28 protein-coding genes (2 of these 28 cut by a window edge) are annotated in these 57,671 nt (G+C 45.5%); 9 read left to right on the forward strand and 19 right to left on the reverse strand.

Features of this window, described 5'->3' with window-relative positions; all coding sequences use genetic code 11:
• The 4 genes in view from L6475_RS03735 to L6475_RS03750 are tightly spaced (at most 41 nt apart) and all read right to left on the reverse strand, a layout consistent with a single transcriptional unit that may run on beyond the window.
• On the reverse strand, window positions 1-945 hold the start of the coding sequence (locus tag L6475_RS03735) for a hypothetical protein (protein ID WP_237822628.1). It extends 1,233 nt beyond the left edge of the window; 945 of the gene's 2,178 nt are visible here — the first part of the coding sequence; it begins with the start codon at window positions 943-945; its stop codon lies beyond the left edge, outside the window.
• 17 nt (window positions 946-962) lie between these two features.
• Entirely contained in the window at window positions 963-1,988 is a 1,026-nt protein-coding gene (locus tag L6475_RS03740) for a TolC family protein (RefSeq protein WP_237822630.1), read from the reverse strand.
• A gap of 9 nt (window positions 1,989-1,997) precedes the next feature.
• Entirely contained in the window at window positions 1,998-3,203 is a 1,206-nt protein-coding gene (locus tag L6475_RS03745; protein ID WP_237822632.1) for a sugar transferase, read from the reverse strand.
• 41 nt (window positions 3,204-3,244) lie between these two features.
• Window positions 3,245-3,613, reverse strand: coding sequence for a response regulator transcription factor (locus L6475_RS03750; RefSeq protein ID WP_027449457.1), 369 nt, complete (start codon window positions 3,611-3,613; stop codon window positions 3,245-3,247).
• Between the two features lie 193 nt (window positions 3,614-3,806).
• Between L6475_RS03750 and L6475_RS03755 the strand changes: the two genes are divergently transcribed.
• The 3 genes from L6475_RS03755 to L6475_RS03765 are packed head-to-tail and all read left to right on the forward strand — an operon-like array spanning window position 3,807 to window position 6,207.
• Window positions 3,807-5,048: a serine/threonine-protein kinase gene (locus tag L6475_RS03755; protein WP_237822634.1), complete on the forward strand. Its 1,242-nt coding sequence runs from the start codon at window positions 3,807-3,809 to the stop codon at window positions 5,046-5,048.
• A gap of 8 nt (window positions 5,049-5,056) precedes the next feature.
• Window positions 5,057-5,536 (forward strand): DUF4494 domain-containing protein, encoded by a 480-nt coding sequence (locus tag L6475_RS03760; protein ID WP_237822636.1) that lies wholly within the window; start codon window positions 5,057-5,059, stop codon window positions 5,534-5,536.
• Window positions 5,536-6,207 (forward strand): YggS family pyridoxal phosphate-dependent enzyme, encoded by a 672-nt coding sequence (locus L6475_RS03765; RefSeq protein ID WP_237822638.1) that lies wholly within the window; start codon window positions 5,536-5,538, stop codon window positions 6,205-6,207. The genes L6475_RS03760 and L6475_RS03765 overlap by 1 nt, the downstream gene beginning before the upstream one ends.
• A gap of 53 nt (window positions 6,208-6,260) precedes the next feature.
• Here L6475_RS03765 and L6475_RS03770 read toward each other — a convergent pair whose 3' ends face one another.
• The 8 genes from L6475_RS03770 to L6475_RS03805 all read right to left on the reverse strand — a co-directional run bounded on the left by L6475_RS03770 (window position 6,261) and on the right by L6475_RS03805 (window position 23,322).
• The gene (locus L6475_RS03770) at window positions 6,261-7,853 is read right to left on the reverse strand and encodes a glycoside hydrolase family 76 protein (protein ID WP_237822641.1); all 1,593 of its coding nucleotides are present in this window, start codon (window positions 7,851-7,853) and stop codon (window positions 6,261-6,263) included.
• Window positions 7,850-10,069, reverse strand: coding sequence for a glycoside hydrolase family 76 protein (locus tag L6475_RS03775; protein WP_237822643.1), 2,220 nt, complete (start codon window positions 10,067-10,069; stop codon window positions 7,850-7,852). Before L6475_RS03775 ends, L6475_RS03770 begins: the two co-directional genes overlap by 4 nt.
• A complete protein-coding gene (locus L6475_RS03780) occupies window positions 10,066-12,354 on the reverse strand; it encodes a GH92 family glycosyl hydrolase (protein ID WP_237822645.1) in 2,289 nt (762 codons plus the stop codon). The genes L6475_RS03775 and L6475_RS03780 overlap by 4 nt, the downstream gene beginning before the upstream one ends.
• Window positions 12,355-12,446: 92 nt before the next feature.
• Complete coding sequence (locus L6475_RS03785; RefSeq protein ID WP_237822647.1) at window positions 12,447-13,505, reverse strand: DUF4973 domain-containing protein; 1,059 nt, start codon at window positions 13,503-13,505, stop codon at window positions 12,447-12,449.
• 36 nt (window positions 13,506-13,541) lie between these two features.
• Window positions 13,542-15,752 carry a RagB/SusD family nutrient uptake outer membrane protein gene (locus L6475_RS03790; RefSeq protein WP_237822649.1) on the reverse strand — a complete coding sequence of 737 codons (2,211 nt, stop codon included), beginning with the start codon at window positions 15,750-15,752 and terminating at the stop codon, window positions 13,542-13,544.
• 23 nt (window positions 15,753-15,775) lie between these two features.
• Window positions 15,776-18,985 (reverse strand): TonB-dependent receptor, encoded by a 3,210-nt coding sequence (locus tag L6475_RS03795; RefSeq protein WP_237822652.1) that lies wholly within the window; start codon window positions 18,983-18,985, stop codon window positions 15,776-15,778.
• 12 nt (window positions 18,986-18,997) lie between these two features.
• A complete protein-coding gene (locus L6475_RS03800) occupies window positions 18,998-20,776 on the reverse strand; it encodes an IPT/TIG domain-containing protein (protein WP_237822653.1) in 1,779 nt (592 codons plus the stop codon).
• 35 nt (window positions 20,777-20,811) lie between these two features.
• A complete protein-coding gene (locus L6475_RS03805) occupies window positions 20,812-23,322 on the reverse strand; it encodes a glutaminase family protein (RefSeq protein WP_237822655.1) in 2,511 nt (836 codons plus the stop codon).
• 512 nt (window positions 23,323-23,834) lie between these two features.
• Here L6475_RS03805 and L6475_RS03810 point away from each other — a divergent pair.
• Complete coding sequence (locus L6475_RS03810; protein ID WP_255777607.1) at window positions 23,835-24,752, forward strand: family 43 glycosylhydrolase; 918 nt, start codon at window positions 23,835-23,837, stop codon at window positions 24,750-24,752.
• Window positions 24,753-24,823: 71 nt separating this feature from the next.
• Window positions 24,824-25,801 carry an ROK family protein gene (locus L6475_RS03815; RefSeq protein WP_237822659.1) on the forward strand — a complete coding sequence of 326 codons (978 nt, stop codon included), beginning with the start codon at window positions 24,824-24,826 and terminating at the stop codon, window positions 25,799-25,801.
• Window positions 25,802-25,870: 69 nt separating this feature from the next.
• On the opposite strand, the gene L6475_RS03820 is transcribed toward L6475_RS03815, so the two are convergent.
• Window positions 25,871-27,940 carry a beta-L-arabinofuranosidase domain-containing protein gene (locus tag L6475_RS03820; RefSeq protein WP_237822661.1) on the reverse strand — a complete coding sequence of 690 codons (2,070 nt, stop codon included), beginning with the start codon at window positions 27,938-27,940 and terminating at the stop codon, window positions 25,871-25,873.
• Window positions 27,941-27,952: 12 nt separating this feature from the next.
• Entirely contained in the window at window positions 27,953-29,254 is a 1,302-nt protein-coding gene (locus L6475_RS03825; protein ID WP_237822663.1) for a hypothetical protein, read from the reverse strand.
• Window positions 29,255-29,708: 454 nt separating this feature from the next.
• Between L6475_RS03825 and L6475_RS03830 the strand changes: the two genes are divergently transcribed.
• Window positions 29,709-32,690 (forward strand): hypothetical protein, encoded by a 2,982-nt coding sequence (locus tag L6475_RS03830; RefSeq protein ID WP_237822665.1) that lies wholly within the window; start codon window positions 29,709-29,711, stop codon window positions 32,688-32,690.
• Window positions 32,691-32,765: 75 nt separating this feature from the next.
• On the opposite strand, the gene L6475_RS03835 is transcribed toward L6475_RS03830, so the two are convergent.
• Together L6475_RS03835 and L6475_RS03840 are read right to left on the reverse strand one after the other, a co-directional pair.
• Window positions 32,766-37,604 carry a glycosyl hydrolase 115 family protein gene (locus L6475_RS03835; protein ID WP_237822667.1) on the reverse strand — a complete coding sequence of 1,613 codons (4,839 nt, stop codon included), beginning with the start codon at window positions 37,602-37,604 and terminating at the stop codon, window positions 32,766-32,768.
• A gap of 26 nt (window positions 37,605-37,630) precedes the next feature.
• On the reverse strand, window positions 37,631-40,618 hold the full coding sequence (locus tag L6475_RS03840) for a sulfatase-like hydrolase/transferase (protein ID WP_237822669.1): 2,988 nt from the start codon (window positions 40,616-40,618) through the stop codon (window positions 37,631-37,633).
• Between the two features lie 1,296 nt (window positions 40,619-41,914).
• Here L6475_RS03840 and L6475_RS03845 point away from each other — a divergent pair.
• The 3 genes from L6475_RS03845 (at window position 41,915) to L6475_RS03855 (ending at window position 46,690) form a co-directional block, all read left to right on the forward strand.
• Window positions 41,915-42,991 (forward strand): IS110 family transposase, encoded by a 1,077-nt coding sequence (locus tag L6475_RS03845; protein WP_237822671.1) that lies wholly within the window; start codon window positions 41,915-41,917, stop codon window positions 42,989-42,991.
• A 766-nt stretch (window positions 42,992-43,757) separates the two neighbouring features.
• Window positions 43,758-46,448 (forward strand): hypothetical protein, encoded by a 2,691-nt coding sequence (locus L6475_RS03850; RefSeq protein ID WP_237822673.1) that lies wholly within the window; start codon window positions 43,758-43,760, stop codon window positions 46,446-46,448.
• Window positions 46,449-46,498: 50 nt separating this feature from the next.
• Window positions 46,499-46,690: a hypothetical protein gene (locus tag L6475_RS03855; RefSeq protein WP_237822675.1), complete on the forward strand. Its 192-nt coding sequence runs from the start codon at window positions 46,499-46,501 to the stop codon at window positions 46,688-46,690.
• 66 nt (window positions 46,691-46,756) lie between these two features.
• Here the strand turns inward: L6475_RS03855 and L6475_RS03860 are convergent, their stop codons facing one another.
• From L6475_RS03860 to L6475_RS03870, 3 genes are all read right to left on the reverse strand, one after another.
• Complete coding sequence (locus tag L6475_RS03860; RefSeq protein WP_237822677.1) at window positions 46,757-47,965, reverse strand: anaerobic sulfatase-maturation protein; 1,209 nt, start codon at window positions 47,963-47,965, stop codon at window positions 46,757-46,759.
• 884 nt (window positions 47,966-48,849) lie between these two features.
• The gene (locus L6475_RS03865) at window positions 48,850-53,604 is read right to left on the reverse strand and encodes a hypothetical protein (RefSeq protein WP_237822679.1); all 4,755 of its coding nucleotides are present in this window, start codon (window positions 53,602-53,604) and stop codon (window positions 48,850-48,852) included.
• Between the two features lie 221 nt (window positions 53,605-53,825).
• A protein-coding gene (locus tag L6475_RS03870) for a hybrid sensor histidine kinase/response regulator transcription factor (protein WP_237822681.1) crosses the window boundary here: on the reverse strand, window positions 53,826-57,671 show its 3' portion. It continues 129 nt past the right edge of the window; the window shows 3,846 of its 3,975 coding nt (coding positions 130-3,975); the start codon falls outside the window, past its right edge; it ends in the stop codon at window positions 53,826-53,828.

Raw genomic sequence — 57,671 nt, forward strand, 5'->3', positions numbered from 1 at the left:
GCGAGAAATCTCACGTACCAGCGAGGTGAAGTCTTTGTTCGATTTGATAATCTCTTGGCGGTTTCCAAGTTGACGCTCCAAATATCGAATCAATGCTTCGGTGGTTTTCAGCTTCATGCGCAACTCGTTCAGCGTAATTTGATGCTGGCCCTCTAGATTCGTAAGCTGTTTTGTTTGCTCAGCATAGTTGATGATGTCGTGCTTAATATTGTAACGAATCAGTTCTGCTTCAGCATTGGTCAACTGCTTGTAAAGACGAGCAACGGCGCGTTCGAAGAATTTGATAACGTTGTGAGTCTCGCCATAACGCAAGTTCTGATATTGGCGCGAGAACACATCGTTCAGAATATCGACAGTGTTATAGCAAATACCAGGATCGTTGCAGGAATAGGAGATGTTGATAATATCGGTGTTCGGCATCTGCATGGGCTTCAAGCGAGAAGTGATACTGTTGATACCGAAATAATAGTCGCTGTTTAGCATACCGAAGAGATAGTTGTCCTTCGATGCTTTCTCATGGGCTTTCAGATTGGCATAAGTTGCATCCTCGCTGTTGTGGTTGATGAGTGCTTTGATGTCGGCAGGAACACGCGCATCCAATACACGGAAATGCTCAGCATTGATGTAGTTGTTGTCTTTGTTGGCATTGCCATACATCATGCATCGCGCAAAGAGACGAAGGGCTACCTCATGAATCGTATTGTCAGTAGTGATAATCGTGAGCAGGTTTTGCATGTTGACTTGAGCATTACCACCAGCAATACCTGAACCGCCCTCAATGTTGTAACCGGTCATCATACCAGTATAAATAGTCGTGTCAGTATCGTAGATACGCTCTAAATCACGTGTTGCGAAATAGGCCACAACTAAAGAAATGAGCGGCAGTATCACTAAATACCACCTTATTTTATATAGGAATCTGACAAAATATCTAAAAATGTCCATGATGTCTAAGTGTTGCGTTATTTATTCATAGCCTTTTCTTTTTCGGCTTTCTCTTTTTCAGCTTTTTCTTTCAAGGCCCTCTCTCTTTCAGCCTTTTCTTTCTCCGCCTTTTCTTTTTCGATCTTCTTCTGCTCTTCTTTCTTTAACTCTTCAATCTGGCGTTCCTCTGCATCAAACTTTTCTTGCATGCGTTTTTCAGCAGCTTTGTTTTCCTTCTGAATTTGTTTCTCTGACTTATAGATACCACTTTCGAGTGTTATCTCAGTAGTAGTATTAGTCAGAATAGGAGTATGACTGAGAATTTCAAGCGTCACGATATCTGTTGTAATACTGGTAAGAAGTGACTGATAGTTGTTTACAGCGCTTTGTCCCTGCAAACTACTATAAGCATACTCACCAATTTGCATGTTGCCTTGGTGGAAGTCTTCTTCTTCCAATTGGTTGGCACCTTGATAGATAGCAGCACTGATACCTGCAGTTTTCAAGGCATTAAGGTTGTTGGTGATGCGAATATAGAGGGTCGCAATCTGAAGTTTTAAATCATCATAGGCAGCATCTTTTGCATATTGCGCATCTTCAACCTTCAGTCGCATACGTTTTACAGAATGTCCTAAATCCAAAAGGTCTTCTAATGGAACACTTACGTTTACACCAACGTTCCAATAGCTCTGTTCTGAGCCTTGGAACTGATAGATCATAGTGTTGTAAGTTGAAGAGTTGTTTCCCCACATGTCTGTTTTACCATAACTGTAGCTGGCATGCCCGTTGATATAAGAGAATATGTGTTTCTTCTGCTTTATCACATCTGCTTGGGCAATTTCCTGTTTCTTCGCCATCTGGAGAATATTTGGGTTTGACTTGGCATTTTCGAAAAGCACACCTAACGGGGGCAGGTGGAAGTCTGAAAAGTTAATGTCGTTCTCAAAGCTGGAGTCAAAGAAACCTGCACTGATACCGCTGTCGTCCAATTGGCCCTGAGCCATGGAACGAGTAGAGATGATCAGTGCAAACAGCACAAATGAAAAGATTCGGGATAGTCTCATTTCTATATATTAAACGTTCTCGGCCTGAACGAATGCAAACAATGTACGCCAGATAATTTTCATGTCAAGCGCAAAATTGTAGGTCTGACCGTATAGAATGTCAAGTTGTTTTCTTTCTTCGGCAGACATGTTTCCACCTTTTCCTCGCTCCTCTACCTGCCAAAGACCAGTGAGTCCTGCAGGAGCCATGAAACGGTCGATGCTGGAATCTGCTGTCAGTTTCTCTGCTTCATACAGTGGAAGCGGACGATTACCAACAATAGACATGTCGCCTTTCAGAATGTTGAAAAGTTGTGGCAATTCATCAATACTTGTCTTACGGATGAAACGACCAACTTTAGTGATTCGGGGGTCGTTTTCTATCTTTACAAAAGCATTGTTGATATCATCTTCTTTCTGCTTATTAAAGTCTGTCTCCGAAACGACAAAATCATCTCCGACAAGCATTACCTCATCATCACTAATCATCATTTCCGATTCGAGACCTTCTTCAAACATCATTTGTTCAGCCTTTTCGCCTAATGGTGATGTGATGACAGTCTTCGGGTTCTCGACATTCTGCTCTGCATACTGATTGTTTGTCTTGCTTAGTTCATGCAGTCGCTTGTCCGCATCGCTATACATTGAGCGGAACTTTAAGAAGTCAAATATAGTGTAATTGGTACCTACTCGTTTTGATTTATACAGTATTTTACCCTTTGGATCTTCAATCTTAATGGCAAGCGCTGTAATAATTAAAATAGGTGATAAAAAAATAATTGCAAAGAAAGATACAATAATATCAAAAGAACGTTTCCATACAGGAATTTTGAAACGAAGTATCTTTTGCTTTGAAACTTCATTGTCGAACAACAAACTCTCACGGTCGCAAATGAACTGCAGCTTTTTGTTTAAGTCTGTTACTGAAGCACCTAGGTCCAGGGTGTCATTGATACCGCACTTCTGATATACCTGGCGTTCTTCTGTAGTCATGGGAGTGGTCAGCAGAATAATATAAACATTCTTGCAGTTCTTGCGCAGGTAGGTAATCGCTGTTACGTCTTCAGTACGAACATTCTTCTCGTAGAATACGATGAAATGCTCGTTTGGCATGCGTGAGATACACGCTAAGGCAGCTTCCTTATAGTTCTTGGTCAATCGGACTTGACGACCAGGAATGTATTTAAGACGTTCTTCCGTTTGGGGATTGTTCCCCAAGTACACAATACCTATCATTAGTAGAAAAAAATAAGGTCTGCGTATGGTAACGCAATAGATTAATTGGGGAGAATCTTCTTGACTCTAATCTTCAACTCCATTGGGTTAAAGGGCTTCACGATGTAGTCCTCAGCACCAATCTCTAGCAAGCGGATACGCTCGCTTGTGGAGTCTTCACTTGAGAGCATGATAACTGGAATGTGACGGAAAAGTTCGTTCTGCTTAATCCATTCCAGGAAATCGTCGCCGCGCATGCCTGGCATACGAATGTCTGATATAATCAGGTCGGGGGTGTTGCCTGCCTGAAGCCATTTAACTCCTTGAAGACCATCGGGCAACCATTGAACGTCATAGTCACTCATCAAGTAGATGGAGAGAACCTTCGCGATTGTCTCTTTGTCATCAAGAATAAGAATTTTTTTCTTCATATATGAAATTAGTCTTTAAAAATCTTAAGATTCATTTTAAGTTTATGTAGTGCAAAGGTAGAAAAAAAACTTGTAACAACCTGCAAATTATAATAAAAAAATACTATTTGCCATTTTTTTCTTATTAAATTGACTATTTCTTTATGAATAATTTCGTAATTTTGCCAACCTAAATGAACTCAGAAATCAAAAAATGACCTACGAGGAAATTCTTAATGCCAATGGCGGCTATCAGGCAAAATCAGCTAAAACTCCTTTTGGCTCAATCGAACGTAAATTGAAGGATGGAAAGTTTCGGGAAGTGTTTGTCATTGACTCTAAGTGGTCAGCGATTCCTGCTTTCCGACAAGGACTTCAAGACGATTGCAAGTTCAGTTTGCATCTGCAATCAAAGCAGCAACTTCGTTATGAGATTGTGGAGGGCGATAATGGCATACTGGAACTGGAATTAGAACAGGGTAGTTATCAGACGCTTGAACAGACGCTTGAAACCACTCCTGCACTAGTAGCTCAGTCGGAATTTGTAGATGGGGTCGTTGAAGGGCTGTTAACTATAATGGAGCAGCTACATGCGAGGTCGGTATATCATATATGTTTCTCTCCTCGTAATGTTTTTATTAGAAAAGGCGATAATATGCCGATGTTATTACTTCATGGCTCAGCCTTTAGCGGTATGCGCAATGAAATGAGCTTGTTTGAAGATCTGGATGATTTTATTGCCCCTGAGCTTAAAAATGATGGAGTAGCAACGGCTCAAAGTGATATCTATTCTTTAGGACAACTGATTCTTTGGATTTTCCGTCAGGGAAATCTGCCTTATGAATATAAGAAGGTAGCAGAAAAAGCTATGCAGGCAAATCCTCAACATCGTTTCGCATCGGCAGAAAAGATGATGAAGCAATTGAACAGTCTGCATGACAAGAAGCGCTCTTTCATAATGCTTGTTGCGGCTTTGATTATTTCAGCTGTATGTATTGGATTGTATTTTGAGCTTACTCCCCAAACAGAAGAAAGAGAGTTTATTGAAGCGGCTCCAAAAACACCTCCTGTCGATGAGTATGCTGATGGATATGACCCAGAGTTTGATGAGGTATTAGTAGGTGATAGTGATGAGGTGGATACTCTTACTGCCGAAGAGCAGAAAGTGATTGACGATTATATGAAAAAGGCTGAGGAGATATTCCGTAAGCGCTTGGCAATGAAGGCTGACGGAATACTTTCAAAGGTCTATAATAGTGAAAGTATGAACGCCTCTGAGAAGACTTTCAGGGCAACCAGCTCTGCCATGAGTGAAGAACTCGTAAAACTTCAGAATGAATTGGCTGAAGAAACGGGTATCTCTGATGCTGCGGCTGATCGTATAGCTTCTGAGGTGATAGGGCACATCATCTCTGAGAAAGAAAAAGCAATGACACCAAATGTAAATAAAGAATAAATAAAAAAATGAGAAGCAGAACAGCAAATTGGTTTGAATGCAAGATTCGCTATGAGAAAACCATGGAGGATGGCTTGCAGAAGAAAGTCGTAGAAACATACGTGGTTGATGCCCTGTCGTTTACTGAAGCTGAGCAGCGTATTATGGAAGAAATGTCCAGTTATATTAGTGGCGAATTTGAAGTCAACGATATCAAGCGTGCAGCATATAAGGAAATTTTCTTTAGCGACGAAGAATTGGCTGATCGTTGGTATAAGACAAAGTTGCAGTTTATCACTATCGATGAGAAAACGGAAAAAGAAAAACGTTCAAGCGTAAACTATCTGGTTCAGGCTGGAACTTTGAATGGAGCCGTAAAGAATATTGATGAAGTGATGGGCGGCACAATGATTGACTATGTGATTGCCTCTGTAGCTGAGACAACACTTATGGATGTGTTTGAGTACAAGAAGAAAGAACAGGACGATAAACCTGAGTTCGAAGGATAATGTACAACGTTAAAGAAAAATTACACGAGGTGCTTTCCGGACTTCCTGCCGGTGTGCGCCTCGTTGCTATTAGTAAATTCCATCCTGCCGAATATATCATGGCTGCCTATGAAGAGGGGCAACGCGTATTCGGCGAGAGCCACGAGCAAGAAATCCGTCAGAAGCACGAGGCGCTCCCCAAGGATATCGAATGGCATTTCATCGGACATCTGCAGACAAATAAGGTGAAATACATTGCTCCCTATATCACAATGATTGAGGCTGTGGATTCCCTAAAGTTGTTGCGCGAGATTCAGAAGCAGGCTGCCAATAATGATAGGGTGATCAAGGTGCTGCTGGAACTGCACATCGCTGAGGAAACTACAAAATATGGACTTACTCTTGATGCTTGCCGTGAACTGCTGGCAGGCGGCGAATGGCGACAAATGCCGAATGTTCAGATTTGTGGTCTTATGATGATGGCTTCGAATACCGATGATGAACAACAAATTGCTCATGAGTTTCAGCAGGCTGCATCTTTCTTTGATGAGGTTAAATCTAATTATTTCGCCACCGATGATGCTTTCTGTGAACGCTCATGGGGCATGAGTGATGATTATCCTATTGCTGTTCAATGTCGAAGTACTATGGTTCGAGTAGGAACAAAGATATTCGGTCCAAGAGTTTATTGATTTATAAGTAGATCGTATAAAGAAAAATAGGCTTTCCAGCATAAGAGGAAAGCCTATTTTATATATTTCTTTCCAGTTATGATATGGATACCTGTATGTGAACGGTGAGTCGCTGTATCAGCAGGACGTCCTGACAGGTCGTAAGTCTTTGCAGCATTCTTGCTGCTATCATGCTTTGTGGGCATGATAGCAGCAGATGCTGATTGTTGTAGATGCCATACGGCAAGCATGGCATATTCAGCGGCAAAAGCAAATTGATGGAAACCTTTGGTTACGTTTTCATCGCCAGTGCTTACACTCCAACCTCCCAACAGGTTAATAGGAAGCATCGACTGCTTTTGGAAGTTGTCAAACGCATAGTCAAGATTCTGCTGGAAAGACAGTAGGGCATTCTCAGCATAGGTCTTGCTATTGTAGGTTGTTGCGTTATAAGGAGCGGCGTCAACATAGGCTCGCATCAGTACATCGTCGAACCATGCGTTGAATCCTTCCTCCGCTTTGCTGTCTGTAGGCCATTCATAATATACAACACCACTGATACGTTTTCCTTTGGCAAAGTTGTTCCAACTGGCTTTGGAAAGTGCATCAACATCTGTTTGATAATCCTGCTCGCCAGTTACACGGAACAACTCGGCTGTACCAGCCAGCATCGTTCCTGTGTTGTAGGTGAATGCTGTACCCGAAGGGCCATGGCTATCAACATGGTCACGATATTTGTTTCGTCCTTCGCCAACATATTGGATTTCTCCTTTAACAGCTCCCAACATGTCCCAGTAAACACCTGTTGACTTGTTGAGCAACTTTTCTTTCTGCCATGCGTAAACTTTCTTTGCCATCTCCAGATATACTTCAGAGTGCTTGCGCATTTCGTTGGTACGTGTTCCATCGGGCAGAATGTAGTAATAGCGCAGGTTGGCTTTTTCATCATCTGTCTTGTAGATTTCATAAAGCCAAACAAGAGGCTGGATGATAGGACCGTTTGAGCAGGAATGTTTGGAGTTATAACCAGGTCCCCACGAAATACCACCATACTCATTTCCTTTTGAATCAAGGCAACAATCCCAACCGTCTATGCAGTAATTAGCCAAATACTCAGCTTTCTTGAGATAGTCGTTGTCGCCTGTAAGTTTGTAGGCACGTACTAACTCACGGCAGATCCACATTTGGTCATCATACACATTCTCGATGCCTGTTACGGCTGCTGTTCCTTTTGAACCGCCACGGTGTACACCATAGATGCTCCAATTGTTAATTTGTGCATAAGAATTGAGCGTATAGGTACCACGATAGAAGTCGAGTGAATTGTACAGTTGTTTCAAACGTGTCACGAAACGATTGTGATTGTCTTCATACAGTTTGGGCTCTTTCTCGCGAATGGCTTCAAGTGCCTGTAATACTGAGCAGTGGGCCTCCAATGCAGCTGTGTAAGGCCATACGTCGGCGGTGCCAATACCTTGCTCTTTACTCAGGTCGTATAGGTCGTACATGCGCATGTCGGAAGAACTACCCGTAAATGAACGCTGCATAGTGGCATCGGTCATTTCGATTGCACGTCTTAAATCTTGTATAGCTGTGTCATACGAAGTATCAGCCGAAGCAGATCCAATGCCAACGGCTAATATAAGTGATAGGATGATTTTTTTCATTTAGCAATATATTTCTTATTATTCTTGATGAGTATAGTTTTCTTGCTGCTGTTCTCAACAGGTTGACCAAGAAGGTTATAAGTATTTTGAGACTCTTTCTTAGTATATGAAACTGATGGGATGCCGGCAGCGTTTTCACCAATAAGTTTCCATGAGCCTAACATGATGTCATAAGAGCCTTGAGTCTCGGTGATGGCAAGACGATAATATTTGAAAGCCTTACCGAAATTAGGATTCTTCAAACTGTAATCGTCGTTCAGGAGACCTGCGCGGCGCAGTTCGTCAATACTTTCCATCAGCATCATACCCGTTTGCTGGCGTGATGTGTCATGTACTTCTTTGGTTAAATCGTACTGGTCGGTCCAGTAGTGTTTCAGGACAAACCATGTCTTGTTTAATGCAGCGAGTTCTGCAGAACGAGCCTGTTCCAACAGCCACTTGGTGTAGCGGAATTGACGGTCCTGATCCAGTTTGCCGGAAAGAATCCATTGAGTCAAATATCTCACGAAAATTCCTTTGAACAGGCCGCCGTCATCTTGGTTGTAATTCTGACGTTCGTTCATGATGCCCTTTGGCGAATACCATTTTCCGAAGAGCAACAGGTCCATCAGGTCGGTCGCTGTCTTACGATAGTGCTCCTCGCCGGTAATCTTGTATAGTTCCAGCAATCCGCCAACCCATGTACCTTGGTTGTAGGAGAAGGTTACCTCGTGATCGTTGTTCTGTGGATTGTCTTTAATGACACCATCAGGGAAACGGTTGTGATCTAGCATATACTCGTAGATGCGCTTTGCCCATGTAAGGTATTTCTCTTCCTCAGTGTGCTGGTAGAGGCGAGCTGCGAGAATCATGGCAGGAGCATTTGAACAAGAGGTCTTGTATTTGCCGTCACCTTCCTTGTTCTTGTTCCAGTGAATACCGCCGCCATCAACATCTGACCATCCGCCCGTTATATCATCAAATAAGGTTTTCACCTGATTGAAATAGGAGCGATTTAAACTAGAATTGGCATCACATCCACGCAACAGTGCTAATGCCATCCATTCCATGTCGTCATAGAAATGGTTGATGAGTGTATTGCCATTACGAGCACGAGTTCCAGTCACCAACTGAGTCAGCTTAGAAAGCTTTGAACTGGATTTGGTGCGATTGTAGTTATCTACATAGTTATCTATAGCATGTGCTGCCCACCAGTAGCCACCCCAGTCTTCATTGCATTTTCCTGGATCAATAGACCAGTCGCAAATCCAGTAGATACCTGAAGTTCCTTGTTTGCGTTCCAGTTGCTCTTCACAGAACTTGAGCATGCGGTCTGCCACATCTGCATAGTTGACACGTGCGCCTGCAGTTCCTAATGGATAGTACTGCTCGTAGTAGTCAATAGTCATTGACAGAGCGTTATGCTGAATGTCCAGTGTTACCCACTCAGAGCCATCGTTAGAAGCCTGAAGCTCCCAGCAATTAGGCCGGCGGTCTCTGTTAGAAGTGTTGGTCATTCCGATGGAATAACCCTTGATAGCCGTTGGCTCGTTAAACTCATACTGATACCATGCGTTAATGATTCCGTTGTAGCGCTTTTCACCGTTGAAATTGTCTATCTGTTCACGGTCGGCATTAGTTATTTCTGCCATTGTGGTAGCATCATTGTCAATGAGATTGTTAACATTCCTCGCTTTTGTAGAACCGGTAATAGTACCATTGGAAGGAGTTGCAATATTCTCATCGTCCACGTATGGATATCCTTGTAGTTGGATGTCGGCAATTCGTACGCCATTTGATCCAGAGGCCTGTTTCAGGACAAACTTGAAATAGGTGTAGCCTCCACTGGGACCTCCGTTCATCTGACGCTCGCGATAACGACCTGTATATGTAAGCGTGTAAGTACGAACGCTCTTCCATTCCTGTCCATCAGCTGAAACCAACAGTTGTACAGACTTCAAGTCGCGTTGAGCATCATCAGCGCTAACTACCGAAAAACCTTTCAGTACATACGGGCGCCGGGCTTTCAGGATGATTTCTTCAGTTCCTGCCAATTGTGGCAAGTCGAATACAGTGAGGTCGTTCTTGTCGAACAGATCGGCAAGATTAGATTCAAAGCCTACAGCTTCGTAGGTACAATCATCTACGAAGCTGTAATCGGTAAGCGTCTTCTGGGCTGTGGTTGAACCATAGCCTGTTGCAATTGCAAGTGACAGTAGTAATAGTTGCTTTTTCATTTTTTAAGTTCGTTAGAGAATGAATAGGGGGCAGCATCCTTACTAATACCACGCTGACGGTTTGGCTGTGCCTGCATGTCAAAGACAATATGTCCGCCTTTCATCAATTGGGTATGATCAAGGTAATTGCGATCATAAGCCTGACCGTCGAACGACATTGAACCGATGTATGGATTGCTTACTCCATTGGCATCAATAGTCAATGTCTTTCCATCTGAAAGGTGGAGCCTTATGTGGTTAAAGTAAGGAGTTCCTATTGCATACTGGCCTGAACCTGGGCATACAGGATAGAATCCCATAGCCGAGAACACGTACCATGCTGACGTCTGGCCGTTGTCTTCATCACCGCAATATCCATCGGGAGCGGCATTGTAGAAACGGTCCATCACCTCACGAATATGCTGCTGAGCCTTCCAGGGCTGAGCTGCCCAGTCGTACAGGTAAATCATGTGCTGGATGGGCTGATTACCATGTGCATAGTTGCCCATACCCATAATCTGCATCTCACGGATTTCATGAATCACTCCACCGTAGTAGCTGTCATCGAAATAGGGAGGTACATTGAACACAGAGTCGAGCATCTGTACAAAAGTCTCTTTACCACCCATCAGTTGAATGAGGCCTTCTGGGTCGTGGAACACAGACCATGTATAATGCCATGCATTACCTTCAGTAAAGGCATCACCCCATTTCAGTGGTGAGAAAGGTGTCTGGAAGGTTCCGTCCTCATTGCGGCCGCGCATCAGTTTTGTTTCCTTGTCGAATACGTTTTTGTAGTTCAGAGCATGCTGCTTGAAGGGTTTCAGTTCCTTCTCCTTCTTGCCAAGTTTCTTACCTAATTGGTAGATACACCAGTCGTCGTAGGCATATTCCAGTGTGCGGGCCACATTTTCGTTGATGCCAACGTTGTAGGGCACATAGCCAAGCTTGTTATAGTATTCATAGCCCATACGTCCTGTTGAGCCTACTTGAGGATGAACCGCATTGGCACCATGTACAACAGCCTTCCAAAGTGTTTCGATGTCATAACCGTTCAGCCCCTTCAGATAGGCATCAGCTACAACAGAGGCAGAGTTGTTGCCCACCATGCAACCGCGATGACCAGGACTTGCCCATTCAGGAAGGAATCCGCTCTCCTTGTAACAGTTCACAAGACCTTCCTGCATCTTTACATTCATCTCAGGATATACCAGATTCAGCAAGGGGAACAAACAACGGAAGGTGTCCCAAAAACCGGTATCGGTGAAATAGTAGCCCTGGCATACCTCGCCTGTGTGGGGGCTATAGTGAACAGGTTCGCCCTGAGCATTTATCTCATAGAATGAACGGGGGAAGAGTACTGAACGATACAGACTGCTATAGAAAGTGCGCAGGTGATCAATATCGTTGTCTTCTACTTCGATGCGGCCTAACACATCGTTCCACTGTTTACGACCAGCAGCACATACCTGATCGAACGAGCGGTTGCCCAGTTCTTTCAAGTTCTGCCATGCTTGCTCCTCGCTAATGAATGATGAGGCTACGCGAACTGTGATTTGCTGACCTTTCTTTGTGTTGAAGCCAACCATGGCTTGAACATGATTTCCGCTGGCTTCAGTACCTGTAAAGGTCTTGTCATCCTTTTGAATGCCCCAGAACTGGAACTGTGTGTCAAACTGCATGACAAAATAGTTGCGGAAATTCTGTGGTACACCACCGCTGTTGCGAGTGCTATAGCCGGTAATAGTATTTTTATTTACATCGTATTTGATTGCTGAGCCTCTGTCGAAAGCATCCACTACGATACGTGCAATTCCGTTGGCCTTGGTCGTCTCAGGAAATGTGAATCGCATGATGGCAGCACGTTCGGTCGGGGTGATTTCTGCCCACACATCATAGTCTGCAAGATATACCTTATAATAATAAGGTGTAGCCACTTCGGTCTTGTGAGAGAACCAACTGGCTCTCTTGTCCTCATTATAGAAATCATGATCAGGTCCAGAAACCATTGGCATAATAGAGAACTGACCATAGTCATTTATCCATGGTGAAGGCTGATGGGTTTGTTTGAAACCGCGAATCTTGTCTTCGGTATATACATATTGCCAACCGTCACCCATGCGTCCTGTCTGAGGTGTCCAGAAGTTCATACCCCAAGGCATAGCAATAGCAGGGTAGGTGTTACCAGTAGAAAGAGAGTGCTTAGACAATGTGCCAACCAATGTGCTAACGAAATCAACAGGTTCTGTGGCGGCATTGATGGTTAAAGACGATGTAATAAATAGGCTAATAAGAAGTCTTTTCATTTTGTTAGTTTGGAATTTTGGCCAAAATTAATCAAATTTTGGCCAAAATTCAAGGAATAATGGCCAAAATTTGAATTTTTTATAAATTAAGATTACCACTGAATGGCTTGATCTTCGTTCGGAATCTGCGTGTTCAGCTGACGTTCAAGAGTCAAGTTGCCTTGAACGGAGTAATCCATTGCGTAATTCTCTACTGAAGTGTAGTCAGTGTAGGAATATGAAATATCACTGATGATTACGTAGTGGTGCATCAAATAAGGCTGTACTTCGTCGGCTTGTTCGTAGATACGATACTGGGCAATACCGTATTGTACGAAATTGTTGTTGGCAGCATTGTCGGCAGTGAGTGTCACTGTGCCTTCATTGCCATCAGCCGATGTGGGATTGAACTTGAACTTTACCTTGTAGAAACGACGGTCAACACGTGTTTCGTCGATGTTGCCCATATAGAAGAATACACTGCTCTCATCCACAACATAGGCACGTGCAGTCTCCATACCGGTTGCATTGTTCGGGTCGGCTGCATTGGTCACTTTCAGTGTTGTAGCTGAGTAGTTGCCAGAGTAATCATTGTAAGGATATACGCGAAGCATAGCTTTTGCGTAGTTCTTACGTGGGTGAGCCTCATAGCCTTCTCCTTTCTTAATTTCGATAGGGAGTACCCATTTCTCAACCATGTCAATGTTCTTGAAGTTGAAGTTAATACGCAGCAGGCCAACGTCCTGACCACTGTTAATCTGTACTGTGCCAGGATATTCAGCATAGTTGCTCATATCCTTGTAATACAGGTCAACAATATCCGAACGGTATTCAGTACTACCAAAGCGCTCGTAGTTCAGAATGTCGAGCGTATCACTGTGGCCAACCTGAATTGACAGATTATTGCTGTTAATAGTGGTACCGGCAACAATCACGGGCAAATCGTATGATGACTTACCTTCCTGACCATACATCAGGCTACCATCATCGTTGTGGCGAGAGTAAGGAACATAAACGGCTGTAACACCATTGTCGTTTAGTGGAGCCTTAAAGCTGATGTACTTCTCGTACTGCTCGTCCTTCCACTCGTCGTTGCAGCTGGTGAGTGCTGCAGAAAAACCACAGCACACTGTACCAACCAGCATATATTTAATAATATTCTTACTAATCATAATTATTAATTTTCAATTATCAATTACAAATTACTCTTAGTCATTATACTTCCATCCGGGGTTCTGTACCAGATTCTTGTTACGCTTCAGGTCAGAGAATGAGATGGGCCAGAAGTACATCTTGTCAGTAAATGTAGCCGAGAGGTTGTAAACAGGAATCACTTTCATGAAGTCAGTTTTGCTGCTGGCAGTCATGAATACGTTCAAACCATAGATGCGCTTGTTCTCCTCGATAGGAGCATCCATCCAACGACGTAGGTCGAAGTAGCGCTTGCCTTCACCCATGAACTCAATCATGCGCTCACGCTTGATCTTTGCACGCAGCACATCCTTGTCTGCATATTCAGCAGCAGTGTAATCGGGCAAACCGGCACGAATACGAACGGGCTGGATGCCACGCTTCATTTCCTGCAAGTTACGACCTGTGATTACTACATCATTGCCTTGCCAGTCTTTTTCCTGATAAGCTTGACCTTCAGTCAACTCGTTCAAACATTCTGTGTACATCAGCAAAATGTCAGCGTAACGGATAGCAGGCTCATACTTTTCGCAGATATGATCATAGTTGTTCTGTGCGTTGATATAGTCGTGTGGATTGTAGTATTTCTTCACGCCAATACCTGTACGCAGATATGAGAAAGCATTCTTATAACCATCGCTACCAGCACGATAGTAGGTTACCTGTGTTCCCCACATAGAGTTTGTAGGATGATCCAGCATCTGCCATACACTGCCGCTATATGCTACAGAAGCATAGAAACGGGGTTCGCGCCCTACATACTGCTTAGAAACGTTCATACGCTGCTGTGCCTGCTGGCTTGAGGTGCCCAGGTGCCAAATGGGCACTTCGGGATAAGCATTTGACTGAGCTTCAGAACGGGTGATGAATTCAGTGCTGCGAGGACGGTCGTTACCAGGATTCTCTACAGTCGTAGCACCTGGCTGGCGCCATTCGCTGTACATGCCGTCTACATCACCACCATCTTTCGTATAGTAGGTGTCAACCATCTTCTGTGTCAGACCGTGCGTGTTCCAACCGTTCAGTGAAACAGGCATAGAGTGCAGTACCAACGAACCGATACCATTGTCGTGGTCATTCTTGTTCATGTTGCCACGAGTGAAAATCATCTCGGGATTGTTCGAGGGACTAACTGAACCATTGAACAGTTTTGCATACGACTTGTAGGGGTCAATGTTCTTCCAACCGTTAGGCCAGTTCTTGTCAGAGAATTCAGCATTGTAAGGAGGAGCGACGCTCAAAGGATAGTCACCACCAGTTGTCTGATCGTCGAAGCCGTCAACATAGAGGTCATATACGCCCAAGTCAATCACGTCCTTCAAAGCTGCAGCAGCACGTGCCCACTTTGATTCGTCGTATTCAAGTGAAAGAAGGTAAGTACCATCAAAGTTGCGCAGCTGTTTGGCAATGTCATCATTTACAGAGGCAGGGTGCTTACCGTTCTTCAGTTGACCGTTAGCCAGGGGAGATGCAGCATAGGTGAGTACGATGGCACGAGTTGCCAGTGCGGCACCGATGGTGGGACGCATCACATTACCTTCATCGCGATTGTAATACTTCAGCTCTTTAGAAGCCTGCAACATCTGGTCGGCGATGTAGGTAGCACACTCCTCGTAAGTAGAACGTGGAGTGGCCAGTTCATCGTATTCCAATGTGTAGTCTGCACCTTCGTCAGCCATGATGGGCACAGGACCGAACTTGCGGAGCAATAGCCAGTAGTAGTAGGCACGTACGAAACGAGCCTGACCACGATAGTCTTCAATCTCTTTCTCGGACATCTCTTGGTTGATGCCGATGTTGTGAATGAAGATAGAAGCCTGATAGATACCCTGATAGCAGCGCACCCATGCGTTCTGACCCTGATTCTCGCTATAGTTTCCTTCGTGGAAAGAATTATATGAAGCAAAGTCAGCGTCTTTAGAGTCACCGAACGTGTTGTCACGGTCACCGTAGTACATGTCGTCGTCGAAGTTGAAAGGATTCCAACTACCGCCGTCGCCGCCAGTTGAACCCTTAGAAGCTACTTCGAAGTTGCTTCCGTCCAGGAAAGAGAAGGCATGAGCCAGCCACTGGTCGGCCTGTTGTTTGTCGCTAAAAACGCTTTCAAGTGTTTTGCGGTCGTCGAAATACTTGTCTGAATCCAGGTCAGAACAAGCGGTGAAAGTAGTCGCAAAACCACAGCTTACCGTTGCAGCGAGCAAAATATGTTTTATATTTTTAGTATTCATAATTATAGACTTTCAATTTTTAATTACAAATTGACTTGCATACCCAGCGTAACTGCTTTGGTGATGGGGTAGTCTTCACCTCTTGGCTGAAGCGACTCAGGATCCCATGTGTCGAACTTCTTTGAGAGGAAGAACAGATTGGTGCCTGATACATAGAAACGAATGTTCTGGAAATGTATCTTGTTGACAATGCTCTTAGGCAGTGTGTAGCCGATATCCAGGTTCTTCAAGCGCAGATAGCGACCATCGCGCAGCCAGAACGTAGAGTTGCGGTAGTTGTTGGCATTGCCACCATAGCTCAGACGGGGATAAGAAGCATTCACGTCTTCGTTGGGAGCGATGCCCAGCATGCTGGCTGTCTCGCTATCCACCCAACGGTCGTCGAGCAGACCTTTAAAGATGTTACCCCACTGACCTTCGCTGAAAGCGTAAACGTTCTTACCTAAGGTCATGAAGGTGCTCTTGCCGGCTCCCTGGAAGTGCAGGTTGAAGTCGAAGCCTTTCCATGTTACTGACAAACCAAGACCGTAAATCAGGTTAGGCTTGCTGGTAGCACCAATGGCGCATTCGTCACCAGCATCGATAATACCGTCACCATTTACATCTTTATATTTGATGTCACCAGGCTGTACGGTTCCGAATGTCTGAGTGGGAGAGTTGCGGATATCGTCGTAATCCTTGAACAGACCCAGAGCAATCAGACCACGAACCTGATCTACACGGTAGCCATGCTGGTTCTGGTAAGCATATACATTGTTTTCTTCATCGTATTCACCAATCTCGTTCTTAGAGTAGGTCATGTTACCGCGGAGGGTTACATTGAAATCGCCGAAGCGTCTTTCATAACGGAAATTACCATCGAAACCACGAGATTTTACTGAGCCTACGTTAGCACGAGGATAGTTCCAGCCAATGTCTTTATCATCCTTGCCTCTGTCCCAAAATTCCAGACCAACTGTAGTAGGCAGGAAACGGCGCTCTTGATAGATACCAGTACGCTCTTCATCGAAGTAGTCAACGGTAAGAGACAACTGATTGTTGAATAAAACGAGGTCAACACCAATGTCATTCTTTGTTGCAACCTCCCATGTTACACCTTCAGAAGCCACCTGGCGATAGCGGATACCTTCATATTGGTTGGTGTGGTTTTCACCCCAGTAGTAGCCATTGCCACCACCACCCAGTTCTTTCTCAGCATCAGTCTGAGAACTGAGAAGAGTGTAGAGATAAGGGAAACGTACGTTTGCAAGCTGGTCGTTACCCACTTTACCGTGAGAGAAGCGAACCTTGAACATGTCGAGCCAAGGAGCTATTTTCTTCACCAAAGGCTCCTCACCGATGTTCCATGCTACAGACCATGCAGGGAAGAAACCCCAACGGTGACCGTCGGCAAAGTTCTCAGAGCCATTGTAACCAAAGTTGTAGTCAAAGAAGTAACGGTACTTATAGTTATAAGTGAACTGAGAAGCCAGACTCTTGTTCTTGCGAGATACAGAGTTTTTGATGTCATTGCCCAGATTCTGGGTGGAAATATGCTGATTCTCGGTATATTTGATGTTTGCACCCAGGTTGTGAGCATCCAAGAATGAGCGATCCCAGTGCAGTAAAACGTCCACGAATTCACGGCGCCAGCCATCGCTGCTGGTTGACTGTGTCATGTCTTGAACACTCTGAACTTGCTGGAAGTCCAGCTCACCTGTCTCCGTGTTGCGAGAACGAGCAGAGTAGAGGGCTGGCATACGGTGGTGCTGAATAGCATTTTCGTTGTGGGTATCGAAACCGAAACGAGCAGTCAGGTTCAGGCCCTTAGTAATGAAGTCCAACTTCTGCTCCAAGGTGGCATTTGTCTGGATATCGCTCTGCCACTCGTTGTTGTAGCCAGTCTGTGTACTTGATACCCAAGGGTTGATATAGTTGGCTTCCAAGGTATAATAAGGCTGTCCGTCTTTAATCTCTTCTTTGTAAGTTCCCTTTGCAGGATAATAACCGTTAGAGTAGAGTACAGGTGTGGAAAGTGGGTTGTAACCGAACAACTGTCCCCAAACTTTGTCATCACCGATACCTGGAGAGTTGCGCTTGTTCAAGCTTCCACCTACGCCTAATTTCAGCAAGGTAGTCTTGGTTACGTCCACATCGACGTTCATGCGGTAGTTCCAACGCTTGTAGTTGGCGTTAGTGTCATATTTGTCCTTCAATGTGTTGTCGGTCTTATACATACCTTCATCCTCGGTGTAGGCCATTGACACATAATAACGGGCAGTCTCACCACCACCACTGATATTCAGGTTGGCACGGTAGCTCATAGCACCGTCCTTCAACAAGAGGTCCTGCCAGTCAACGTTAGGATAGAGGTCTGGATCCAAACCTTCACGGATGATGTCGAGCTCAACGGGCTGATACAAACGACCAAGGTTACGTGTTACACGAGCTTCGTTCAGGAAATTTGCATACTGGAAACCATCCACGAACTCAGGTGTGATGGTACGAGTGTTGTAAGAAGTTTCCACCTTACCGTTAATCTGTACCTTACCGGCCTTACCGTGTTTGGTAGTTATCAAGATTACACCGTTTGCACCTTTTGAACCGTAGATAGCTGTGGCAGAAGCATCTTTCAACACTGAGAAGTTCTCAATATCTTCAATATTGATGTCGTCGATGTTCTCGCGCTCAAAACCATCCACCAGGATGTAAGCTTTAGAACTGGCACCAAAAGTAGAGATACCACGAATCCAGAATTCTGAGGTGTTCTTACCGGGCTGACCACTTGTCTGGAATGCCATGATACCAGGAACGTTACCAGCCAGAGTGTTGGTCAGGTTTGAAGTGCTGTAGTGCTTCAGGTCGTCCATCTTTACAGTAGAAACGGCACCCGTAACAGTAAGTTTCTTCTGAGTACCCATACCGGTTACCACCACTTCATCAACAGCATTTTGAACATCTTCCTGAAGGGTGATATTCAGTTCTTTCTGGTCGCCTTTGATCAGAACTTCCTGAGTCTTATAACCAATGTATGAGAATACCAGTGTGCGGTACTGCTGTACCTTGATAGAATAGTTACCATTCAAGTCGGTGATGGTACCAAGACCTTTTGAGTCTTTCACAATGACGCTGGCACCGATAATCTCCATTCCGGAAAGATCGGTTACGCGTCCCTTGATTGTATATTCGTTCTGTGCCAGAGCAGAGATTGTTACGCTCAGGAAGAACAATAGTGTTGCTATATATCTTTTCATAATGTTGAGCCTTTATTTCTTTTCCTCTGCTTCTAAGTTTTCTTCCATAGTAATGGTACGGATAGCGTAGTTGCTCGTATCCAAAATATAGAATATAAGTGTGTTCTCGCCTGTGATAGCATCGCGGTGCACATCGTTTACCAAGCCGGTAGGACGATGGAAACGTGCAAAGTCGCGCAACTCACCATTTTCGTTACCATAAGTATTACCATCAGCATGGGTAGCAGCACTACCGCCGGCATAAGTCTTCACAATGCCTTCCGGTGTCAGCAGACGAATAGCATCGTTTTGTGAGTCACAGAAATAGAAGTCATAGATGTCTGCACGTCCTTCAGCCTCATACTGGTCGTTCTTAACAAAAGTTCCCTGATAGGGACGATGCATCAGCGCTGTCAGACCTACGCCATCTTGAAATCCGTCATGTGACATATCACCAGCTACGCGGTAAGGTGCTGAGAAACGCTTGGTCTCTTCATTATAATCGGAACGCAGAATGTAGTTACGGTTGATAACTACAATGTAAGCATACTTTCCGCTGGGGTGGATGTCAATCTGGAATTCCCAGTTTGTATCCTGAATAGTGAACAGTTTCTCAAAGGCGCCAGATCCACTCTCTGAGCCTGTGTTGATGTCATGCAAGTTATCGTTGACGAATGAAGACCATGTGCGGCCCAGTCCACCCAGTGAGTCAGGCAGAATGGTGTTCCAGTACTTCATCATGTCCAGGCGCAATACTTCACCCTGTGTAAAGCTGGTGAAATAGAGCTCGCCATTGATGGGGTGCAGAGAAGCACCGTTACACTGGCGGTAGTTGGCCAACTGGCGAACAACTGACTTGTTGCTGAATTCACCATCTGGGTCACGGTCAACAATATATACTGAATTAGCGCGATATTGATCGTTGTCGTTATCGGCAGAGATAATCAAGTGCTCACGCCATTTTTTCTGGTCGGCAGTAGCTGTCTTGTCCCATCCTTCGGGAGCATAACCGCTCTTTTCCATGATAGGATTCGAGTCGTCATCGAACATTGGGTTGCCTTCAGCATCCTTCTTCTGAACCATCTGATAGGCGTATGTTCCGTCCTCATTATACATGAAGGGGTCAACAGCAAAGTCGATGGTACGCAGACGCTGGTTAGAGAATTTGCTCAATGGCAGAATGGTTTTTACAGTCTGCTCTTTCAGGTCAATGAGCTGAATGCCGTGGGCCACTGTACCGAAGTGAGGCTCCTGGTCATATACAACAAAAAGTTGGTCGTGATTGTAGGGTGAGAACTGCATTACGCCATCGTTCTTGAAACCGCTGCAATCCTCGAACGAACCGTCGATCCATACAGCGTCGGCTTCCTTGTCGTAGCTCTTACCACAAAGTTTGCCAACAACCATTTTGCGTTCGTATTCAAAACGGTTGGCAGCTTTGGCTTCTTTGCCTTCAATCTTTACTTCGATATCGGCAAAAAGGCGGTTGCCTTCGATTACGTTGTAGGCAGCACCGGGCAGATAGCAGTAGATGCTATTACTCTTTACACTGACTACGACAGCTTCTTTCTTACCAATGAGCACTTTAACCATTTTTGGGTCATTGCCAAAGTTGCTGCCATGAATAAAAATCTGTTGTCCGACACTACCTTTCTCAGGTGTGAAATTGTTAATCGTGATGTCCTTCGAAGGGTCGAAAGGATCAGACGATTGAACGCCGACATAGTCTTCAGCAGTTGTCGAGGACTCACTACACGAGAGTGTAGCAAGTCCTGCGAGAATAGCTGTTATGACTACTAACGGCGTTTTCATGCTTTTCGTTAGTTTCATAAAGTTAGGCTTATAAGTTATTTTTTGTCAATTAATACTTGCATCCAGAATCCGCCAATCACTGAGCGGGCCTTGAAGCCGACCATACGTCCGGTCTTGGTGTCGTACCAGTCGCTGGTGGGAACGCGACTCTCGGTCTCGTTCATGAACTTGTAGATAGGCTCTACAAACTTCAGGAATGTTTCCTTGTCGTTAGCCATTGCTGCGGTCCACATAATCCAGTCGTTCTTGGTGTAGTCCTTACGGATATCAAGGGGCAGACCATATTTGTTCTGCTTCTTCAGATAGTACTTCACGTCACGCTCCATGGCTCCCTCGGGGAATACCTTTGTCTGCCACAGCTTGTCCCAGATCATGTTGTACTTCTGGCTCCAAGTGTTCTTGCGGTCGAAAGCCAGACGATAGTGGTCACCCTCACGAGCATCTTTCTCCCACTGTGTACCCATCTCGCGAGCACGGGCCAAGTACTTGTCGGCAGTATTGATGTCACCCTTCATGCGAGCAATCTCAGCGAAGGCAGCTACACCCATGATAGCCTTGATAGACAGGTTGGCATTGTGAGCCCAGTGACCTGCGAAGTCGTCGGTGCAGAGCTGGTTAGCGGGATCCTGACCGTTCTCAGAGAGATAGTCGGCCCAAGTCTTCAGAATATTGTAGTACTTGTTTACATAGTTGGTGTTGCCGTCAATCTTGCAGAGCTGAGCAGCGAGAGTCAGCATGTTACCAGCTTCCTCAAGAGGCATGTCACCACCGTAAACCTGACCGTTGGCGATGGGGTAGGTACCCAAGTCGTGTGCAGCGAAAGGCTTAGTCCAACGACCAGTGTAAGAATAGTCGAAAATAGAAGTCATCATGGCCTTCTGCAGTTCGGGGTTGTAAACCAGGAACAGAGGAGCCTCAGGATAAGTTAAGTCTACGGTGTTTACACAACCGTTAGAGTTATTCTCCTTAGAGAAGAACAGCAGGTTACCGTCCTTGTCCTGGAACAGCTTGTGGGCTGCAATCACGTGACGATAAGCACCAGACAGGATTTCTGCATAGTGAGCATTACCAGACTTCAGACCATCATCATAGATGCGCTTGTCGAATTCGCGGCAACGCTGCATGATGTTAGCATACTGAGAATTCAGACGGTTGAACATCTGGAAGATGCTTACGGTACCGCCGTGTGCCCAATAGCCCTTGTAGCGCTCGTACATGTATTCGATGTCCTGAATTTCATCGTAACCGATCATCATGAAGCTTGAAGCCTGCTGTGTGCGACCGAAGTCGTGAGTGTAGCTCAGCAGAGGCATGTCGGCAGCCTTAGAAGTTTCAATGTAGCGCTGGCCTCTTCTTTCGAATTCAACCTTACCAGTGCGCATGAAGTCACCTCTAACCTTTTCGGTAGAACCCATGTTCACCTGACCGTTGATGGCAGGAATGTACAGGTAACCCCAGTCGATGCAGATGCCGTCGCCTTTCTTAGCCAGAATAGGCTGGTCGATGGTTCCGCTCTTTACGTAGTTCACACCGTTCTCACGTACAATCTGTGAACGAGTGGGCTGGCTTACCTTGTTCAGACCCATTTCGGGAGTAGCGGCAATGAGCAGCTGAACGTCGTGTTCTTTCTTGTCGGTAGAACGTACCTGATAAGAAATGTAGTTGATGGGAGAAGAGAGCAAGTCGTAGTCGTCAATCAGCATAGGAGCAGTGAATACCACGTCGAGTTCTACAGGTCCGCATATGAATGTGTAATAAGTGTTGGTTGCGAGTACGTCAACAGACTTCTGCTTAGCAGTCAGGATGGTTCCTGCGCTCTTGCTTGTGTTTTTGAACAGTCCGAAGTCAGTGTAAGCACCGCCAGTAGTGTTGTGGCAGTGAGCAGCGATGATGTTCTCACCCTCGTGCAGCAGGGCCTTCAGCTTGTCGTTCAGGTAGAGGCGTACACCTTCTCTCCATGTCTCGCCGGTGAAAGCCACCTTTGTGCCATTGATGAACAGTTCGAACACATCATCGTGTGAGTATATAATAAATAGGTCATCCTTCAGGTCGCTTGCCTTCAGGTTGATGCTACGACGTACATACAGATCACTGTTCTCTTTGCTCCAGTGAGTGCGTACGTGGCTCAGACCGTCGCTACCCCAGGCAGCCTTGCCGCGGTTCCAGCCTGTTGCCTTGAAGTTGGGCTTTGCCCAGTCATTACCTTTCTGTACTTCACGTGTATAATCAGCTTCCCAAGCTTCTTCGTCGGCCATAGGAATGATGGTCTCAAGAATAGGACGCTCTGCACCCATCCAACGATAGGTTGTTCCATCTACGCGGAGCAAACCCTCCATGGGCTTTTCGTCGTCAGTCCAGTGACGGGTTGTACCATCGGTCAGCTGGTCGAATGGAGACCAAATGCTAAAATAAGGATCGCTGACTACCAGAGGAACTGAAGGCAATCGCAAATCAGTCTTCTTGTAAGGAGTGAATAGATTTGCACTTTGAGCCATTGTCGCCAGAGCAACGAGGCTAACAGCGCACATAGTTAAGAATCTTTTCATTAGAATTGTTTGTTATTTTTTAGTTATTAATGAATATTATTAAGTTGTTTCTCTTTTATTAAATTAAGTTTTGTCACCCTTGAAAACAATCTTTTACCTCAAAAGAATCTTATACCTACCATTAATAATCCGGTTCACACCGTAAATAAAAACTACTAACTACTTATCAAAACATTATTACTAACTTTACTTTTCTTATTTTCTGGATGCAAAGTAACACAATTTCTCGCTAATCGAATGAAAAAATCTATTCAAAACAAAATAATAATCGTTCAAATGGCTTTTTTCGGCGTTTATTTGATAATTATGGTTCAATTTTTTTGTCATCTGAAAAGTTAATCGTACTTTTGCAGGGTCAATCTATAACTATCGACTATTAGTATAATCATTTTTTTAGTTGTATGAAGTCAAATAAGGCTCTATATAATATAATAAGGTGTTTTCTCCTGATATTTTTCGTTAGTTGTCAAAACAAAAGTATAACGGAAAATGGGGGTGATTCTACACTTATAATGAAACAATTGGGGTATCCGCAAGCAATTTTTCATGATGGAAAGTATTATTTTACTTTTCAAGGGATGGGTGGAGAGTCAGTTGAACTATATTGCACTGACGATCTTACTAAACTTGAAAAGGCTGAACATCGTACTTTGTGGAGTGCCCAGCAGGATAGTATGACTCATTTCTGGTCGCCTGAGATTTATAATATTGGTGGGAAATGGTACATGTATTTTGAAGCCGATGATGGTAATACTGACAATCACAACCTTTATGTGCTGGAATGTAAGGATGCAGATCCTATGAAAGGTACTTTCGTGATGAAAGGTGTGATAGAAACGCATGCCGAATGGAACTATGGCATACATCCCAATTTACTTCAAATGCCTTCCGGCGAATTGTATTTGCTTTGGAGTAGTTGGCCAAAGCGTCGCAATGAAACAGAGACTCAGTGTATTTATATTGCCCGCATGGAAAATCCATGGACAATTAGCTCTGAACGTGTTTTGATTTCCAAGCCCGATTATGAATGGGAACGCCAATGGATTAATCCCAATGGCAATCGTTCTGCTTATCCCATCTATGTCAATGAAAATCCGGAAGCTTTCATATCTCCCGATGGTCAACGTGTCGTTGTCCTTTATTCCGCAAGTGGCATTTGGACTGTTTATACTGCTATGGGTATGCTTACAGCCCCTGTTGGTGCTGATTTGTTGAATCCTTCTTCATGGACTAAGCGCGATGAGCCGATGATGGCCCCCGATACGATCACCTATAGCACCATATCCAATGTCTATCTGGTACCATCATCAGATGGTAAAGCGACATATATGATTTATGAGAAGAAGTGGTTGGAGAAGGGAAATATTGTCCGTGACACCTATATGCGTCCAATCTCTTGGACAGATGATGGGTTGCCGGTGTTCAATTAGATTGTTTTTATTCATCCCTTCCGTAATTGCTAGTTAATCGAATTTTTACCTTTTTAAAGTTGTAGTAACCTATGCAGACAAGTGTAAAAAAACGAGTGGTAGGAGTTGATATCGGTACTATCCGTACCACATTGGCAATTGTTGATGTGCGTGGAAATGTCATAGCCCATCAACAGTTTGCAACAGCAGATTATCCCGAAATAGGCGGATATATTGACAAACTCACCGAAGCTATTATTGAATTATCCGAAGCCAATGGTGGCTACGACACTATCCGTTCTGTGGGTATCAGTGCTCCGAGTGGAGTGTTTCTATCTGGTTGTATAGAAAATTCCCCGAATCTTCCGTGGAAAGGCGTTATTCCTTTGGCTGCCATGTTGCGTGACCGTTTGGGTGTTGCCGTTGCTTTGGGCAATGATGCCCACAATACTGCTTTAGGAGAGAAAATGTATGGAGCCGCTCATGGCATGAAGAACTTTATTGTACTGAATCTCGGTGTGGGATTAGGCAGTTGCTTCTTCTCTGAAGGCCACGAACATCAGGGCGCCTTTGGCTATGCCGGTGAATTTGGCCACACTTGTTTTGAAGAAAATGGACGTCCCTGTCCTTGTGGATTGCGTGGATGTTTAGAGACCTATGTTGCCTCGGCAGGAATTGCTCAAACTGCTCGTGAACTGTTGGCTGAAAGTACAGCTCCTTCCAAAATGCGTGGTGTTGAGCACCTTGATTCAAAAATGATTACCCAATTCTGTGATGAAGGTGATGAGTTGGCTATTGAAGTCTATCGTCGAACCGGTCAGATTTTCGGACGTGCACTTGCTACTTACGCTACATTGGTCAATCCAGAGGCTATTATTGTTACAGGTGGCGTATCACAGGCAGGCGAATGGCTGTTAAAGCCAACGCGTGAGTCGTTCGAAAAGCACATATTCCGTAACATGGTTGGTAAAGTTCGCATTATGCTTTCTGACCTGCATAATGCCGAGCGCGATGTCTTAGGTGCCAGTGCATTGGCATGGGAAGTTCCCGAATATTCATTGTTCAAATAGACAGTCTTAATTAAGAGATATAAAAAGCTGCTTAATCTCCTGAAGGATTAAGCAGCTTTTTTGTATGTATTATTCGTTACAGTCAGGATCAATACCTGTGCCTACGTTTGCTTTTGGGAAAGCAGTGATACGTAGTCGGGCGGCTCCCATAGGAACCAGCTTTATATCCTCTACCTCTTGGCTGCGTTGAGCATAACGGGTGGGTAGATCTGCTGTCATTCCGGTCTCGTCGAATCCCCATGATGGAATGCGTTGAGCCTTTGCCGTGAATTGAAGGGGAACCGATTCAAGTGTGAAAGGATAATTGTCTGCAGGCCAAGGACGGCGGATGACAGAAAGGTCTAAGGGCATTCCTTCGTCGTTGGTCACTAGGGCATAGTTCCATGGGCTGTCGGCGAAGATTTCATATGCCGGCCAAAGAGATTTGTCAACACTTGCCTGCCAGTGACTGTCGTCCTGCACAATTTCTGGGTCGCTGCTGTCACGCTTGTTGTATCGCTCGTCAATCTGAAGTGAGAGCGTCAGTGGTCCGTAATCTACTGTAAGGCTGCCTTTGTTCTGTTGCCAGGTGCGCATACTGATATTCATTGGCAAAGTAAGGCGTAGTTCGTCTCCCTCTTTCCAGGTGTTATTCAGACATACATACTTTCCTGCTTGCAGAGAAATGGCATCGATGGCATTACCATTGAGCGTGATTGAGGCTTCATTGGCCCACTTCGGTATTCTCAGGTAAAGAGGGAAGGCTGTTGGCTCAGAGGTATGGATGGTCATTGAAACCTGTTCTTCGAAAGGATAGTTAGAGTTGATGTCGAGGGTTACGGTTTTTCCGTCAGCTACCTCAGCCGTTGTCTCACTGGCCAGGTAAACCATCGCGGCAAGACCCTTGTCGGCAGTCTGCATTACCAGATGCTCAGTAAGGTAAGGCCATCCCATGCCGTGGTTATGCTGACAGCAGCGGCTGCTGAAAGGACTCATGGAAAGCATGCCACGCAGACTGTTGTCAATGCTGGGAGCATGATTTTTACCGTCGCTGACAGCCATGTTGGGAGAAGTGATATAGCGTAGTGCACGCATATCAGAGGTTAGAGCAGCTGGCAGCGTGTTGAAAGCCACATCCTCCAGATGGTCTGCCCATGCAGGGTCACCAGTAATTCCCATCATCATCTCATCGCTGGCCATCTGTTCCACAACGGCACATGTTTCAGCACCCTGACGTGGATCGCTATATCCTTGACGGGCATTCTCGTCGGCTCCATACATGCCGCCAGGCACCTGTCCGTAGCGCTTTCTCATTTCACGCTGATTGTTATAGGCACACTGCAACATGTCCTCTTCGCCTGTATATACATAATAGGTGGCAGGTTCACGGAATCCCTGGGCCACATTCACACCGTGGTAGTTTGGCAGGTCATCTTTCATTGTCCAGTCAACACCGCAACGATGCAGCTTAGCGATAAGGGGCAGTATAGTTTCGTCTCCGGTTTGGTTATACAGCCAGATTACGCTCCATTCGTTGTCGCTGCCACGTTTCCCTTGCCATAATCCCTTGAGGAAATGGTCGTCTGGAATAGTCATTTCCCATTTGAAGTAGTTCTTCATTGCTGTGAGTACACGCTCATCGCCACTGTGCTCGTAGTAGGTCTGAAGCGCCCATAGCATAGGCATCTTTGCCCACAGGTCGGGAGTGTTGGGATCACCATCAGTACCGCTGGGGCCAAGTTCGCCGTTCGATTTCAGATGACTCAGTACGGCATCAAACCATACCTGTGCTTCTTGTTTCATCTGCTCGTCGTCAAGTATATAAGCCAGCGACGAATATCCGCGCAGCCAGTAGGGAACTTCCTCCCATCCGTGATCACCACGGTCACTGAGCCATTGGTTGTTGTTCTTGTCAAGCCAAGCGCTGACAGTGCCTAATTGTCCATTTAAACCCTTGCTCTGACGGTCGAGTATTTCTCGCAGCCATCCCTTGGGTTGCACTTTGCCGACAGGCAGCTTCTTCAGATATCCGCCGTGGAGTGGGGCACGGTAAACAGTCTCTGACGGACGATCTGTGATTTTAACTTCAGCTTGAGAAAAAGCTGTGGTAGATACCAATGTGGCAGCGGTTACTGCTAATAGGTTGAATATCTTTTTCATTCTTATATTATTCTATTTGATTATTTTCTTTCCGTTTACTATATAAATACCTTTCTGAGCTGTTGCGAGTGAACTGATACGACGTCCGTTGAGATCATAGGCATTCATATCAGATAGAGTGGAAGAGAGTACAGACTTTGTATCGTTTATACGGGAGGGAACATAAGGTTTGGTGATGCTCAGTCCATAGTCAATATGTCCACCGCCATTACCCGCTGTAAGACTTACAGCCAGTACATTATCACCTTCTTTTAGCAGTGCCTTATTCGCTTTTGTCAGTATGTAGTGCGCATAGTCGTTATCGTTCCATCCTGTAGCACTCCAGATGAGTGTACCATTGAGGTAAATCTTTGGATTCTCATCATAGCTACACATCAGTTCGTATGTATTCTCGTTGATAGTGGCTAAATCGCTTGCAGAGAGTGAAAAATGACGACGTATCAGGAGTGGAAGCCTGTCGCTTCCCCAACCAGTGGTGAGAAACATGTCGGGGCTGTTGCTGAAGGGCCCATAGCCCATAGCCCAGTCGTCTTCTATTACGCAGCGTCCTGTCCATTGCTTTGGGTTCAGCTTGCTCAGTTCTTCGTTTTTGTTCAACAGATAGTAAGAGCAGGGCCAGGGACCATTTCCCAATGTAGGCAACAGAATATTCTCTATACGCATGTCTGCTTCGTATAGTCCGCAGTCAGCATATGCACCGCCCCAGTTCTGATGCACGTGAACGGCCAACACATTTTCCGATCCGTCAGTTTTTATCAGGGCTTTCTGTTCGGCTGTAAGCAGTACATGTTCCTCGTTATTCCAACCATCTGAGCTTGTGAACACCAATGTTCCATTGATATAGTACTCTGAAGGAGAATCATCGTGTCCGCAAGCAAGAAAAATGTCATGAAGAACCTGGCTGCTTAGCGTAAACGTGCGCCTCAGGTAAATTTCGCCCATGATTCCTGTTGTTATCCACCTATATGACTTTTGTCCAATATAGGTTTCATCACTGCTGAAAGGAGCCGTTTGCTGTTCCCATTCTTTTGCTCCGTTTGTAAGCTTGTAGTCAGGTTCATACCAGTGACGTCCCTCGCTGTCGTCATTGGGTGTTCCCCACACCTTATTATAATATGCATCCGCATATTCCTGTCCGGTGTTGAACACCATCACGTCAGCGCTCCAACGTTGTGTGGGCGTGAATTGTGATGCTGGTAGTAATACATTCTTCGGATTCCACGTTGAAACGATGACGTCATCGTTCGCAATTGACGCAGAATACGAACATATCGCTGCCATCATAAGAGTGAATAGTTTTTTTAAGTTACTCATAGTTTTTTTGGTTGTATTTGTTATTGTAGTTGATAATGTATGCAAAAGTAGGTCGATAAAAATATAGTAATGGATAAAATCCGTTCAAAAAGTATAAAATATCATTATTGACCCCTTTTGTGGGCTTTATTTTGTATAGTTCCTCCTATTTGACTAGTTTTTGTTCTTTTTTGACACAAGGTTTTTCTGTGCTGTTAGAGTAAGAATTTACTTTTGCATCACAAAATAACTAAAATAGTAAGTAACTTATTACCCTTTTGAAATGAATACTTATTCTTTCTGCGTATATCAATCGCAATTGATGCGTGTGTCTTTTTGTTTTCTGCTTGCTGAATATGTCATACATTCTGGTAAGCAAAATTTAAAAGCTTTACCCTAACAAAACATCTTATATTATATAAGGTATAATAACTAATCAATAATCATTACTATTTTCTAAACAAAACCAACGCTTATGAAGAAATTTTTTCTTTTGATTGCTACTGTGCTGAGTTCGTTTACAGCTTCAGCTCAGTCGGTAACCGTGGTCGATGACATCGCTACCTATGCAGGTGACGATGCTTATGTCTTCAGTCAGAAAGACGGCAAGACCTATGTGCGAAACAATCTTAATCAGTACGAGCAGTACGGAGTGTATGTGAAGACAAATACGTTGAACATCGCCTCTACTGACACTCAGTATGCGCAGATTGAGTATTTAAAATCACCTGATGGCGCTTTTATTAACTTAAACTACATTCCAAAACAGAATTCAAAGGCTGTGGCTGTCATCAAAGCCGAGAATGGTCCGGATTGGAAAGCTGTCTATGGAACAGGTTATGATCAGGGAGGCTGGAAAGACCGTTTCTGCTTCTTTACCACTAATGCCACTATCAACCTTGGAGGTGAAACCGGCAACAAGAGTCAGATGGTTTATGGTGAGAAGATCTGGACGGTACTCGATGCAACAGCCGGTGATTTGAAAATTTATGATGATGCGGCAATGACCAATTTGCGCGGAACCATTACCGACTCACCTAAAAATGCCGATTGTAAAACTCCTTTATATGTTTTTGCTCAAAACAAAAACTGGCCCAACAATGAACATCTTCAGACAGACTGCTACAATCCTTATGTAACCCTCTATAGCCTGGATCTTTATGAAGGTGATAATAAGGTGCTCGAACTCGTACCGGCTGTTACTTCTGATGGAAAAGCTGGCTTGTTAGATAAGCTGACGAATAAGATGTACACATCTGCCAATACCAAGGAGTTTGAGTTAAGTCCAGATGCTGCAGAGAAAATGGTACCAGGAATTTCTGTCTATGAAGGAAAGATGGTCCTGAATACTACCGATGGAAAAATCTATAAGTACAGCAATGGCGCCTTTACTTTGGTTGGCGAACGCTTGGTTAATAGCATAGAGGGTGATTATAAGAATATGAAGAACTGGCGTTCTAACAATGAACACTGGAACAATGTATTCGGCAATGGCGCAAACATCGGCTTTGATGAAAGCACTGGCGTAAATACATTCAATCCTTACAGAGGAACTGGTGGCTGGGAGCCCCTCTTCTATAAGGTTACCGATTTGGAAGAGAATGCCGATTACAATATCTCATTCACTTATTCAACAGGTGGCTGGAATTCTTGGAGCTCATACACTACACTGCCTTTCCTCATTCTTAAGAACGAAAACTTTGATCATGGTCAGGCCGCTGGTTCAGGCACCATCTTCGCTGAAGCCCAGTTACCACAGGCTCAGACTACCGATCACGCTGTTTCTGTCGATTTTACTCCCGACCAGAATTATGCCATGCTGGTAGTACAGTTCGGAGTTGTCGATGATGGAAAAGACTTCAGTTTCAATTTTGGAAACTGGAAACTTGGCAAGTATGCCTATCCCGAGGCTTATCCTGCTGTAAACCCCTTCGCTCCTCAGCTTGCACTGCTCATTCCTGAAGTTGAGCAGGAACAGGCTAATCTTAACACCACAACTGCCTTGAAAAATGCGCTCACTCAGGCTCTGAACACTGCCAAAGGCGTAGTAGAGGGTGATAATCTGGCAGCCCAGAAGAGTGCTCTTGAAGCTCTTCAGAACGCATTTAAGGCTGCTAAGGATGTTAATATCACCTTGCTGAGTAAAATTACTGTTCTTGCTGAAGCTGACGGTGTTAATGTTAATGGGGCAAACGACTTCTTTGTCAATGGAACTTCAGTTGATGCCTTAAATGCCCTCGTTAGTGACCTTCGTGTAGCTCGAAAGATTGCTCATATCGAAACAGATGCTGCCGCTTATACTGGCAACGAACCTGAAGCAGGTGAGTTCTATCTCTATAATGTCGGTCGCAAGGCTTATCTCACAAACGGTTCCGACTGGGGAACACATGCAGCCTTGGGCTATCCCGGCCTGTTGGCAACTCTTGCCCAGAATGGTAATGGATTTACCATCCAGTTCAATGAGCTTATTCCTGGAGATGCCCGCCAGAAGTACCTCAATGGCAGCCCTTATGTTGATAGTGACAATGGCGATACCTATGTTTTCGAGCCTGTTAGTGGCAAGCCTGGCGTTTATGCCGTAAAAGGTAGCCGCGGTTATCTGGCATTTGACGAAAACGGTGAAGTTGACGGCGGTGGCAAACATCACTTCAATACTGTTACTGCTACATGGGGCACTCCTGGTAATCCTGATGCTGAGTGGATGCTTGTTTCTAAGGCCGATCGTTTGGCTCAGTTAGAGAACGCCAGTGCTGAAAATCCTGTCGATGCTACTGTGCTCATCCGTGATGCCAGCTTCAATAAGTTCGCTGCTCTGAACAATCCTTGGACTGATCTGAACCAAGGTTGGGAATGGGGCAACCGCGACTTCGGTGACAAGAATACCGAAACTTTCAACTCTCAGGAATATAATCTCTCACAGACCATCACTCTGCCTCGTGCTGGTAAGTATAGCCTGAGCGTGCAGTCGTACTATCGTGACGGATCGTTCGATGCCCATACAGCCAGTGTCGCAAGCTCTGAGCCCCTGCATGCCCCTGCAGTATTGTATGCAGGTGATGATACTACTCCGTTGATGTACATCCACGAAGAGGCTGATCAGGCTCCTGGTGAGGGACGCGACTCAGAGATAGGTAACTATCCTGATAATATGATACAGGCTGCAGCCTTCTTTGAGACCGGTCTTTACTGGAACACCGTAAAGTTTGAAGTTGGTCAAGCTGACACTCAGATTACCATTGGTATCCGCAAGTCAGGCAATGATCATCGTCAAAACAACTGGGTTGTTGCCGACAACTTCCGCTTGGCCTACCTTGGCACATCCGTTGTCGATGGTATCCAACAGGTTGAAAATGAAGCAGTGAACTCTGATGTAATCTACAATTTGCAGGGTGTACGTGTTCAGAAACCCGTTCGAGGCCTGTACATCCAGAATGGAAAGAAAGTCATAAAGAAGTAGTCTTCCTAAAGAACTACAAAAAAAACAAAGGCTTGTCAGTTTTTCGACAAGCCTTTGTTTTTTGTTGTATGTTTTTTATCTTACAAACTTTCTGCCATCTGCTATGTAGATGCCCTTTTTCAATGAACTTTTCATCATTGAAAGTTGACTGTTAGCAATTTTCCGTCCCTGGAGGTCATAAATGACGGAAGGATGAAAGGCAGAGACTACCGGCTGTTGGATGTTAGTAGCATCGTTGATTTTGTGGATGCGAAAGAAGTCAACCTTGAACCAACCGGCATTGTCGTTTGTAGAGCGAACTCCGTTGTTGCGCATATTGCCCGACTTGATACCGATGGTGAGGTCTTCACCTTCACCCACCTCCACAACCACCTCCATGTCGCGAAGCACAAAGTCATTGGTATTACCACCGGCATATCCAGCATAAGTGTTTATCTCTTCTGGAGTAAGCAGGTTGGTATAGTCGCTTTCAGTTCCGTAGTATTGTACGTTTTTGTTGGCAAACAGACGGCAGTTGGTTTTCTTGTTCACTTCCACCCACAGTTTGCAGGCCACACGATAGGTTCCAGGTGTGAGCTTGGCAGCAGGAATCGTCTGCGAGAGCACAAACTCATCGGGCATGGGTACCGAGTTTATCCAGCACACATTGTTGCCGTGATAGTTTGAGGCACCCTGGTTCACGCCGTAAGAATCAAGTCCGTTGGCGCCTTTCTTCAATTCGCCCTGTGACTCCCAGCTGCAGGGAATACCACGGCCGGTATTGCCTATGGCATTGAGCACACAGTCGTGGTTGTATTCAAAATCGTAGTTCTCAATCAGTTGTTCGGTGAGCGTGAGATCCTCCTCCTCGTTCATACGACTACGGATTGCCTCAATACGGGCATCCATTTCAAACTTGTCGTCAGTGTCATACCAGTGACTGAACACACCGTGTTGTGAAGCTATCAAGGCAGCTTTGGCTGCTTTCATGGCCTCATAAGAAGTCTGAAGATGATCAAAGCGATGGTCCGTTTTGTTCTTATACGCATATACATAGTGATAAACGGCGGTGGCCAGATTCTCCATGTAGTGCGCATAAGCCGAAAGATGATCATAGAAGAATTGCGTTTCCCCGGCAGGCAATTGTGTAATGATCGCATCGCAGCGACGGGCCACATTGCCGAAAGCCACCATCTCACGACTCATACCAGCCAGTACGCTGTCCACAGGATTCCTTCCTTCAATACGGAAGGTACGTCCGGGTACACTCTCATAGCCTATCTCGGTAAAGGGGTTCACCTTGAAGGTGTTCCATGTGTTGTTGATTTGTTTGATGACCTGCGAGTGGCGCAGATCCTGGAACACATACTGTCGGTCAAATCCGCCGGGGAAGTCACTCTTCTTCGGGTTCCAGTAGGCATAATAGTAGTCGTGATAGAGCTGGGCTATCTCCTTTGCATGCTCTTCGCCGAAGTACTGTGCACAGAACTGACGCATGAAGTCATCAGTCTTGTAGTCCTCCGAATTCCACATCATAGCGGCGTTGGCGCTCATCTCCATCAGGAACTCGCGCACGTTGCCGGCATTGACCACGCTGAATGTGAGTGGGCCCTTGCTCTGCACATAGCGATAGTTGTCCTCCATTTTCCAAGGTCCCTCGGCGGGAGCCAAGTGAGCACCTGTTGAATAGAACTGCAAGTTCATGTAGTAGCCTAACTTCACATTGTTGGTATTGGTCCAGTTCACCAGGTCATCGTAGGGATAGTGATCACGACGGCCGGCAACAAAAGTCCACAACATATTGGTGGCAGTAGGTGGCTGCAGGTGTCCGGCAGCAAGAAGAGATGAAATCTCATCGTAGAACGTCATGCGCACAAAAGGATTCTCCTCGCCTGTTGACTTACATATCATGTCGTACTGTTCCTTCACCATCCGGTTGATGACCGCACCACGCTCTGCATCGGTGGCGGGGGCATCGCTGAATACAGACCAGAAAGGTTGGTCGGTCTTTCCACGAAAAGCCACCTGCCATAGGTTTTCCACTCCGCTGTTCATCACTGCATCGATATTGTATTGCCAGAATTCGCGCAGTGAGGCCATATCGTTTACAGAGAGGGCAGGGGGCGTCTGCTTCTTCACTTGTTGCCAGTAGGCATCCCAGTTGGCAAAGCTGTTGTTCAGTGCCACCATGTGGTGAGAAGTAAGCACCAGACCGTATTTCTTATAGAGCATGGCCTCGGCATTCAGTGTACCGTTAGTGGTCACGGTGGCTGTATATTCCACGGTGTTCAATTTCAGTCGGAGCATCGTCTCCAGCCAGCGTTCATTGTTGTCGGCAGAAAGGCGGCGCCAGGGCACGAAAAGGTCTTCATCATTCGGGAACCATGCACGGTAGCGCACGGTGGGCGAAGGCTGATAGTAGTTGAAGTCGGCAGGCACCTCAATCTGTTCCTTCAATTCCGGCTGCCAGTCACACCAGTACCACAGTGGGGGTACGCCCAGCAGTTGCTCACTCAGTGAGTAGATAGCGTAGATAGTGCCGCGCATGTCGGCGCCCTGCATCACGATACGATTGTTTTCCGTATCTGCATACACACGGTGCGACTCGAAACCTTCGAGGGGAGTGATGTCTGCGAATGTACCTTCAACGGCACCATTAGCCACCACCAGTTCCACTCCTTGTGTGGTGCCGGTGGTGTTGACAATGGCAGGCTTGAATCCCAATACCTTTTCAAAATCCTTTTGAAGCGCTTCTATCGCCAGTTTCACCTGACTGCATTCAGCTTCTGGCACCACGATTGAAACGTTGCCCTCTTTTAAGGAAATCACCTCGCCTTTCTTTCTTACTTTAAAGGCAATGCGGGGTGTAGCCTCTTCGTAGCCATTGGAAAGGAAGTAACAGGCGAAATAGTTACCAGCAGGGAGTGGCGAAACAAAATTGTAGGTACCGCTTACGTTGAGAGTCACACTGCCATTCTTCTGCTGGTTTGTGTAAACATAGGTGGGACATTTGCTGTCCACGGGTGTTTGGCCCACTGCATAGATGCCAATCCAGTCATCTTTCAGTGCAGGCACATTCGCAAAGTTGACCACGATGGGCTCGCCTTCTTCATAAACATTTTTTGAAAGCGTGAGCACCGGCATGGTAGAGCCCGTCAGCGTGATAGTCCGTGCTATTGAGAAATCGCTCCAGTCAAGGTTCATCGAACGGTTGCGGCAGCGAATATAGAAAGTGCCGGAAGGAACATCAGAGGTTGCCAGTTCGAGAGTTGTCACAGGCAAACCTTCCCGTACGTTCTTAGGAAGTTTCTTGGCATCTACATCATAGAAGTCCTCAAAAAGCAGGATGCGGTCATAGATAATGTTGGTGAAAGCAGCATCGGTGGCTATCTGATATTCGCTGCTGTGAAGGCCCTCAACAGCAACTTTCTGATTGATGACAGCCGGCAGTGCCACCGTGCTACCAGTCAAGTCCAGTGATGGTTGCTCGGGCTTGTCAGCACCAGACAGTTTCCGTGAGAAACGGTCAATCAGCACATTGTCGAGTGCCAGACGTGAGTTGCCCAATGAATAGGTCTCTACCGTCATTGTTTCGCTTTTCGGATCGAACTCCATTAACTGATAAGTCCATTGGTCAATGGTCATCTGCACCTCATCGCGGTTACGGTTATCGGGAGTTCTACCCCAAAGTTGTTCGTAGTCTTGGGCCGAAGTGCCTACGCCACCGCCTGTTATCATGTGGTAAACAGGCCATTGCGTCATCTGTCCACGTGCATAGAGATGATGGTGTCCGGCACAATTGAGTACGTGTTTCTTTGACGTTGAGAGAATAGGCATCACCTCACCGGTCATCCACGGATTGGTATCGCCGGCCCATTGCTCGGCATAAAGAGGACGGTGTTGTACGCTCACGATGAACTTAACCGTTGCATCGTTGTCGGCTGCCTCTACCACATTCTTCACCCATTGCTTCTGCTCGTTGGAAGTGCCGTCGGTGTTCATCACCACAAATAGCACGGGACCGGCCTGGTAGGCATAGTAAAGAGCCGTATTACTCTTAATTCCCTGATAGTCAATATTCTCGTAGGATGCGTAGTGCCCTTTGTATAGGTTCAGATCAGGGTCCTTGAACAGTTCGTGGTTTCCTACGGCAGTCATAATGGGCAGACGTGACATCACTTCGCGTGATTTGTACAGATGGGTGAACTCATACTGGCGTACAGAGCCGGAGTCCACCTGGTCGCCCACATTCATCAGCAGGCGTACATTGTCTTCCAGTGCGTTCTTGCCCCATTTCTGTTTTGCTTTGCGTTCGGCCATACGGATCAGCCATTCGTAATCGGAGCGTTCATTGCGCTGGTGATCACCAATCATCAAAATACGGAACGGTTCCTTGTTTCCAGCCTCAGGCATTGTACGGAAGTGTCCGGTCTTACTGGTTTTGTTTCCCGATGATACTTGGTAATAATATACGGTGTTTGCCGTTAGTCCTGTCAGTTGAGCGGTGTGCCAATAATAATTGGTGGCAATCTGTGTGACGGTTGACTGTACCTGCTGGGTCAGTTGACTCTCTGATGTTCCAAAGTGAACCACCGATCCCTCGTTCTTGCTTTTTGTTTTCCAGCACACCTGAATACTGTTGGCAGTGGCCTGGTTCAGGTAGGGTGCTGTCATCTCAGCCGGTGTCTCTATGGGTTGTACAGTGTTACGATAGGCCTTGTAGGTGTTGTCGCCGTTGCTAACATAGTAAATGTCTGGTTCAGAGAGTGTCACGTCTCCAATGGTTTGTGTTCTGCCTTCAATGTTACGAAAGTCTCTGAAACTGGTAATGGTTCGAGGTGCGTCTGAATCATCAGCCATAACAGTATTGGTTGGTATCATACTGGCCAATACTGTCATGGCTGCCGTCAGACATGATTTTCCTAAAAAATTCATGCTTGTGTTAATTTGTTATTATCTTATTATCTTACTATTTTCTTTCCATCTACGATATACATGCCTGGGCGAGTCGTGCTCTTGAGCTGTCTTCCCTGAAGGTCGTAAATGTTCTGGTTGTTTCCTTGATTAGAATGAACATCAGAAATCATTGTTGGGGTAGGAACTTCTGTAAGTGTCCAGAACGAACGGTGGTTAGTTCCGTTGGCAGCAGCAAAGGTCTGTACCCAGCAGTCGGCTTCGGTACTCTCGCCTTTCAGGTTCAGTCCGATGGTGCCTGTAGTAAAATCGTAGGGGGCATTGCCTGTGTAGGCAAAACCATAGCGTCCGCCTTCAGCCGAAGGGTCTATCACATAGTATTCAGCTTTCTCGCTGCCCATCAATACAGGCTGTTGGGTTGTTGTGGTATAACCCTGCATATATCGGTTTGTAGCAGCATTCTTCACGTAGTAGCAATTCTTGTTGGCAGTCTTCTCGAAGGTCCAGCAGCCATTGTCGCCTGCTTCACCGGCACAGCGAATGTAGTTGTCGGCATCGTTGAGGTCCTGCATATAGGCTGCTGTGTTGCTAAAGTTACGAATGGAGTAGTACTTTCCGTTGAGTTTCCAGTCTGCTGAAGGCTCTGGATCGCCACCGGGAGTCTCGCCGCCGTCTAATTTGGATACATCGAAAGTACCTTCCATCACCTGCTTGATTTCAGCTGCTGAGAGAATGCCCTTGAAAAAATACAAATCATCGAGTTTGCCGTTGAAATAGTCCTTGTTGGCCTTATGACCACCAATGCGGAAACCGCCTGTGCAGACTTCGAACGACGGAGCTGAAACTGTGCAGTCGCGTACACCATTTATATAATAGGTGACACTCAGGTCAACAGGGTTGCAAACCACGGCCACGTGCTGCCACTGTCCGGGAACCAGCGAACCGTAGTTGGCATGGTTTTGTGAGGCGCCAAGGAAGTTATTGTAGAAAAAACGCGCATCCCCACCGTTTACAGGTGTCTCGGCACGACCGTAGAGGTAGAGGCGTCCCGTACCTCCATTGTCTTTCTGGGCCAGGATTATCTGGTCACGGAAATAGTAGCCGTCCTGCTGATTGCCAGAGGTAGGGGCATCGGTTGAGGCATTAAACACCCAGGCACAGAATGTTGTCTGGGTGTTTTTAGTATTTACGATGCCTGTGTGGTTGAAGTCAAGGTATTGTGCGTTTCCGTTCAGCGAAATACCTTTTCCATAGACGCCTTCGTCATAGCTGAAGCCGGCAGCCGATGGAGTCAGTGTGTAGTTGTTCTTTGACGCATCGTTCAGATTGTCTTCAAAATCATAGTGGAAAATGAGTTCCTTTGGTGTGTCCTCGATGTCCTCGCTGACGCTCAGTCCCACGCTCTTGGCCCAGTTGTTCCACAGGGTTTTCAGTTCACGAACCTTGTCGGGATATTCGGCTGCCACGTTATTGGTCTCCGAATAGTCATGGGCCAGGTCGAACAGTTGCCATCCGCTATTGGCAAGTGCCGTGAGGCGCCAGTTGCCTTTGCGTACGGCCTTACCGTTCTCATGCTCCCAGAACATGATACGTTCGTCGTCCCAGCTGTCCTTTTCCTGCAGGAGGGGTACAAAACTGCGTGCTTCATCGCACAGGGGCTTGATGGTATTGCCGTTATAGGTGGTGGGGTAGGTGGCACCGGCCAGTTCCATACAGGTAGGCATCACGTCCAGGAACGTGCAAGGTTGCGATGTGATGGTACCCTCCTTGGCTTTAGCCATGCCTGCAGGCCAGTGTACAATGGTCGGAGCTGCTGTTCCGCCGTGGAACTGCGTGGTCTTCCAATAGCGGAAAGGAGCATTCACACCGCCTGCCCATCCGTTGTGCAAGTAGTTATAGGTGAGCTGTCCGCCAGGGTTCTGGGCGTTGTGCACCACCATCTGTCCTGAGCGGGTGCGGTCGTGGCGGTCAAATTCGCCAATGCCGTAGTTCTCGCTCGATGCTCCATTGTCTGAAGTGAAGATAATCAGGGTGTTGTCGAAAATACCCCTGCGTTTCAGTTCGTCGATGATGCGGCCAATATTCTGGTCAACACAATCCACCATGGCAGCGTGAACCTCCATGTTGGCCGACTGGAACGCCTTGTCGCTCTCGTTTTCCCAGGCACGGCCAGAGGCATTGGTGGCCTCGGGAACTTGTTCGGGCGTAATCAGTCCGAGTTCCTGCATTTTCTTATAACGTCGATCTCTCAGCGCATCCCAGCCGTCATCATACACTCCTTTGTACTTTGCAATATCCGTTGGCTTTGCCTGTACAGGCCAGTGAGGCTCCTGGAAAGCCACATACATAAAGAACGGTTTGCCGTCGGCAGTCATCTCGTCCATCATGTCGATGGCTTTGTCGGCTACGAAGTCGGCATAGTAGAAACCTTCGGGAATGCTCTCTGTGTAGATGGGGTCTTCGTTATGTACGAGTGAGAAGGGATCGAAATGGTCGGTTACGCCCCAGATGGTACCCCAGTGCTGGTCGAAACCTCGGTTGCAGGGATAGGTGTCGATGGGTGCAAAGGGACGGTTGTTGAAAGTGCTCTGGTGCGACAGCCATTTCATCTGGTCGCTGTTGTTGCCTATTCCCTGTGTCAGTGACAGGTGCCATTTGCCGCTCATACCGGTGTGGTAGCCTGCCTGACGCAGTACCTCGGGAATGGTGACACAGTCTTTCGTGAGACTGAGGCCCATGCCTGTGATGCCTACTGTCTGGGCATAGCGTCCGGTGAGCAGTTGTGCACGCGATGGACAACTGCGTCCTGAGTTGAAGAACTGGGTGAAGCGCATGCCGTGTTCTGCCAGTCCGTTCAGGTTGGGAGAATGCACCTCGCCACCGAAGCACTCCAAGTCGGAGTAGCCCATATCATCGACTACGATGAGCATGATGTTTGGCCGTTCATCATTGGGTTGCTGACCTTGGGCCGCGGCGAGTACCGGCAGTGCGGCAGTGGCCGACAGCAGTAGTTGTTTAGAATTGAGTTGAGTCATAGTTATTGGAATTGTAGTAAATTGTTCGTGACAAAGATACAATTTAATTTCTTACGGGCTGCCACTATCCAACAAAAAATGTCCGCCTGTTTTCATTTTGAACAGATAGTTTCCTTCGTTGACTAGATTTTTGCATTTTTTTCCTGGCGGCATACCAGTACACATCAACAATTTGCTGCTACGCAGCTGGGTGGGAAAGAAATTAGAATAATTATTATAATTAATCCAAGAAGATATTTTCGAACACGGATTTCGGTTCACCTGCAGACCCCTGTGTACTATAAACCAAAATCCTGTGCCAATTGAAAGAAAACCGAAATTACCCATTTTTTCACAAAATGGAAAACCTCGGACCTACGGTCCTGAAAAACCGACTGAGTAGGAGCAAAGATTTTAAAAACAGATTTTTCGGCAGATTTTAAGCGTAGCGCCCCCTAAACTCTTGGTCGTCGTTTCACTCCTCAAAATCGAACGAAAAATCTAATAAGAAAATCTTTTCCAAAAATCGTTTCTTGTTTTCAATTACATAAAAACAGAAAAAAAAGGATTTTAAAAACAGATTTTTCGTCAGATTTTAAGCGTAGCGCCCAAAAACTCTTGGTCGTCGTTTCACTCCTCAAAATCGAACGAAAAATCTTATAATAAAATCTTATAAATATCCGTTCAATCCTCGCATCTTTAGATGCAAAAAAATCTGTTTAATCCGTTTAATCCGTGGTCGAAAAGAAATAACAGTATTCTTCTGCGTTTTTTAAAGAAAACCGAAATAACCCATTTTATTTCACAAAATGAAAAACCCGGACCTACGGTCCTGAAAAACCGCTATGCAGCGGCCGGAGATTTTTACGAACACGGATTGAACTGATTTGCGGATTTTTGGGTTACCTGCAGACAGCTGTGTACTATTAACCAAAACCTTCAAAACCCTTTTTGTCTGGTTGAGACTACGTCTCTGCTGTCATGGATGTAGCCTTTTCCTTGTGTGCAAGCACCCAGATAAAAGCCTACATCCATGCCATCAATCCTTACAGGATATCACCAGACAAAAAGTTACTATGTTTGCAGTCGGAAACACCAATAAGCCGATAGGGGATAGTCCTTAGGCAGTGAAATATTCCGCACCGTGAGGTGCAGAGAACCTCTTCGCTACGCTTCGAGAACCTCTACATCTCACGTTGCGTGAAAAGAGGCTTTGCGAGGAAAAAAAGAGGCAGAAGATTTGGTACGATAATAATTGGATTGTATATTTGTAAGTGCAAAAAACAAGATACTTTCACAATTAAATACCGTACCAGTATGCAAAGGAACAAAATTTCTTTCAAAGGACAAAAGATTTTCGTAGGAATTGATGTCCATGCTAAGAATTGGGAGGTGGCAATAGCCCCCGAAGTCGGAATTGTAAAGAGGCATTCCCAGAAGCCTTCAGCAAAAGAGCTCTTTGACTTTTTGAAGAAGAATTACCCGGATGGTGATTATCAGGCTGTCTATGAGTCTGGCTTCAGTGGATACTCCACTTATTATGCATTGAAGGAAGTCGGTATTGGCTGTATGGTGATTCATGCAGCCGATGTTCCGACGACTCAGTATGAAGAGGTGATGAAGACAGACAGGGTGGATGCCGTAAAACTGGCGAGATCTCTGAAGGCAGGTCTGCTCAAGGGCAACTATGTTCCAGAGAAGCAGTACATTGACGATCGCTCTGTTGTCCGCATACGCAAGACAATACAGAAGCAACTCAGCGGATACAAGTCGAGAGTCAAGCACCTGCTGCATTGTCATGGAGTAGAATTCCCTGAACGATTCTCCAGGAAGCAGACACACTGGTCAAGGGCTTTTATCACCTGGCTGATGAACGATGTGCGGCTGATGTCAGATACACGAACTTCGCTTGACCTGCTCATCAGGCAGGTAGAGGTCCTTAGAGGAACATTGCTGGAGGCTACTCGCCAATTGCGCAAGATGAGCCAGACAGAACGATACAAGCACAGGCATGACCTGCTCAGGACAATCCCCGGAATCGGCATCATAGTCACGATGTGCATCCTGACGGAGGTCTGTGACGTGAAACGTTTCCACAACGAGAAAGAGTTTGCCGCCTACCTTGGACTGATCCCTACAAGCCACAGCAGTGGTGAGAAGACCGTGCATGGCGAGAAGACTTTCAGGGGGAACAAGCAACTTGGCCCCATGATTATCGAGGCTGCATGGATTACCATCGGCAAGGATGCGGGACTTGGAACGCAATATTTTCAGTACAAACAGAGGATGGAACCACAGGAGGCGATAGTGAGGATAGCACGTAAGCTTTCCAACATCATCTTCTCCGTCCTGAAGAATGAAAAGGAATATGTACCATACCAAACGGGTAATTGACATACGGATTATCAGACAACTTCACAAGACGACTCCTGCGTTTTTTTGAGGTGTAGCTTTGACTACATCCTCTTCAAAAAGATTGTTGCGTCTTACTATATATTCTGAAGAAGTAAATTGATTGGCGGTCTTGCTTTGCCGTTTCATCTCATAGAAGTTTGTCTGGTAGGTCTGTTGTCGGTAGTCATTCTGTACCCAACGTAAGCGTTGGGGTGATAGTTACGGCTTCTTCAAAAGTCATCGTACTAATGCATTTCGCGCAAGCGATTGATAACAAACAGTTAATAAACAATAAATATTTTCCAATTATTTGGAATGCAACATAGAAGAAAAACAGAAAAAAAGATTTTAAAAACAGATTTTTCGTCAGATTTTAAGCATAACGCCCAAAAACTCTTGGTCGTCGTTTCACTCCTCAAAATCGAACGAAAAGTCAAAAAAGAAAATCTGTCCAATCGTCCAATCTACAACTTATTTATATTATATAGAAGCAGTGTAAAGTGATTTTTTTCTCTGATTTTTGACCAAAATGTAGAAATTAGTAGTAATTTCTGTTGTATTTTTTTGTCATTCTGTATTATTTGTATATTTTTGCAGCGCCAATTTTGTATTCTCGTGCTAAACGAGGTGCTGGATCGTAAGGAATTATATTTCAGACTACTAACTATAGACTACATACTGCAAGCTACAGATTATAGGCTACTGATTAGATACTACTGACTACAGAAATAATTATATACTAATTTAAACAATTGACAATTTTAAAATGAAAAAAACTAATTTTCTAAAAACACTCCTCGTGGCAGTGGGTATGCTCGCGGGGGTGAATGTGTCGTGGGCTACAGATGTGCCTTACAATGTAGGTTCCAGTACATCAGATGCATGGGGAGCCGCCTTTTCTGATGTATGGACTATGACTGGAGATGGTGCAGTAACAGTTACTTTCACTAACCATTGCGCTACAACTGGTAACTGGTGGGAAAACTGGCAATTACTCTGCGGAAATTCTAATTATACTCCAGCAGCACATGCAGATGGAGATCGTTATTTCCAGTTGCGCTCAGATAGATGGGATGATGTTTCAGGGGGTGTTGGTCTTATTGCAAGTGATGACTATTTTACAGATTTCAAAACATTCCAGAATGAGGCAACTGTTAATTTGATGATAGTTCGCTCTGGTACTACCGTCACAGTGAATGTTGCTGTTACAAAGAGTGCCACAACTCGTACAATGACTTTTGTAAAAACAGGTCTGAGCGGCACACTTAATTTCTTCCTTACTCAGAGTTCTTCATATATGACGATTACTCAGCAGAATCAGACAACCGAAATGGCTGGAACTGTTACTTGTAATGCGCTAGTTAATTTTAGTAACTTTACAAGTGAGAAAACAGCAGATACAGAAGACGCTGCTCCTTCATCCGTTACAGGAGGAAAAGGAACGATGTCTACTAATAATGCTTACCAATTTAGAGTTGGGGCAGGTGATTATCGTTTAGGACTGCGCAATGGTGCAAATACTGTTAATATTACATCAACAGAATATGCAGGATCAAAAGACATTGTTACCATTTCATTTGACATGGCCTTGTCACAGATGAATGCTGATGGTAAGACTTCTTATTTCTATTTGAAAGATGCCTCCAATTCGGATATAGCAAGAGTAACGATGAAAGCGACCAATAATAGCTGGTCAGAAGCGAATCATTATTTGCAGGAATTTGTTGACAACACTTTAGGGCTTGATGCAGGTGACATCGATTATGCATGGAGCAGTGAAAACTGGGGTAAAAAAGTTCATTTTACCATAGAATTAAATTATCTTACAGGTAAGATTACAACAACGACAGTTTGTGCTACTGCAAATAATACAACAAACACACATACGGTAACTATGACAAACAGAAACCCAGTTGCAAAATTTGTCGTAGGAGCTGAGTATAACTGCAATTATAGAAAATACAGGTGTCAATTCGACAATCTTCTCATCCAGACAGAGAAGGGCGACTATAACACAACAGCTAACATCACACTTTCGTTCAAGGACAACGAGGGCAATGACATTTCAGCATTATATACTGGAACATCAGATTTCACTCCTGAAAAGGGATCTACTTTCAAGCCTTCTGACTACTATCCAACTGTGATGTATGATGATAACTTTAAATACACATATACAAGTGGCGGTGATGCTTTTAAAGTAACTTCAGATGCTGTGGTGAATTTGGTTTATACAAAGAGTGCTCGTCCAACATATACATTTAATGTAACAGCAAATTATGGTGCTAAGAATAAAAAGATAGTTGACGAGGTTTCTGTAAAAGAGACAGCAGACTATACCTATTACTATCCAAGATATATCCTTGATGGAACTACTCTTTACGAGTATGCTTCTTCAACAGACGCAAATGCTTCAGCAAGCTATTGGACGAGCACTAATACAAATGTTGTAGCCAATGCAAATTATACACTGACCTATAATGCCATTGAGGGTGAATGTGTTTATTTCTCTGAGGGAGAAGATGTAGCAGGTGCAACTGCATATACTGCATTTAAACGTTATATGTCTGGTGGTTCTTCAGCAGTCTTTGAGTCTGCTACGAAACTGACAACACTTGAAAAAGGTGTTTATAAGGCAAATATGCGTTCTTTGGGTAGAACAACTGGTGACAGGCATACATACCTTTATAAGAATTCAGATGATACAGAAGAAAATTTGATTCTTCATAAGGTAGTGAGCAGTAACTCAGGCACTGATGACCAAGCACTATTCTCTCTTGATGCAAGTACAGACATTTTAGCAAAGGGTGGTTACTCCACGACTTCTGAAAATGGTGCTGGTATCGACTATGTGTATATCATGAAGTTGCCTTCAACCGTCTCTGCCACCATCGGCTCTACTGGTTGGACTACCTTTGCTTCTCCGTACGCTCTTGACCTGTCAGCTATGACAGCATCTACGGGTGACGTAACCGCTTACTATGCTTCTACTGTTACTGGCGGCTATGTGAAGATGACCGAAACGAACAAAGCCGACGTGAAGGCTGGTGAGGGACTGGCGCTGTATGGTACTCCAAGTGCTGTGATCACCATCCCCGTTGTGGCTTCTGGTACTGCTATTGACGGCAACCTGCTGAAGGGCTGCACCACTGAGACTGAGCTGAGCAAAAACGCCGACTACTACGTGCTGGTGAACAATAATGGTACTGCCGAGTTCCAGTGCCTGGCAAACCAAGGTGCTACTATCCCTGCTGGAAAGGCCTATCTGGATGCTCCTACTGCTGGTGCTCGCTTGAGCATTGTGTTCGACGATGATGAGACCACTGGCTTAGGAAGAATTGAGAATTCAGAATCAAGCATTGAAAATGCTGTTTACAACTTGCAGGGACAGCGCATCAACTCTTCACTGAGAAAGGGTCTGTATATTAAGAACGGTAAGAAGGTGATTGTGAAATAATTATTTTTCAAATTCGTTCTAAGTATTCACTTTTAAATAAAAAAGAAAACATGAAAAAGATATATATTATACCGGCAACAAATGTTGCGAGAGTTGAACTGCCTAAGATGATTGCCACATCGATAGCGGTTGGTCAGAAGTATAGTGGCGGTGACATCGAGTCACGTGGTGGCGACTTCTGGGAAGACGGAGGTAGCACTGATGACAGCTTCTGGGGTGATGACGAAGATGTGGATTATTAAATATAGATTTTTAGTAAAGCTATAGTAGAGGTGGCGGCCCATCCGTGTGGAAGGACCGCCACCATTCTATTTTGCCCAAGTCATGACGTTGGCGGGTGGTCGGCCATTCAACAGTTCTTGCTTCATAAAGTCCATATAGGGCGCTACATGATGGAAGAACTGCTGGAAGTCCTTGCACAGGTAGCTCAGTCCAGGTCCGCCTTCGGCCGTTGTGCAGAAACGGTCTTTCGGACAACCGCCGTTGCAGGCAAACCGCCATTCACAAACCTGACACTGGTGGGGCAGACTGTCGCGTTTGGCCAGTCCGAAACGTTTTTGCTGTTCGCTGTACATCATGCCGGTGATGGTCTGTTGGTGGATATTGCCCAGTTTGTATTGTGGATATACGAAATGGTCGCATGAGTATAGATCGCCGTTGTGCTCCATTACCGAGGCATGTCCGCATGTTTCGCACATGCTGCACACACCAGGCTCTTCACCTACCCAGCGGGCCAGGGTGGAATCGAACAACTGCACATAAGTCTGGCCCACATCGTTCTTCACCCATTCATCGAAAATATCACTGCAGAATTGGGCATACTGACCGGGCCTTACCGAGAAGGGTAACATCTTATGCTCTCCTCGTTCGGAGGGGGCAGGGGAGCCCTCCCTCTCTACTATCGGGGTAAACTGGATGTATTTGCATCCATTTTCCTTATAGAAGTGATACACATCGAGGGGATATTCGGCATTGAAGTCGTTCACCACGCCCATGGCATTCCATTCCACCCCGTGTTTCTGCAGCAGACGGATGCCGCGCATCACCTTGAACCATGACGGCTGACCGCCTTGAGCACGGCGATAGGCATCGTGCAAATCCTGTGGCCCGTCGATAGAGATACCTATCAGCCAGTTGTTCTCCCTGAAAAACTCACACCACTCGTCGGTGAGCAAGGTGCCGTTTGTCTGCAAACAGTTGTCGATGATACGTCCGCGCGCGTACCTTTTCTGTAATTCCAGCACATGACGATAAAAACTCAACGGGCGCATCAGCGGTTCGCCGCCGTGCCAGGTGAAGAGCACCTGTGGCTGAGTCTGTGCCTCGATGTACTGGCGAATGAACTCGTCGAGTGTTCGTTCGCTCATGTTATAGCGGTCTCGGGCAGGTTCATTCTCGTAGTATTTGCTTTTTTCTATATAGTAACAATATTTGCACCGCAGGTTGCACAAGCTGCCTACGGGTTTTGTCATCACATAGAGCGGACGGGCAAAGGGCGCATAAGTGGGCGATGCCATTTGTCAGATAGTTTGTTAGTTATTTTATAGTTGTAAGTCTGAATCTTTTGCAAAGATAATAGATATATTTATATAATAAGGTGATTTTCTATTCAAACATTATTAAATTTTGTTCAAACGGCATTACTGTTGCATCCATTCTACAAAACAACTAAAACAAATTATAGCTATAATTTTGAAGATTATGGCTATAATTCCGATAATTATAGCTATAATTTATTTCCCCCGTTGCACTATTAAAGTGAAAGGTATATTACATTACGCAGTAACTGACAGCGTTTCGGGAGTCAATAGAATAAGGGCTGAAATAAATTTTGGCCATTATTGAAAGAATTTTGGCCAAAATTTAAAAAATAATGGCCAAAATTTTAAATAACAGTCTGTAGATAGAATCACAGAAATGCAGGTTATGGACTCCAAAATAATTTACACTTCTGGCTTTTTAATCTGTGAAATCTGGTGGTCACTTCACTGCAGACCCCTGTGTACTATTAACCAAAACCTTCAAAACCCTTTTTGTCTGGTTGAGACTACGTCTCTGCTGTCATGGATGTAGCCTTTTCCTTGTGTGCAAGCACCCAGATAAAAGACTACATCCATGACAGCAATCCTTACAGAATATCACCAGACAAAAAGAAAAACAGAAAAAAAAGATTTTAAAAACAGATTTTCCGTCAGATTTTAAGCGGAGCGCCCAAAAACTCTTGGTCGTCGTTTCACTCCTCAAAATCGAACGAAAAATCTAAGAAGAAAATAATTCAAAAATCTTTTCTCGCGATGAGGTTATACAAAGGAAACGTAGTTTTAGATTTTGCAAAATATAGAAGGCGTGCCAATGTGTGGCACGCCTTCTACATGTTACGTTAATTATTTGACTTTGGTCGTTATTTTATAACCACCTTTTTACCTTCCTGGATGTAGAGACCCTTAGTGGCCTTCTGAACCTTCTGACCGTTCAGGTTGTAGTAAACCTTGGTTGAAGTGCTCTTCACATCCTTGATACCAGTAGCAGTCTGGTCGTATGTTGGAACGAGAGTCAGTGTGTTCGCCTTAGTGTTGGCGGTGAACAACAGGTCGTAAACACCTACAGGATACATGTCAGTTCCAAATACCCAGTTCTGATTGCCTTGTGCAGGCAGTTCATAGATGCCCCACTGACCGTTGGCAGAGGCTTTATACTCGAGTGTGGTCTTGTCGGCTTTCACCTCGAAGTTTTCAATAGCGAGTGTCCAGATAGCAGGATCATTGGCATCCTGAGTCATCTTGCCGGTTTCTAGGAATTCCCATCCGCCTGTGAAGTCGCCAAGGATGTTCATGCTTTCAATAGCAATACCAACAGGGCCAAGGTAGGTGAGACGGAAGTTGTCAAGAACAACCCAGTCGTTGTCGTTAGCCTTTTCGTCTTTCTTCACACCGATGGTCAGTTCGCCATCAGTTCCTACGAGAACATCAACCGTTGTCCAGTATGCACCATGCTGGAAGTACTCAATAGCAGAGTTAGGCCAGTTAGGGAATGCACCCTTGTCAGTAGCCTGGATGTCAGTAAGTCCAGGAACCAGATCAAGTACTGAAGCAATATTGGGCAGGTATGCCTTTTCGCCATTAGCTGTGAGATAAGCCTTCTGCAGCAATTCACCATCATTGTTTACTACATCAGCCTGATAAGCACCATTGCCATCGCGATAGAAACCTTGTACGCTTACTCTATAGTTACCAGGCTTCAGACCGGTTACAGTCTGTGTGAAGCTGAAGTCGTTGGTATTGAAGAACTCATAACCAAAGTCGGCAGCACGATTGCCATCGCCATCGTCGGTGGTATGAACTACGCCACCACCATTCTTTGACCACATGTCGTATCCAGGTTTGCGATAAAGACTTGGATTAGAGATCTTGTAAGACACATCCACAGCATTGGTAGAAGAAGCAGCAGCCTGCAGTGCCTCGCGCTCGTCAGCAGTAATCACCTTCCACTGGAAGTTGGCGTCTGTTGCCGAAGCACCAGCAACATTCGAGATGCTGTTCCAATACTTCTTACCATCGGTAGCGGCATTCGGATTCCATCCCATCAGCAGGTCGCCCTGTTTGATGTTATAAACATTTGCTTTTCCTTCTACAGCAACAAATGTGTATGGTGTATTAGCGCCTGTGTCAGTGTATGGTCCATGTTCGCCATCATTGAACGAACCGTGAGCAGTGATCAGTTTGAAGTTGTCGCCATCGGCCTCCAGAGTGATTTCGATACCCACCTGGTCAACAGCTGCATGAGTGTTCCAGTCAGAACCCATGCCAAGGAACATGCCAGTACCAATATTATATAGGTAAACCGTTCCTTCAGCAGGAGCAGTGCCAGTATATACATCGGCTATACGGAGTGCATTGATCTTTCGGTCGGCACGTACGATATTCAATTGCTCCTCCACTACAGTAACAAACTGATCGGCATCAGCAACACTTTGTGCAGTAGCCAGTGCGGCAACCTCATCCAGTCCCTCAGCATTGGCTTTCTCAACGGTCTGCTGGAGAGTGATAAGATTGTTCTTCGCAGTAATGTACTTGTTGAGGGCATTCGTCAGGGCGATATTGGCATTCGCAATAACGTCGGCATCCTGCAACTCGTCCATTGCTGTTACAGCATTAGAGATGGCATTGCTCAAGAAGGTTACAGGGATTGTCATTGCTGTTGTAGCCTCTGTAATCTTTGCAGACAAAGCATTTTTCACTTCTGTCAGGTCAACATAAGCGCCTAAGTATTCCAAGCGGAAGTTGTCAAGTACGAACCAGTCACCATCATTGAGTTTCTCTGTTTTGCGGGCACCGAAGGTAATCGACGGATTTGTTGAGGTTACTATGATGTTGTCCAGCTGTGCCCAGTACAGACCACTCTGGAAGTACAGACAGGCATCGTCAATACCGTCGGGCATATAGCCAATGATTGAACTTCTACCCATGCCAGGAGCCTTGTCGGCACCACCTGATACATTCTGAATCAGTGCGCTCTTTGTTCCGGCATAGAGGGTTGCCAACTGGCGTGCCTCACCGCCGCCACTCAAAATCTCAGCCTGCTTATTAAAGTTACCATCGCGATAGAAAGCCTGAACTTTCAAACGATAGGTACCGGGTTTCAGTCCTGTGACAGTCTGTTCTACACTGGCAGAGGTCTGATTAAAGGCCTCGATGGCAAAGTCAGGATGGTTGTCTCCACGTCCCCAGATAGCGGTGTTGTTCAGTGTCCATGCGCTGACATCCTCGCGCTGGCTGAAGTTTGGCGACTTGATCAGATAGCTCACGTCAACAGCATTTGCAGGCTGGTCAGTTACCTTAGCAGCAGCCTCATAAAGTGCGTCACGCTGTGCCTTGGTCACCAGAATCCACTGGTTGTCGGGATTGTCGGCACCGTTCTTGTCAGTATCCAAACGGTTGTAGGTATTGTTGCTATAGCCTAAGAGGGCAGCATCGTTATTGCTGCGTGCAATGACATACTTGCCATCGCCCTGTGCAATGAGCTTCCAAGTATCACCTTTACCTGTGTCGCAGTAGCCGTTATAAGTCAGATATTCGTTAGTGCCACCGTTTGGCAGATGAGTATTAATGTGGAAATTGTCACCATCGGCTTCCAGTGTGATTACGATGCCGGGGAATCCGAGAGCAGCATGTGCGCCCCAGTCGTCGCCACCGCAGAGGAAACGCTTCTGTCCAACATTCAACAGGTAGAAGTCGCCTGCTGCAGGTTCATTGCCGGCATAAGTATTGTTATCCTTCTCGGCATTGGCCACACGGCGAGCTAAGCGAAGGGCAGAAAGGAGATTGCCCATTTCTGATGCAGAAGTGCCATTTGTCACAAAATTCTCTGCTGCACTGGTGTTTACGCCATCAGCCTTTGCAAGAGGAATTGTCTGGCGCAAAATGGTCACATTCAAATTCTTTGCCTTGTTCAATGCTGCATCCAATACTGAAGTGGCAGCTTCAATTTCATCACTGTCGGTGGATGTCAACTTAGCCTTTGCATCATTAATGGCCTGTTGCAACTCTCCTGCTATCACATCAGTTGTCGTTGTCTTATCAAATGCGGTTGCTGCATCAATAGAAGCCTGCAAAAGAGCTAAATACTGATCCAGATTATCAGGTCCGAAGTACTGCAGTTTCCAATAGTCCAACATTGTCCAGTCCCATTCTGAACCGCCATCTTTACGGACACCAATAGTCAGCGGTTCACCTTCAGTGATAACTACTTTAATAGGATTGTTTACATAGAGTCCTTCGCGAGTAGCGATAGCTGCATCACCTATATTATCAGGTACAAAATAAATTCCTGTTTGCTTGTTACAGCCTTGTCCTGCTGAAGTACGTTCTGGGCCACAGATAGACATCATAGCCCCCTCCTTAGCGTTGGCATAGATTTTAGCACGCAGTACCTCAGTACTATTAGCATGCTTTTCTCCAATACTTTCAACAGCTCCGTCGCGATAGTAGCCACTTACAGTAAAGCGATAGACACCGGCAGGCAAACCTGTCAGCGTATATTTGATATCAAATCCCTCGGTGTTGTTCCATATTTCACGAACACCGTTTCCTTGTGTCTGACCAGCTACGAAAGCAGCACCTGCACTAATTCCCGAGGTGCCATTTAGACTCATGGCACGCTCATCAGCAATATTGAACTGACCACCAGGAATCATCCAACTGAAATCAATTGGATTCGTACCGGATGCCTCGGCATAGTGTGACTGCATCTTAGTCAGACGCTCTTCCTTGGTTACAATCTGCCATGTTGAGTTGTTTGTCGTTTTGCTAATAAACTTGTCATTGGTAGCACCTAATACCACACTACCAGACTTTATGGTATAAGCGTTGCTTACTCCGGCAACAGTCTTTGGCTCGAAAGTCCAAGTGGTAACAGCATCTCCAGTATCCATATAAAGGTTGCTGGCATTCAGGCTGTGGTTGGCGCCCATTTTTGGGTCTATCTGCCAACCGCCATTGATTGCTTTCAGCCCAAAGTCGTAGCCAATGGGATCTAACTCGGCATGCGAGTTCCAATCAACGGTCTGACGGTTGTTGTTCATGAGCCAAAGACCTGTCTCTACATTATAAAGGAAATAGTCTCCTTCAGCAACAGCTATGCCTGTGTAAGGAGAATTGAGTGTAGCCTCTTCGGTAACCGCCCAGGCTGAGCGGGGATTGCCACCTGCTACAGAGGCGAAACTTTGCACTTTGTCGTTGTTCTTCCAGTTTAGGCCCAGTGTGTTATTACTGAAGTCGTGAGGACTGTTAGCGGTGCACGACATACGGAACTTTCCGGTATAACTGCCATTGGCATCAGCCTTCACATAGTACTCTACACCATTGTCGCCCATGGCCACTTCCTGCTCAGAGGCGTTATACCCCTGAATGTATTTTCCGGTGGTGGCATTCTGGATGTAGTAGCAATCGGTGTTTGCTGTCGCTACGAATTTCCAGTAAGATTTGTCGTTCTTCGCTCCAAGATCAACGCCACCGTTGCCATTGTCCTGCATGAACTTGGTAGCATCGTTGTTGTTCACAATCGTGTAGGTCTTATTCCCATCCAGCGATTGTGCGAAGACACTTGATGTTAGCGATGCAAATAGCAGCCCTAACACATAGGTAAATGTTCTTCTCATAATTGTTAGTTTTTAGGGTTAGTAATTAAAAATGTAATAAAATTGTTTTTTTAAGTAATCATCTAATATGCAAAAATAGCAGTAATTATCCAAAGAAAAGAGTAAAATCTGTTCAAACTTGGATAAAAACTGTTCAATATGGGAGAAAAAAGCATGAAAAAGCCCTGACAAGCGTTGAAAGAGGCGCAATGCTTGTCAGGGCCTATAGGATGTTCTTGCGACTACTCCTGTTCTTTCGAAGCAAGATAGTTCGTCTGATAGTCTTTCGGTAATGAACCGTACTTCGCCTTAAAGCATTTGGCAAAGTAACTGCTACTGGTGAAACCAACACGCTCGGCAACTTCGGTGATGCGATCGCCTTTGCGAAGGTAAACGGCAGACTGCTCCAGGCGGCGTTCTTTCAGATACTCAATGGGAGTCATGTCGGTGAGGGCTTTAACCTTGCGGTAGAAACTACTGCGACTCATGTTCATCTGCTCGGCCAGAATATCAATCGAGAAATCTTCATCGCGCATATTCTCATCGACCATCTGCTTCAGGCGCTCCAGGAACAGCATGTCCTGCTGGTTCATTCCTAAGTCGTTGTTCTCTTCGGTAGCGTTGAAACCGTCAATGTTTCTCATGCGCTCATAGAATTGCTGGCGCATGCGTAGCAGACTCATCACCTGCAGGTACAACTGTTTAGAAGAGAACGGCTTCTCCAGATAGATGTCGGCACCACTCTGCATGCCTTCCAATTTAGCCTCGACACTTGTCTTGGCAGTAAGCAGGATAACGGGGATGTGCGAGTAATTGATGTCTTCTTTTACACGGCGGCATAATTCGGTACCGTCCATATTGGGCATCATGACATCGCTCACTATCACATCGATATCGTATTTTTGTAGCATCTTCAGCGCTTCCTTGCCATCGCGGGCTTTCACTATATGGAAATACGACTTCATGGCATCACTGGCCATTTGCAACAGCTCTTCATTGTCTTCTACCAGAAGAATACGATAGTCTCTCTTTCCATATACACCGTCGTCTTCAGTAGAATTATCCACTATGGTAGCCTCTTGAAGTGAGTTGGCCTCGCTGTGGTCTGTGATGGGCTGGTTGTCGGTGTTGGTGATGGGCAAGATCAGTTGGAAGTTACTTCCTCCGCCAACGGAATCGCTCACCTTCAGGTCACCATGATGGGCTTGTGCCAGCATCTTTGCGTAGGACAAACCAAGGCCTGTTCCTAAGGTGGATGCCACATCATCGTTGCCTATCTGATAGTAAAGATCAAAAATCTTTTCGCGCTCTCCTACAGGAACACCGGGACCGTCATCAATCACCGATATACACAATGCATCGAGTGAAGTCTGTTCCAAGCGGATGATAATCTCAGACTTGGCATATTTCGTAGCATTACTTACGAGGTTCATCATCACTTTCTGAACCTTGTCGATGTCCAGTGTAGTGGTGATGGGCTGTTCAGGCAACTGTAGCTGAATGTGCTTGTTCTGAACTTCCATGGCGTCGGAAAACTGTTCGTAAACATGGGTAAGCAAATTGCCTACATTACAAGCAACCATATTAATCTGCATGTGACCGTTCTCTGCCTTTTGGAAATCAAGCAACTGGTTGGTAATGCCCAGCAGGTAGTTCATGTTTCGGCGTATGGCAGCTATATGCTTGTTGTTGCCTATCTCGTCGCTGATGGTTTCCAATGGCAGGCTCATCAGCGTAAGTGGCGTACGGATTTCGTGAACCAGATTGATAAAGAAACGAATTTTTGATTCGAAGTTGTTCTTCTCCTGTTCGGCCTGATACTCCTTCATACGGCGGTTGTAACGACGGCGCAGTTTTTCAGAATAGCGGCGCTGACCCATGAAGAGTATGGCGGCAATTAACAGGAAATAGAAGAAGTAGGCCGTATTTGTGCGATACCAAGGTGGAAGAATGGTGATCTGCAGGCGGGCATACTGCTCTGTATTTGTGTTGCCTGCCTCACGCAGTACGAATACGTATGAGCCGGGAGGAAGGTTGTTGAAGGTTGCTTCCGCATTCTTCGTGCCTTTTGCCCAGGTGTTGTCAATACCTTCCATCATATATTCATAGCGCTTGTGCTTGTCGGTGCCATGATAACTGGGTTGTGAGAAATGGAGGGTAAAACTGTTGTCAGAGTAAGGAAGGGTGATATTTCCATCGTTAAGAGGCCAACGATGACTGCTGTCATCGGAAATAGCCGATTCGCTTGACTTGTAGGGAAAGGTGATGGAAACAATATAGACAGCATTCTTCTTTGACTGCATTTTTACATGGCTTGGACTGAACTGAACCAATATGTTGCTGATGCTGGCAAATAGTTCACCCGTTCTGGCAAGACAAACCGAATTGTGTGGCTTGGACATGCGGTCCATATCGTTGTGAGGTGGCAATACCTCGATATGATCGATAGAACGGTCGGCATTTAGTTTCAGCAATCCAGTCTCAATGCTAATCCAAAGATTATGGCTCATGTCTTCAGCGATGAAATAAATCTGCTGTTCCTGAATGTCAGAATTGTCGGCTCCAATATGTTCGAAACCTTGACTCTCCGCATCAAAACGACTCAATCCACTGCCACTATAGGCCACCCAAATCTTGCCATCATGATCGCAGAAGACGGTTGAGACATTGTTGCTGAGAATGGAATTTGGCTGGTTGTGATGGTAGGTGAAATTGTCAAAACTTTCACCGGGCCTTGATTCTTTGAATAGTCCGTGGTTGCTGGTGGCTGCCCATACACAACCCTGCTTGTCTTCCACAAGACAGGTGACGTGGGTCATAGAACCGATGCCGAAATACCACATGAAATTCTCGGATTTGCGCTCAAAGCGACAAAGTCCCCAACTGGTACCAACATAAATAGTACCACTCGAAGTACGCAGAATACTGGTTATCTCGTTGCTGGGTATGGTATAGGAACGATTGGCCGAATACTGATAATGGCGGGTGGCACCGGAGAGGGTGTTCAGCACAATGATACCGTCATGACGGGTGCCAATCCATAAATCACTGCCATCAATAGTCAAGGCATTGATTTCATATCGCAGGTTGGGGTAGGGGGTATATCGATGACTGACTGCATCGTAAAGGTAAAGCCCTTTTTCTGTGCCTACCCAAAGATTGCCGTTGTTTTCCTCGCAGATGGTATTGATCATGGGGGTATTGCTACCATCGGTTAGGGAGGTCAGTGTCACATCGTTGCGAGAAGCGGGCATATAGCATACACCTCCCATTTGGGTCATTACCCAGAGTGTGCTGTCTTTATCCCATAAAAGATTGTTGACTTTTGTGTCACTGAGTCCGTTGGTCTTGTTGTTTGGATTGTCAAAACGCGACAACTTGTCTTGAGAGGGATTGTATAGATAGATTCCCTGATCGGTGCCTAAGAGTAATTCTCTGCCCTTCTTCTTCATGGAGTGGATGCCAAGGTTGACACCAGAAACACGATGTACATCATTCTCTCCACGCAAAATAGTATATAGACCGCGCTCACAGCCAATGTAAAGATTGAAACCGATGAGTTCCAAACAAAGGTTGTTCTTGTCTGACTGATAGTTCAGAATAGGGTGCTCCAACATGAACTCACCTTTTTGGCTGAATAGTAGAATGTTGCCTTGTAAGGTGGCAATGAACACAGGACTGTCATCGACCGCCAGAATGTCGCTGATAAAAGCACCATGGCGACTGTCCTGGGTAAGCTGGTCTGTCTGGGTGTTGTAGATGAAAAGACCCTGACCTTGTGTGCCAATCCAGATAAGACCGTTGGAGGCGCCCACGATGTCTTGAACCGTGGCACTGATGGTGACCCCGTATGCAGTCTTTTTGTCGAAGCGACTGAAACTGTTGGTGGCTCGGTGGTAAACATAAAGGCCAAAAGAACCGCCAAACCAGATGTCGTCTCCGTTTTCGTAAAGAGCCGTGATGGTGTTGTTCTCGAAACTGGAGTTCTCTTCTACCATGTTACGGAATATCTGGTTCTGGGTACCGTCAAAGCAGTTCAAACCATTGTTGGTGCCTAACCACATGAATCCGTAACGGTCGCGAAGACC

Origin of the sequence: Prevotella sp. E9-3, from assembly GCF_022024015.1 — a bacterium.
GTDB lineage: Bacteria > Bacteroidota > Bacteroidia > Bacteroidales > Bacteroidaceae > Prevotella.

Bases quoted from the DNA above. Each gene is read 5' to 3' on its own strand.
- L6475_RS03740 (WP_237822630.1), bottom strand. From the start codon at position 1,988: ATGAGACTATCCCGAATCTTTTCATTTGTGCTGTTTGCACTGATCATC.
- L6475_RS03745 (WP_237822632.1), bottom strand. From the start codon at position 3,203: ATGATAGGTATTGTGTACTTGGGGAACAATCCCCAAACGGAAGAACGT.
- L6475_RS03750 (WP_027449457.1), bottom strand. From the start codon at position 3,613: ATGAAGAAAAAAATTCTTATTCTTGATGACAAAGAGACAATCGCGAAG.
- L6475_RS03755 (WP_237822634.1), top strand. From the start codon at position 3,807: ATGACCTACGAGGAAATTCTTAATGCCAATGGCGGCTATCAGGCAAAA.
- L6475_RS03760 (WP_237822636.1), top strand. From the start codon at position 5,057: ATGAGAAGCAGAACAGCAAATTGGTTTGAATGCAAGATTCGCTATGAG.
- L6475_RS03765 (WP_237822638.1), top strand. From the start codon at position 5,536: ATGTACAACGTTAAAGAAAAATTACACGAGGTGCTTTCCGGACTTCCT.
- L6475_RS03770 (WP_237822641.1), bottom strand. From the start codon at position 7,853: ATGAAAAAAATCATCCTATCACTTATATTAGCCGTTGGCATTGGATCT.
- L6475_RS03775 (WP_237822643.1), bottom strand. From the start codon at position 10,069: ATGAAAAAGCAACTATTACTACTGTCACTTGCAATTGCAACAGGCTAT.
- L6475_RS03780 (WP_237822645.1), bottom strand. From the start codon at position 12,354: ATGAAAAGACTTCTTATTAGCCTATTTATTACATCGTCTTTAACCATC.
- L6475_RS03785 (WP_237822647.1), bottom strand. From the start codon at position 13,505: ATGATTAGTAAGAATATTATTAAATATATGCTGGTTGGTACAGTGTGC.
- L6475_RS03790 (WP_237822649.1), bottom strand. From the start codon at position 15,752: ATGAATACTAAAAATATAAAACATATTTTGCTCGCTGCAACGGTAAGC.
- L6475_RS03795 (WP_237822652.1), bottom strand. From the start codon at position 18,985: ATGAAAAGATATATAGCAACACTATTGTTCTTCCTGAGCGTAACAATC.
- L6475_RS03800 (WP_237822653.1), bottom strand. From the start codon at position 20,776: ATGAAAACGCCGTTAGTAGTCATAACAGCTATTCTCGCAGGACTTGCT.
- L6475_RS03805 (WP_237822655.1), bottom strand. From the start codon at position 23,322: ATGAAAAGATTCTTAACTATGTGCGCTGTTAGCCTCGTTGCTCTGGCG.
- L6475_RS03810 (WP_255777607.1), top strand. From the start codon at position 23,835: ATGAAACAATTGGGGTATCCGCAAGCAATTTTTCATGATGGAAAGTAT.
- L6475_RS03815 (WP_237822659.1), top strand. From the start codon at position 24,824: ATGCAGACAAGTGTAAAAAAACGAGTGGTAGGAGTTGATATCGGTACT.
- L6475_RS03820 (WP_237822661.1), bottom strand. From the start codon at position 27,940: ATGAAAAAGATATTCAACCTATTAGCAGTAACCGCTGCCACATTGGTA.
- L6475_RS03825 (WP_237822663.1), bottom strand. From the start codon at position 29,254: ATGAGTAACTTAAAAAAACTATTCACTCTTATGATGGCAGCGATATGT.
- L6475_RS03830 (WP_237822665.1), top strand. From the start codon at position 29,709: ATGAAGAAATTTTTTCTTTTGATTGCTACTGTGCTGAGTTCGTTTACA.
- L6475_RS03835 (WP_237822667.1), bottom strand. From the start codon at position 37,604: ATGAATTTTTTAGGAAAATCATGTCTGACGGCAGCCATGACAGTATTG.
- L6475_RS03840 (WP_237822669.1), bottom strand. From the start codon at position 40,618: ATGACTCAACTCAATTCTAAACAACTACTGCTGTCGGCCACTGCCGCA.
- L6475_RS03845 (WP_237822671.1), top strand. From the start codon at position 41,915: ATGCAAAGGAACAAAATTTCTTTCAAAGGACAAAAGATTTTCGTAGGA.
- L6475_RS03850 (WP_237822673.1), top strand. From the start codon at position 43,758: ATGAAAAAAACTAATTTTCTAAAAACACTCCTCGTGGCAGTGGGTATG.
- L6475_RS03855 (WP_237822675.1), top strand. From the start codon at position 46,499: ATGAAAAAGATATATATTATACCGGCAACAAATGTTGCGAGAGTTGAA.
- L6475_RS03860 (WP_237822677.1), bottom strand. From the start codon at position 47,965: ATGGCATCGCCCACTTATGCGCCCTTTGCCCGTCCGCTCTATGTGATG.
- L6475_RS03865 (WP_237822679.1), bottom strand. From the start codon at position 53,604: ATGAGAAGAACATTTACCTATGTGTTAGGGCTGCTATTTGCATCGCTA.